This is a genomic window from Paraburkholderia phenazinium (assembly GCF_900100735.1).
GTDB classification, from domain to species: domain Bacteria; phylum Pseudomonadota; class Gammaproteobacteria; order Burkholderiales; family Burkholderiaceae; genus Paraburkholderia; species Paraburkholderia phenazinia.
This window is the reverse complement of record NZ_FNCJ01000033.1, coordinates 1-56,498: the sequence shown is the minus strand read 5'-3', so window position 1 is coordinate 56,498 and position 56,498 is coordinate 1. Positions and strand designations below refer to the sequence as shown.

Below are 56,498 nucleotides of genomic sequence, written 5' to 3'. Positions count from 1 at the left end.
CAACCAGGCGCTGCTCGCCGCTGGCGCTGTCCGATACCAGCACCGCCGCGTCGCGCACTTCGGGGTGGCCCAGCAGCGCAGCATGAATTTCCCCAAGCTCGATCCGGAAGCCCCGGATCTTCACCTGATCGTCGTTGCGGCCCAGATATTCGAGGTCGCCATCGGGCATGCGCCGCGCCAGATCGCCCGAGCGGTACAGACGTGAACCTGATGCGCCGTAGGGGTCCGGCACGAAACGCTGCGCCGTGAGCTCCGGGCGTCCCAGATAGCCACGTGCGAGACCCGCGCCGCCCACGTACAGTTCGCCCACCGCGCCCACCGGCACGCGGTTCAGGTCCGCGTCCAGCACGTGCAGCGTGAGGTCATCGAGCGGCGCGCCAATCACGCTGCGAGCGTCGTGCAAGGCTGCTTCGTCCAGGGCGCGGTGTGTCACGTGGACTGTCGTCTCCGTGATGCCGTACATGTTCACGAGAGCCGGCAGCACGCCCTTGCGGCGCGCGCCGTCTGCCCAGCGCGCAAGCGCTGCCGGCTCCAGCCGTTCGCCGCCGAAGATCACTGCCCGCAGCGACGCGAGCGTGTGGTCGCTGTCAGCCTGTGTCAGTTGCACGAACGCCGACGGCGTCTGGTTCAACACTGTCACCCGCTCTTCGCGCAGCAGCGTATGGAACGCCGACGGCTCGCGCGCGGTCCAGTGCGGCACGATCACAAGCCGTCCACCATGCACCAGCGCGCCGAAGATCTCCCACACCGAGAAGTCGAATGCGTAGGAGTGGAACAGCGTCCAGACGTCGTTTGCGTCGAATGCAAAACGCGCCTGCGTCGCGTCGAACAGGCGCGCGACATTCTCATGCGTGACGCCGACGCCCTTCGGCAAGCCCGTCGAACCCGACGTGTAGATCACATACGCTAGCTGTTGCGGATGCACCAGCGCATCATTCGCACCGTTCGCCTCAGCGAGCGCGGCAGTCTCACGCAGCGCGGCAGCATCGAGCGTCGGCCGCGAGCCGAACAGCGCCGCATGCTGCGCGAGGCTCGGTGCGTCGGTCACGATCAGACAAAGCTGTGAATCATCCACGATGTGCGCAAGACGCTCCGCCGGATACGACGGATCGAGCGGCACATAGGTCGCTCCCGCACGCAACACACCGAGCAGCGAGGCAACCAGTGCCGCCGAGCGCTGCATCGCGACACCGACACGCACTTCCGCCGTCGCCCCCAGGCGTCGCAGTTCATGCGCAATCGCACGTGACCAGGCATCGAGCTGCGCATACGTCACCTGCTCGCTGCCATCGCTCAGCGCAATGGCGTCAGGACGCGCAGCCGCCCGTGCAGCAATACGCGCCGTCACCGGCTCGAAAGCAAAAGCGGCCGGCACCGCGACAACTTCGGGCGCATCACCGCGTGCGAGATCGCGCAGCCTCACATCCGGATCGCCCGCTTCCACCAGCGCCGTCGCGAGGCGATCCAGCATCCGCTCGAAATGCTCGGCGACGCACGCAACGCCGTCAGCGGACACGCGTGCAGCATGCCGGTGCCACTCCAGCCTGAGCCTGTCGCCGCCGCCCACATGGCGCGGCGCGACGACCAGCATCAGCGGCAGGTGGCTGCGGTTGTGAGCCTCGACAGCGCGCACTCGCGGCACACTGCCAAGCGCACCTAGCGCGTCGTCGAGCGGATAGTTTTCGAACACGATCAGGCTATCGAACAGCGCGTCCACGCTCGAGTTCGCCCATTGCTGCAAGCTCACGAGCGGCGTGTGCTCGACGTCGCGCAATTGCGCGTTATGCCGCTGCAACCCCGCCAGCCAGGACCGCACTGTCGCATCAGGCTCGACGTCGATCCACAGCGGCAGGCTGTTGATGAACAGGCCAACGGTCGATTGCGCCTCGGGCAGATCGACCGGGCGGCCGGATACCGTCATGCCGAAAGCCACCTGCGCTCGCCCGGAAAAGCGCGCGAGCACGAGCGCCCACGCACCCTGCACGAGCGTGTTCAGCGTGACCTGCGCACGCTGCGCAGCGCGCTGCAGCCGTACGTGAGACGCGCCGTCGAGTTCGCGGACCACCACTTGCGCCGCCCCGCTGTCGGCCACGCTGTCGGCACCGCTATCGGCACCGTTCGCGGACGACGGCCGGAACGCGTTGCCAAGCGCGTCGGCAAGGCGCGCCGGTTCGTCGAGCGTCGCAAGGCGTGCGCGCCAGAACGGCCCCGTGTCCGGCTGGCGCCGCAGCCAGCGCACGTAATTCGCGTAGGGCGCGCCCGCCGTCGTATCGGCGACGCCGCCCGCCGCGAGCGCCGCGTACGCGCGTGTCACTTCCGTCACAACCTGAGCGGTACTCCAGCCGTCCGTCAACGCGTGATGGTGGGTCCACAACAGGTCGTGCGGGCCGTCGGGGCGCTCGAAAACATCGACGCGCATCAACGGAGCGACACCCGGCTCGAAGCCGCGTGCAACCAGCACCTCGCGCGCCGTGTGGTACGCCGCTTCGTATTGCTCGTCTGTCGACGCCGTCCGCGCATGCAGTTCAAACGGCATCCGCGCGTGCCGTTCGACGATCTGCAACGCCTCGCCGCCGGCCGGCCACACGAAGCGCGTGCGCAAGACTGGATGGCGTGCGACGACAACCTCCCACGCAGCCCTCATCGTCTCGACCCGCAGCGCGTCGATCGTCAAACGCAACTGCGAGACGTACAAGCCGGGTTCACCTTCGAACATGCCGTGGAACAACAAGCCCTGCTGCATCGGGGTGGCCGGATAGACCGCTTCGACTGCATCACGCGAGACACCGGTCTGCGCGAACCACGCATCGTCGGCGGCGGTTTGCGCCGGCTGCGCCACGGCGGCCGTCGCACGCGGCATTGCGCTCGTCCCCGCAGCCGCGACGGGAACGGCGACGCGCGCCGCCGCTTCGATCGTCGGGTACTCGAACATCTGTTTCGGCGTCAGTTTGAGACCCGCGCCGCGCGCCTTGGCGATGATCTGCAGGCTCATGATCGAATCGCCGCCAATTTCGAAGTAGTTGTCGGTTACGCCAATATCGTCGCGCTTGAGCACCAGCTTCCAGATGTTGGCGAGCGTGCGTTCGGCATCGTTGCGCGGCTCGACGCGCTTTGCGTCGGCCGTCTCGATCTGGCCTGGCGCGGGCAGCGCCGCACGGTCGACCTTGCCGTTCGGCGTCAGCGGCAGCGCGGCCAGCACCTGAAACGACGACGGCACCATGTAGTCCGGCAGCTCCGCGGCAAGATGCGCGCGGATCGCGTCGACGTCGAGCGCTTCGGCTGCCGTCAGATAGGCGGCGAGGCGCAGCGCGGCGCCTTCGCTCTCGGCATGCGCGATCACCACCGCGTCGCGCACGCCGTCTTCGGCGCGCAGGCGCGCGGCGATCTCTTCCGGCTCGACACGAAAACCGCGAATCTTCACCTGGTCGTCGAGGCGGCCAAGGAATGCGAACTCGCCGTCCGGCAAGCGTCGGCTCTTGTCGCCTGTCCGGTAAAGCCGTGCGCCGCGACCGTCGGGATCGGGCACGAAGCGCTCAGCCGTGAGCGATGCCCGGTTCAGATACCCATACGCGACGCTCGCGCCGCCGATGCACAATTCGCCCGCCGCGCCCTTAGGCACGGCATTGCCGCCGGTGTCGACGATGCGCGCTTCAACGTGCGCGAGCGGCTTGCCGAGCGGCAGCGTCGCGGCACGACTGTCCGCGCCGTTGCGCGTGAGCACGCCGACCGCCGTCTCCGTCGGGCCGTAGTGGTTGAGCAGCCGGCATTCGGGCCGCAGCGCCGCGATGCGCTGCGCCAGACGCGTCGGCGCGGGCTCGCCGCCCATCAGCAAGCAGCGGCGCGGCAGCGCGGATTCGGGCGACTGCGCCTGCAACAACGCGTCCAGATGGCTCGGCACGATCTTCAGGAGATCGACCGCATGCGCGTGCATGTAGGCGGCAAACACGTCCGGATCAGCGGCAATCTGGGCGTCGATCAGATGCAGGGTCCAGCCGTGCCACAGCGCACCGAACAACGAGGTGTGGCCGAGATCGGCGGCAGGTGTCGACAGATAGGCGGCGCTCTCGATATCCTCGGGCAGCCGTTCGGACACGCCGCGCAGATACGCGGCGAGCGCCGCGTGGCTGAGCACGACGCCCTTGGGCCGGCCAGTCGACCCCGAGGTGTAGATCACATACGCGGGCCACACGAAAATGCCGTCGTCGGGCTGCGGTGTCGGGCCAGTGTCATCAATGCTATCGACGCCATCGACGTTATCCGCGTGATGGCCGGCACCACGCGCCGTGTGCGGATCGAGCGTGGCCACACCGTCAGGCAACCAGCCTGGCGCAGCAACTTCTGCAGCGGCATCCGATGCCACTGCACCCGTCACCACCACGCGCGCGCCGCAGTCCTCAGCCTGCCAGCGCAAGCGCGCGGGCGGCAACGCCGGATCGAGCGGCACGTAACACGCACGCACCCGCCAGACCGCGAGAATCGTCGCGACAAGCGCCGCGCAGCGCGGCAAAGCGAGCACGACGTGATCGCCGGGCCGCACGCCTTCGGCGATCAGCGCCGCCGCGAGCCGGCCGGACCATGCCCACAGATCGCGCCAGGAAAGCGGCCCCGCGCTATCGACAAGCGCAATGGCGTCCGGCCGTTCGATGGCAAACCGCGCGACGCGGGCGGGAAGATAATCGGTGTCGAAATAAATGGCTTGCATGGTGTCCGTGATCTGATCCTGGTGTCTGACGCCCGCACTGGCAAGCGCGGGGTCGATGCATTGAGGTGGATGAAGGCGCCGCGCTCAAAGCGCGTAAGCACCCGCGACGGGCGCTGGGCCGTGCGCCGCTTCGTCGTCGTTGAGGCTGAATTCGCCGAGCGCGCGCTGCGGAGCGTCGGCGATCTGTTCGAGTAGCTCGACGTAGTGCCACGCAAACTGCGCGACGAACGCGTCGTCGTACAGCTCGGCTGCGTACGCGAACACGCAATGGAGTCCGTCAGCGCCCTGGCGCAAGACGTCGAGCGCGAGTTCGAAACGGGCGTCGCTCGCGTCGGCGTCGACGAGTGCGCAATTCACGCCGTCGATATCCAGTGCGGTGTCGAATTCGTCGTGCAGGACGAACTTGATCTGCGCCAGCGGAGTGCCGCCCAGCGGAGTGCCGCCCGCGCGGCGCGCGGACTGCAGCGCCGCCACGACGCGCTCGAACGGCACATCGGCGTTCGCTTGCGCATCGATGCTGTCGTCGCGCACCTCGCGCAGCAGTGCGGCGAACGGCTTGGCGCCTTTCACGGACGCGCGCATCGCGAGCGTGTTGACGAAAAAGCCGATCAGGTCTTCCGTCTCGAGCCGGTCGCGGCCCGCGACGGGCACCGCGACCACCACGTCTTGCGCGCCGCTGTAACGGGACAGCAGCGCGGCGAACGCAGCGAGCAGCACCATGAACAGCGTGGCGTTCTCCGCACGCGCAAGCATGTCGAGACGGCCGGCGAGCGAGGCAGGAATCCGCGCGGCAACGCGGGCCGCGCGCGGATCGTAGGGACGGCCACGCTCATGTGCGCTCGGCAGGTCGAGCGGCGCGTCGTAGCCCGCGAGACGGCCGCGCCAGTAGTCGAGTTGCGCCTCGAGTTGCGCGCCGCCGTCACCGCTAAAGCGTTCGCGCTGCCACGCTGCGTAATCGGCGTACTGAACGGGCGGCGCAGGCAGCACGGAGGTATCGCCGTGCAGCGCCGCGCGATAGCCGGCCGCGAAATCGCGCAGCAGCACATTGATCGACCAGCCATCGGAGACGATGTGATGCATCACGAAGTGCAGCACATGGCGCCCGGAGCCGCGGGTAAACAGCGTCGCGCGAAACAGCGGCCCGCGTGTCAGATCGAAGGGCTCACGGGCACGCCGGCGCAACTGAGCGTCGAACTCGGCGGGCGTGGCGTTGCGCACGTCGGCGGTTTCCCAGCGCCACGCGTCGGCGCTGTGCTCGACCGGTACGATGATCTGGCGCGCCGCGTCGCCGCTGTCGTCAAAGCGTGTGCGCAGCATCTCGTGACGGCGCACCAGTGCATCCAGCGAGCTTTTTGCGGCGGCGGCGTCGAGCGGACCCATCAACGAAAGCGCGGCCGAAATGTTGTAGGCAGGGCTATCCGGCTCGAGTTGCCAGAGCACCCATAGACGCTCCTGCGGCAGCGATAGCGGCGCGTCGCCCACCTCGCTCCTCGTCAGTGCAGGAACGGCACCAGCAGCGTGCGACGGCGCGGCCCACCACGCATCGAGCGCGGCGGCCAGACTCGCGAGCGTCGGGTGGCTGAACAGCAGGCCGAGCGGCACCTCGCGGCCCAGATGCGCGCGCAACCGCGATGCGACCTTCAACGCCAGCAGCGAACGGCCGCCGAGCGCGAAAAAGTCGTCCGACCCGCGCGGTGCCGGTATCTCGAGCACTTCGCTCCACGCTTGGGCGACGGCTTGCTCGGTCGGCGTCCAGACAGCGGCGCAAGCGCTATTCGCAAGTGCCTCCGTGGCACTCGGTTGCGGCCGCGCCGATCGCGCGTCGTACACTGCGAACGGCACAAGTGCGCCGCTGCGCCACGCGCTCACGCATGCGCTGCGCTGCAGTTTTCCGCTCGACGTGCGCGGCAGATCGCCAGGCTCCAGCAGCAGGATCAACGCGGCTTCGTATTGGAACGCTTCGCCGAGCACCGCGGCGATCGCGGCGAAGATCGTCTCCGGCGCCACCTGGCGCGCCCGGCCGCGCGGCACTTCAGCGGCCACGCCGATCGCCTCGGCGCCGTCGGCGGCTTCCACCGCGAACGCCGTAACGCGGCCGCGGCGCAGCCATTCGACGCGATCCGCCAGCACCGTTTCGAGATCCTGCGGATAGACGTTCTCACCGCGCAGCACGATCATGTCCTTGCGGCGCCCGCAGAAGAACAACTGGCCGCCGTCGACAAAAGCCAGATCGCCTGTCCTGAGCCAGCGCCCCGGGAAGCCTGGCGCATCGTCGAGAAAGACGGCGGCGCTCGCCTCGGGGTTCTGCCAGTAACCGTGCGTGATGCTCGGACCGCCGCACCAGACCTCGCCGACGCGACGCTCCGGCAAGCGCTCGCGCGTGTCCGGATCGACGATGGCCAGCGCATGCCCCAGCGCAATCACGCCGCAGCCGACCACGGCCTTGCCGTCGCTGTCGTCAGCGCCCAGCAGCGCGACGGGCGAGGCCTGCGCCAGCGCCGCCGTTGAAAAGCGCGTTTCCGGTGCGCCTGTCCCGACCTCGACACCTGTCACGAATAGCGTTGCCTCGGCAAGCCCGTAGCATGCGTACATAGCGCGCGGATCGAGGCCGTGGGCGCTGAAGCGCGCGGCGAAACCAGCAAGCGTGGTCTGCCGGATCGGTTCGGAGCCGCAGAAGGCCACGCGTAACGACGAGAGATTGAGTCCGGCGAGTTGCGCATCGCGCACGCGGTCTGTGCAGAGGCGATATGCGAAATCTGGGCCGCCCGTGACGGTCGCGCGTTCGCGCGCGATGCCCGCAAGCCAGCGCGCCGGGCGTTCGAGAAAATGCAGCGGCGAAATCAGGGTGACCTGAAAGCCGCACAGCACGGGCATCAGCACGCTGCCGATCAGCCCCATGTCGTGATAGAGCGGCAGCCAGGAGAACATGCGATCGCCGACGCGGCAGCCCATGCCGCGTGACATCGCGCTAACGTTCGCACACACGTTCGCATGACTAACCATTACACCTTTCGGCGCCGACGTCGAACCGGATGTGTATTGCAGAAACGAGACGGCATCGGGGTCTGCCTGGTCGATGCAAAAACCGTCATCCTCTGTGTTTTCATTGCCTTCGCCGGGCGACACGAGCGTAGCGCCGCCGAGAGGAAGCCCGGATTCCGCACCCGCGAAACCGGCGTGCGACGCTTCGTCGAGCACCGCGATGCGCGCCACGCAATCCTGCGCCATACGCCGCAGCCGTTCGACGTGTCCGCTTTGCAGCGCTTCGGGCGGATAGGCCGGGACCGCGATCATCCCCGCGTACTGGCAGGCGAAGAACGAGACGATGTAATCGAGCCCGGTTGGCAGCATCAGCAGCACGCGGTCGTTCGGACCGCCGTGCCTGCGCAGTACGGCCGCGAAGCGGCGGGCGCGGGCATCGAGCCCCGCGTAGGTCAACTCGCATGCGCTTGCTTCGCCGTCCGTCAGAAAACGCACCGCCACCTGCTGGGGGCACTGGCCGGCATGCCACTTCAGCACCGACACCAGGTCGCTCGCGGGCGCCGCAGGTGCGTTGGCGGCATTGAACGTGGAATTGGCCACTGCATTGGGCACCGCGTCGGCCACCTTGGCCGGGTTCGTCGCGTGCGTGTCCGCGCCATCGTGGCGCGGCGTATAGATAACAGACATCCTCGCCTCCCGAGATTTGCCGCGCGTCGCGCGGCCGTCATCGCCATGCACCGCTTAGGCGCGACGCATGGCGACACGTCGCCGTCGCATACGCTGCGCCGGCGGTGTGAATTTCGTCATTGCGGGGAGAGCAAGGCGTCTCTTGGGAACGCCGTTATGTGTCGTCGAGCGCGCCTTGTCGCCGGCTGGGCATCCTGTGGGTGCCCAGCGCCGGACGGCGCGTGACGCTCAATACGCGAAGCTGATCGGCGTGCCGCCGCGTGGATGCGCGACGGTGCCCATCGGCACGCCGTAGATCGCGCCCAGCATCTCTTCTTCGATCAGCTCCGGCGCGGCGCCGCTTGCGAGCAGGCGGCCGCCCTTCAGCGCGACGAGGTCGTCGCAGAAGCGCGCGGCCATGTTGACGTCGTGCAGCACGACCACCACACCCAGACCGCGCTGCTGGCTCAGGTCGCGCACGAGATCGAGCACTTCGATCTGATGCGCGATATCGAGCGCGGATATTGGCTCGTCGAGCAGCAGGCACTGACTGTCCTGTGCGACGAGCATCGCGATCCACACGCGTTGCCGCTCGCCGCCCGACAGACTGTCCACCGCGCGGTCCGCGAAACGCGCGATATCCGTTAGCTGCATCGCCTGCTGAACCTTTTCGCTGTCGACGCCCGTAAAGCGCCCCAGCGCGCCGTGCCACGGATAGCGGCCGAGCGAGACCAGCTCGCGCACGGTCATGCCGCTGGCGGCGGGCTGCTGCTGCGGCAGATAGGCGACCTGGCGCGCGAACTCGCGGTTGTGCCAGTCGCCCAACGGACGGCCCGCGAAACGCAGCGTGCCGGCGCTCGGCAACTGTTGACGCGCGAGCAGTTTGAGCAGCGTCGATTTACCCGAACCGTTGTGGCCGATCAAGCCGCACACGCGCCCCTTCGGCAGCCTGAGCGAAAGCGGATGCAACAGCACGCGCTCGCCGATGCTGAACGACACACCGTCGAGTTCGTACATCGGTTCGCCGTACGGCACGGGAGCGTAAAAGTCGGACGGCTTCGCATTCATGTGAGGTGGAAGTCCTGATCAGGAGTAGGCGGACGTGAGGCTCGCCGCATGCGTGGCGCCCGGCGCGTCCTCGACGATCTGGCCGAAATCGAGCTTGATGAAGCGGTCGGCAAGATGGAAATAGCGGTCGTCATGCGTGATGACGAGCACAGTCTTGCCCTTCGCCTTCAGCTCGGGCAGCAGGCGCCGGTAGAACACTTCCTTGAACAGCGGGTCCTGGTCCGCCGCCCATTCGTCGAACACGTAGAACGGCCGGTCCTCCAGATACGCGACGACGAGCGCGAGCCGCTTGCGCTGCCCCTGCGACAGGTTCAGCGTGGAAAATGCGCCATCCTTCACGGTGACCTTGTGATCGAGCTGCAGGTCGACGAGCAACTGCTGCGCGAGCGCGTCGAGTCCGTCGCCGCGCATGCCGAGCAGGTTGTCGAACAGGAAGAAGTCGCTGAACACCACCGAGAAATGCTGCCGGTAAGCGTCGCGCCGCGCTTCGTCGACAGGTTCGCCGTTCAACAGGACACGGCCGCTCTCGGGCACGTAAAGGCCGACCAGCATTTTCGCCAGCGTGGTCTTGCCGCTACCGTTGCCGCCGATCAGGTAAACGAGTTCACCGCGCCGGAACGTGAGGTCAACCGGCCCGAGCGTAAATACCTCGTTTTCCTTCTCACGGAAATAGCTGTGCGTGGCGCCGTCGAGTGCAATGGTGTCGAACGATGCCGCGACGGGCGGCTCGAGCATGGTTTCGAGCGGCAGTTCCGCGTTGACCTGTTCGATCCGCTCGAGCGCGACACGCGCCGAACTGATGCCCGGGATGGCGGATAGCACGGCTTCGATCGGCATGATCATGTAGACGAACACGATCGCATAGCCCGACATCACGTGCGGATCGACCTTGATGTAGCGCGCGAACACGAACAGCGTGAGGCCGATGAAGGCGAACAGGATGAAGTTGCCCCAGCTCGTCGCCGCGGCGTACAGCATGTAGCCGCGCGTGCGCTGCACACGTACGGCTTCGACGTTGGTGGCGAGCGTGTCCTCGACGAACGCATGCTTGCGGGCACGATGCAGCTTCAGCTCCTTCGCACCGTCAAAGAGCGCGCGGAAGTGTTTGACCAGATCGTCCTCGCGCTTGCGGGAAGCGCGCAAATGGAACAGCGCGCGCCCATGAGCGTAACGGAATCCCGCCATGCCGAGCACGATGGTGACGATGCCGACGAGCAGAATCGGCCACGACATATAGCCGAGATACGCGAGGCAGCCGACGATCACCGCGCTTTGCATCGCGAGCGACGGCAGGCTGATGAAGAACACGACGATCGTGTCGAGATCCTGGGTGAGTACCGCCAGCGATTTCGCCGCGCCCTGCTTTTCCAGATGCGGATACGACGCGTCGCCGATGCGGCGGATCGTGCGCATGCGCAGCGTCGCCTTTGCCTTCTGCCCGAGCCACATGAAAAGCGACTGCGCGATGGCGCGCATCGACAGCACGGCGAGGCCGACGGCGAGGAACTGCCAGCCGAGCCGTGCCAGCCCCGCCGGAGACGCGACGAGCGCCTGGTTGATGAGGGCGAGCAGCGCGGCGTTGCCGAGGCCGCCGAGCACGCTTGCAACGAGGGCGGCGGCAAGCATCCAGCGGGACTTGCTCACCAGTTGCAAAAGTACGGACATGAATCTCCTTTCGTTACGGCGTCGATGCAAGAGGATTGCGCTTGCGCGCCCGATGCCCGCGGCGTTTCAGGAACGAACAGCGGTGGTTGACCGGCGCGTTGGCGTCGTCGAGAAAATGCTGGGACCGAGGTGACGGTTATGGCGTGCGCGAAGCATTTATGCAAATGCGAATCATTTGCATTACAATTTATCGTTCACTACGATGCCTGTCAAGGACTCTGTCTCTTAATCAAGCCGCAGCGCGATGACCGCCTGGAACAGTGCGCTAATCCCCACACCGATCAGCAGCAGCCGCTCCGCTCAGCGCACCAGGCGCACCCAAGTTCCCGAACGCGCCGAGTCCGGCTAGCAAGAGGCGGCGGCGCGCAGCGGGGGCCGACCCGGTGTGGGCGGGTCGAATCACGGACGTTGACTGCATCTTCAGGCGGTCATCGCTACCAGCACGCGACGCTTGCCGGCAAACGGCGCGCGGCCGTGCGACATCAGCAGGTTGTCGAGGATTAGCGTATCGGCGGCTTGCCAGGCGAACGACAGCATCGTGTCGCGGTACACCGCGCGGATCTCGTCGAGCATCGCGGCATCGATCGGCGTGCCGTCGCCGAAGAAGGTGTTGCGCGGCAGGCGGTCGTCATCGACGACTTCCAGCAGCGCTTCGCGTATCGCGGGCGGCAGGTTCGAGACGTGAAACAGGTGCGCCTGGTTGAACCAGACGGTCTCGCCTGTCACCGGATGACGCAGTTCCGATTGGCAGACCTGACGCGTGCGCAACGCCTCGCCGTCGTCGAGCCATTCGTAGTCGATCCGGTTGGCGCGGCAATACTGCTCGACCTTGTCGCGCTCGTCCGTGCCGAAGACCTGCTCCCACGGCAGGTCGAGGCCGTTGCCGTAGTTGCGCACATACATCACCTGCTTGTCGGCGAAGTGGCGGCGCAAGGCACGATCGAGCCGTTCATAGACCAGGCGGCTATCGGCAACCGGAGTCGCACCGCCCTGCTCCGCCGCGATGTCGCAGTAGAACCAGATCACAGCGGGCCAGTTGAGCGTGTAGGACTGCTCGTTATGCTGATCGATCCATTGATCGGCCGGATACTCGGTCGACGAATAGACGCCTTTCTCGATCTTGCTGCGCGGCGTCGAACCGAATTCGTAAGTAAGCAACGGTTGCCCGAAGCGATTGACGAGACGGTCGAACCCCGCCGCGCCCAGCGCATCGAATCCTCGCAGCAGCACGCCGCCGTAGTTCGGCTTGGCCTGGGCAACCCGGGCCTGAACTTGCGCGAGACACGTCTCCACGCTTGCCGCCTCGTTCGGGCTCAGCACCAGCACGCGGGTGCCGTTGCGCTCGAACACCTGTTCGCTCAGTGCCGCGCCGATACTGCTCGTCAATGTATCCATGCTTAGCCTTTAGACGGGGTCGCCTAGACGGGGGCGCCTAGACGGGGTCGCGCTCGACCGGCTGCGCGAGCGCATCCGCAAGAGATGTCGCGACGCACGCCATCACCGGGTCGGGCGCGCCGTCGAGATAGAAATGCCCGCCCTCGAAGCGGTGCAGCGTGCAGGCGCCACGGGTTTCGTCGCGCCAGGCTGCTACGTCTTCGTCGCGTGCCGTTGCGTGATCGTCACGGCCGGTGAAGACCGCGATCGGGCACGCGAGCGGCTCGCGCCCAATGCCACGCTGCGCAGTGGGCGCAGTGGGCGCAGTGAGGCCGGTGGCCGCGTCGCGCCGCGCCGTGGCATGACGCCCAAACGCAGACGGATAAGAGCCGCAGAGATGGAAGTCGGCCCGCAGCACCGGCAACACAAAGTCGATGAAGTCGCGGTCTTCGAGCAACGCAGCGGGGGTACCGCCGAGTTCGCGCAGCTTGTCGACCATCGCTTCGTGGGTGCAGTCGAGCCAGTGAGTCTCGTGCTTGCGATGCGCCGGCGCTACCGATGCCGAGGCGCCGAACCAGACCGGCTCGAGACCATCACGCGCACGCAGCGCGTGCATCAGTTCGAAGCCGACCAGCGCGCCCATGCTGTGGCCGAACACCGCGAACGGCACCTCGGCATCGAGCCTGCCGTCGAGCTCGACGAGCAACGTGTCGAGCAGCGCCGGCCACTCGGTATGCGCGGACAGCGCGCGGCGCGCACCGTGCCCCGGCAATTCGAGCGTAAGGACTTGCACGCCACGCGGCAAACGCTGCGCCCAGCGGCGGTACAGCAACGCGCTACCACCCGCATGCGAGAGACACACCAGGCGCAGCGGCGGCAACACCGCCGGCACGGGTACGGATCCGCTCATCGGTCAGGTCGCCGAGCCCGCGTGTTGCGCCGCGTCCTCGGCCATCGCCTTGCGCAAGCTCAGCGGACGCATGTCGGTCCAGACCTCGTCGATCCACGCGAGGCAGTCCGCCCGCTTGCCCGACTTGCCGGCTTCGCGCCACCCCGCGGGAATCGCTTTGTAGTCCGGCCAGATCGAGTACTGCTCTTCGTCGTTGACCACCACATGGAAGTTCGTGTCTTCATCGCCCCAGCTCATTGAACGCTCCGCTATCGATTGTTGAGTAGTTACTTCGCAAATGAGAATCATTTACGTTTAGGCGCTTAAATTAGAGATCGCGCTACCCTTTGTCAAGCAATTTTGGCGAGCGCAGGGACTTGTTCGAAGCCTTGCCAGGACTCGCTCAGGCGAGCAAACGGGCCGGTGGCAGGGCTGACCGGCCAATCATCCGATATATTTCGCAAATGAGAATCATTTGCATTTAAGCGTAAACTGTCTCATCATAAGCGCCATCCCAACACTTCGATGCCGCCGCCTATGAACTCGCCTCTCGCTCTTGAACCGCTCGAACGCGAGCCGCTCGAACACACGGCCGCCGTGGATCCACACGAGCGCGCCGAGATTGCGCTGCAAGCGCTGCTGTCGCGTCAATCGCACTGGCCGCTGATGAATCCTGGTCCCGACGACCAGCAACTCGCCACGATCTTCGACGCTGCGTTGCGTGCGCCGGATCATGGCCGTCTGCAACCGTGGCGCTTCATGATCGTGCGCGGTGCGGCGCGCGAAGCCTTGGGCGAGGTGCTCGTCGACCTTGCCTGCGCCCGCTCGCCCGGCGACCCGCGCTCCGCGCATGCGCATCGCGCCAGGAAAGCCCAGGCCGCACCGGTGATCATCGCGCTCAGCGCGGCGATCGATGCCGAGTCGACGGTGCCCGAAATCGAACAGTTGCTGGCGGTCGGCGCGGCGGCGATGAACATGCTGAACGCCATCCACGTGCTCGGTTATGGCGGGTTCTGGGCGACCGGCGTGGACAGCTACGATCCCGCGATGCACGCAGCGCTCGGTTTCGAAGCATCCGAACGGTTGCTCGGCTTCCTGTTCGTCGGCACGCCGCAACCGAATCAACGCCCCGTCGCGCGTCCAGAGCACACCGCGTTCGTGCGCGAGTGGACCGGTCCAGCGCCAAAGCTGACGCCGGCCAATTGAGCGCATGCGCGGCGTGCCGACTCGACCGGCCGCACGCCGCGCGACACCCGCTGCCAGCACTGCGCACCAACGCGCCCTACAGCATGCCTCGCGGGGCGCGCAGCATCTCTTCCAGTTCAGGTCGGAGGTCCCATGCATTTCCTGATTTCATCCGCGCAGCCATACACGCTGCTCGACGAATCCCTCGCGCAACATCCCGACGTTGCCGAGCAAACGGTCCTGACGGCGCTTCGGACCTGGATGCGGCCGCGCTGCGACTCGGTGCGCAAGCACGAAAGCTGGGGCGCCGTGTTGTCGGACGCAGGTCTTGGCAACGACTGCCTTCTCTGTTTCGACTTGCTGATGCATTCGCTGACCGACGAGTCGTGCCGGCCGCTCGATACGCGCTGCCGCTGCGCGAGCGATCTCGCCAAGGATGAGGCCGCCCTGCTGCAAACCCTCGCGCTGCTGCAGCGCATGCGCAGCGACGAGGCCATCGCCTTGCTCGACGACTGGCTGCCGCGGCCAGCGTCGGGCGTCGTGCTGAAAGTGGCCCGCTGGTTCGCGTTCTGGCTGCTCGATGCGGGACTCGAGATCCGGGTGCGCGAGCGGCGCGTGACCTACGTGCACTGAGCTACGTGCACTGAGCTACGTGCATTGAGGGCGCCTCCTGCATGAAAGGCGCCCACCGCACGCTCGCAACGCTTACTGCGCGCCGAGCTTCTTGATCAGCACGTCCAGTTGCGCCATTTCGTCGGCATTGAGGTCGGTGAGCGGAGCGCGCACCGGACCCGCATCGTGGCCCACCAGTTTCGCGCCGGCCTTGACGATGCTCACCGCGTAGCCCTGGCGGCGATTGCGAATCGCCAGATACGGCAGGAAGAACTCGTCGAGCAGCTTGCCTACCGTGGCGTGATCGTCGGCGGCAATCGCGCGGTAAAACTCCATCGCCGTCTTGGGAATGAAGTTAAACACTGCCGACGAGTACACCGGCACGCCCAGTGCCTTGTACGCAGCCGCGTAAACTTCCGCCGTTGGCAAACCGCCGAGGTACGAGAAACGGTCGCCCAGACGGCGGCGAATCGTCACCATCGCTTCGATCTCACCCACACCGTCCTTGAAGCCGATCAGGTTCGGACAGCTATCCGCCAGACGTTCGAGCATGTCCGCGTTGAGCTTCGAATTGGCGCGGTTGTAGACGATCACGCCCATGTTCTTCACCGACTTGCACACCTGCTCGACGTGCCCGGCGATGCCTTCCTGCGACGCTTCGGTCAGGTAATGCGGCATCAGCAGCACTCCCTTCGCGCCGAGACGCTCGGCTTCCTGTGCGTATTCGATCGCCACGCGCGTCGGGCCGCCGGCGCCGGCCAGGATCGGCACCTTGCCTTTACAGGTTTCCGTGGCAGTGCGAATCACATTCGTGTAGTCGCTCCTGGTCAGCGAGAAGAATTCGCCGGTGCCGCCCGCCGCAAACAGCGCGGTCGCGCCATACGGTGCGAGCCATTCGAGGCGTGCCGCATAGGTGTCGGCGCGGAAGTCGCCGTTAGCGTCGAAGTCGGTCACGGGGAAGGACAGCAGGCCTTCGGAAACAATCGCTTTGAGTTCTTGAGGGGTCGTCATAATCGGCTCAGGTTCGAGTTTAGGTAAATGGTGAACGGGTGAACGGCCGCGCGAGGCCGTTGTCGGTTGCCGGGTCTGGAGGTTCGAATCAGCGCACGAGACACGGACGCTTGTTGTCGAACTTCCAGTTCGGAATCAGATACTGCATGGCGATGCCGTCGTCGCGCGCGCCCAGACCGTGCTGCTGATACAGCGCGTGTGCCTTTTCCAGCGCGTCCATATCGAGCTCGATGCCAAGGCCCGACGCTTGCGGCACCTTCACCTTGCCGCCGACGATCTGCAGCGGATTGCGCGTCAAATGCTGGCCGTCCTGCCAGATCCAGTGCGTGTCGATGGCGGTGATCTTGCCGGGCGCCGCCGCGGCGACATGCGTGAACATCGCAAGCGAGATATCGAAGTGATTGTTCGAATGCGAACCCCACGTCAGGCCCCAGTCGTTGCACATCTGCGCGACTCGCACTGACCCTTGCATGGTCCAGAAGTGCGGATCGGCAAGCGGGATATCCACCGACTGCAGTTGAATCGCGTGGCCCATCTGACGCCAATCCGTGGCGATCATATTGGTCGCCGTCGGCAGGCCGGTCGCACGGCGGAACTCAGCCATCACCTCGCGGCCCGAGTAGCCGTTCTCCGCGCCGCACGGGTCTTCCGCATAGGCCAGCACGTCGTGCTGGTCGCGGCACAGACGCACGGCCTCCGCCAGCGACCACGCGCCGTTCGGGTCGAGCGTGACCCGGGCATGCGGAAAGCGCTCCGCCAAAGCCGTCACGGCTTCGATCTCGGCGTCGCCGGACAGCACGCCGCCCTTGAGCTTGAAGTCGTTGAAGCCGTAGCGCACCTGCGCGGCCTCGGCGAGGCGCACCACCGCTTCCGGTGTCATCGCCTCTTCGGTGCGCAAGCGCTCCCAGGCGTCGCGGCCGTCGGCTCCGCTCGCATACGGCAAGTCGGTCTTGTTGCGGTCGCCGATATAGAACAGGTAACCGAGCATCTCGACTTCGTCGCGCTGCTGACCTTCGCCAAGCAAGGCGGCAACCGGTACGCCCAGGTGCTGTCCTAGCAGATCGAGCAGCGCCGCTTCGAGCGCAGTCACGGCGTGAATCGTGGTGCGCAGGTCGAAGGTCTGCAGGCCGCGACCGCCTGCGTCGCGGTCCGCGAACTGCGTGCGGGCCCGATTCAGGACTGCCTGGAGATTGCCGATCGATTGACCGACGACGAGCGGCCGCGCGTCGTCGATGGTCTTGCGGATGTTTTCGCCGCCAGGCACTTCACCGACGCCCGTGTGACCGGCGCTGTCGCGCAAGATCACGATGTTGCGGGTGAAGAAAGGTGCGTGCGCGCCGCTCAGATTCAGCAGCATGCTGTCACGGCCGGCGACCGGCACGACGCGCAGCTCGGTGACGATCGGCGTGGCGTTCGACTGAATTGGTTGCGTAGACATTAAGTTAGGACCCTTCAAGTTCAAGTGGTAGCGCCAGCTGGCAGAGTTCGTTGCATGGCGATTGGGGTGCTTAGATTCGGGCGCCTGGTTAGCCTGTCAGTGTGCTCCGCGATGCAGCGGCTGCCCCAGGCCGTCGCGCGGCACGCGGCGATTGCGGGTCAGGAACGCGGCCGCGGCGGCGATCAGCGATGCCACGCCGAGGCCATACAGGCCGCCGCTAATCGAGCCGGTATGCTGCTGCAGATAGCCAAACGTCGCGGGCGCAAAGAATCCGCCGAGGTTGCCGACCGAGTTGATCAGCGCAATCACGGCAGCGGCCACCCGCGCATCCAGATACCCCTGCGGGATGGGCCAGAACAGCGACGACGCAGCCTTGAAGCCGATCGCCGAAAAACAGATCGCGACAAACGAGAACACCGGATTACCAGAGGTCGAAGCGAACAGGCCGCATGCTGCAATCACCAGCGCGCCGGCCAGCCATGCCTGCTGGAAACGCCACTTGGCGGACAACACGGCAAAGCAGTACATGGCGACCATCGCGATCAGCCACGGGATGGTGTTGAACATGCCGACCTGGAAATCCGAGAGTCCGCCCATCTTGCGAATGATGGTCGGCAACCAGAAGGTGGCCGCGTAAATGGTCAATTGAATCGCGAAGTACAGAAAGCAGAACAGCAGGATTTGCGGGTCTTTGAGCAACTTCATGGCCGGCAGGTGCGCGCCGCCGTTTGCCTCGCGCTCCGCTTGCTCTCTCGCGATAGACGCATGCAGAACCCGCTGCTCTTCGGCGGTGAGCCAGGCGGCGTCACGAATGCGCGATTTCAGCAGCACCCAGCTCACGCCGCACAACACGATCGAAAAGCCGCCTTCGATCAGGAACATCCATTGCCAGCCTTGCAGGCCGAGTCCGCGCACGGACAGCAGGCTGCCGGTGATCGGACCGGACAGCACCGACGCAAACGCCGAGCCGGAAAGAAACACCGCCACCGCCTTGCCGCGCTCCTTCTGCGGCAGCCATTGCGTGAAGTAAAACACCACGCCAGGAAAGAAGCCTGCCTCGGCCACGCCGAGCAGAAAGCGCAGCACGTAGAACGAGGTGTCGTTCCAGACGAACGCCATCGCCGCCGCCACCAACCCCCACGTCCCCATGATGCGCGTGAGCCATGCGCGTGCACCGTACTTTTGCATCAGGACATTCGACGGCACTTCGAACAACGCATACCCGACGAAGAACAGGCCGCTGCCCAGACCATAGGCGGCCGCGCCGATCCCCAGGTCCGACTGCATATGCGAATTGACGAAACCGATGTTCACGCGGTCGATGTAGTTCGCAATGAACATGATCAGGAAGAGCGGCAGCACGTGCCGCTTCACCTTCGAGACCGCGGACTCGAGCGGGTCGAGCGCCGAGGGGGAAGCAGATGTCACAGTGGCCTCTCGAGATACGTTGTCTGACGACAGTCTACTTTTTTGGCCTTATGTTTCCAACCAAGTGTTTACCCTGAATTTCCTGCATGAATTATTGATGAAGAAGGGCTTTACGAACGCTTCATACGGTGTAAAGGCTTGGCAGAGCATCAGCTTCCTACGTCCGTGAGGGCACATTGCACGGCCAATACGATATGTTGTACGATGACAGATATCAAAACCGTCCTTATAGGAGACGTCATGCAGATCACCGGCGACATGCTGATAGGCCGCCAGGCCGTTCACGGCAGCGAACAACCGTTGCGCGCGTTCAATCCCGCGACCGGCGAGAACATCGCCACACCGGTGTTCGGCAGCGGCTCCGTCACGCACGTCAACCAGGCCTGTGAGCTGGCAGCAGCAGCGTTCGACCCGTATCGCAGCCTGCCTCTCGACGTGCGGGCGGCATTTCTCGAGCGGATTGCCGACGGCATCACCGCGCTCGGCGACGCGCTGATCGAGCGGGCCCACGCCGAGTCGGGTTTGCCGAAAGCGCGTCTCGAAGGCGAACGTGGTCGTACAACCGGTCAACTGAAGCTGTTCGCCGAGGTCGTCAGGTCCGGTCAATGGCTAGCCGCGACGCTCGACTCGCCGCTTCCCGAGCGCAAGCCCTTGCCGCGCGCCGATCTGCGTATGCAGAAGATCGCCATCGGGCCGGTCGCTGTATTTGGCGCCAGCAATTTCCCGCTGGCTTTTTCGGTTGCCGGCGGCGACACCGCGGCCGCGCTGGCGGCCGGCTGCCCCGTGGTGGTGAAGGCCCATCGGGCCCACTTGGGCACCTCGGAGATGGTCGGTCGCGTCATCCAGCAGGTCGCCGCGCAAATGAATCTGCCTGAGGGCGTGTTCTCGCTGATCGTCGGGGCCGGCAATACGGTCGGCGAAGCGCTCGTCGCGCATCCTGCGATCAAGGCGGTCGGGTTCACGGGGTCACGCGCGGGCGGGACCTCGTTAATGAAGGTCGCCGCGAATCGCCCCGAGCCGATTCCCGTCTACGCGGAAATGAGCAGCATCAACCCGGTGTTTCTGCTGGCAGCCGCGCTTACGGCACGGGGCGAAAGCATCGCGCGCGGCTTCGTCGATTCGCTCGTGCTGGGCGCGGGACAGTTCTGTACCAACCCAGGCCTCGCCATTGCGGTAGACGGACCGGACCTGCAGGTCTTCATCAAAGCCGCCGCCGCTGCGCTCAGCGGCAAGCCGGCGCAAACCATGCTGACCTCAGGCATTCATGCGGCGTATCAGGAGGGCGAGGCGCGCCTGGCCGGTACCCAAGGCGTCGAAGCAGTAGCGCTTGGATTGGCGGCGAGCGGCCCAACCCAAGCCCGCGCGGCGCTGTTCATCACCGATGCGGCGACCTTCCTCGCGAAACCCGAACTCGAGGATGAGGTGTTCGGCCCGGCATCGACCGTAATCCGCTGCAAGGACGAGGTCGAACTTCTGGCCGTCGCCGAGCATTTTGCCGGTCAGCTCACCGCCACGATCCAGATGGACCGCGACGATACAGGCGCAGCGAGAAAGCTCGTGCCGGTTCTCGAACGCAAGGCGGGGCGTCTGCTGGTCAACGGCTTCCCAACTGGTGTGGAGGTGTGTCACGCGATGGTGCATGGCGGACCGTTCCCCGCAACGGCGGACAGCCGCGTGACCTCGGTAGGGTCGACGTCGATCGAACGCTTCCTGCGTCCGGTTTGCTATCAGGACTTCCCGGCGGATCTGTTGCCGCAGGCGTTGGCCGATGCCAATCCGCTCGATTTGTGGCGCCGACGGGATGGGCAGATCGTGCGCAGTTGAGGGCGGCGGCGCACTTCAGGCCGTGCGCTCCACACCCTCTTCCGCTGCGGTGCTCAAACGGCGCAGCCGTTCCCGGCTGCTCGAAAGATGCATGCGCATTGCCGCACGTGCGCCTTCGGGATCGCGCCGCACGATGGCGTCGAGAATGCCCTCGTGTTCGATATTGACACGCGCCATATACGCGACTGGATCGCTATGGGCGAGGCTCGGCGAGTCGACGCGATGGCGCGGAATCAGCGCCGTGCCCATCTGCGTGAGAATGTCCACGAAGTAGCGGTTGCCCGTGGCGCCCGCCACCGCGACGTGGAAACGCAAGTCCGCAGCGGCGCTATCGCCGCCGGCGCGGCTGGTCGCCTCGATGGCGTCCAGCGCCGCGCGAATGTTGACGATGTCGCGCTCGCTGGCGCGCTGCGCGGCGAGTCCTGCGCACTCCGTTTCGAGGCTGATGCGCAACTCCATCACCGACAGCAGATCGGCCAGCGTAGTAGCCGGCACCATCTCGAGGCCAAGCGGTTCGCGGCGCGGCTCGAGCACGAAACTGCCAATGCCATGGCGCGTTTCGATCACGGCGTTCGCCTGCAGACGCGAGATGGCCTCGCGCACCACCGTACGGCTGACACCAAGCAGCGACATCAACGTGGTCTCGGTGGGCAGCTTGTCGCCCGGCTTCAGCGCGTGCGAAGCGACCTGTTCGTTGACGTAGTTCACCACCCGGTCAGCAAGACTACCGCGCACGCGCAGTGGCGGCGTGGTGAGAGCGGGGGAAGCGGTCATCGAGGACCTCCTGGTTGTAGGCTGACGCGTCCATTATACGTTGTCCTACAACGCAAACGGTGCATTTGGGGCGCGGGCAGAGCCGCGCCACAGACACCCGGAACCCTTGTCGGACGGCGCACCGGCGGCAAGTCTCCCACGTCTTGAATGGCCTCCGCAGGCGACGTCAGATGACCAACGGTGAGGTTCGAAGGTTCGCTGAGCGCGCCGCTTCCTGCGCAAGCTTGATCCGCCTGACGCCTCAGGCTTGAGGCGTCAGGCAATAGCCTTCGGTGTTCAGGCCTCAGGCCGCTCGGCACGCGCGGCCCAGAAGGCCTTTTGCACACGCATGATTTCGTCCTCCACTTCAGGTACCGGCCCGATCAAGTCGACCGGTTTCTGGCAATGATCGAAGACGTAGCGCGACGACACGCTCATGGTGGGATTTTCCGCGTGGTTGCCGGTGGCTTGCAGCAACTGCTGCTCCGTCATGCCAAATACCACGCGGCCGATGTTCGCCCAGTACGCCGTGCCCGCGCACATGCAGCACGGCTCCACCGAGGTGTACAGCGTGCAGCTCCACAGGTACTGCGGCGTGAAGTTCAGGGCGGCAACGCGGGCCAGCACGGACTCGGCATGATTGACCGTGTCGACGTTGCCCTGCTCCATCAACACGGTTTCCTGATCGGGGCCGACCAGGATTGCACCGAACGGATGATGCCCGAGCAAGGTCGCGCGTTCTGCGATCGCGCTCGAATGCCGAAGATGGCGCACGATCTGTTCTTGCGTCGGCGCCAGACCTTGCGGCGGATAGACGGGTGCGTCGCCGCCAGTAGCGGACCTGGGCGCGATGGTCAGGCTCACTTCGGCACCGTACCGTCGACACCCTGCACAAACCAGTTCAGACGAGACAGGTCCGCATCGCTCAATGTCTGGCCCGCGGCTACCTTGACCGCCCCGCTCTGATCCTTGAGCGGACCGGCAAACGGATCGAACTTGCCGTCGATAATGTCCTGGCGCTTCTGTGCCAGCGCCTTTTGCGCGGTCGCGGAGACGGCGTCGGTGTTGATATCGGCGAGATCGATGGCTTTCTCCTTGAGCCCCCACCAGACCGGCGCGTTAGTCCACGTGCCCGACTGCACCTGCTGGATCAGGTGCGTGTAATAGACACCCCAATAGCTCACGCATGCACCCAGTTGCGCGTTCGGGCCAAACTTCTTCATGTCCGAATCCCAGCCGAACGCGTGCACTTTCTTCTGCTCGGCAGTCTGCATGGTGGCGGTGGAGTCGGTGTTCTGAATCAGCACATCCGCGCCTTCACCGATGAGGGTCTCGGCCGCCTGCTTTTCGCGGCCCGGATCGAACCAGCTATTGATCCAGATGACCTTCACTTTCGCGTTCGGATTCACCGAACGCGCGCCGAGCGTGAACGCATTGATATTGCGCACCACCTCCGGCACCGGCACTGAGCCGACGAAGCCGAGCGTATTGGTCCTGGACGTATAGCCGCCGACGACGCCCGCAAGATAGGCGCTCTGGTACGTGCGCACATCGTAGGTGCCGAAGTTGGCGGCCTTCTTGTAGCCCGTTGCGTGCTCGAACACGCTGTCGGGGAAGTCCTTCGCGACCTTCAGCTCGAAGTCCTGATAGCCGAAGCTGCTACCGATGACGATCTTGTTGCCCTTCGCCGCCAGGTCGCGGAAGACGCGCTCGGAATCAGCCGATTCAGGGACGTTCTCGACCCGGGTCACCTTGATCTTGTTGCCGAATTGCGCCTCGATGGCCTTGACGCCCTGCTCGTGCGCATAGGTCCAACCTGCATCGCCGGGATTGCCGAGATAGACGAAGGCGACGCCGAGCGGCTGAGCCGTGTCGGCGTGGGCGCTGAGCCCGAGGCCGAGACCGAGACCGGCCACCGCGAGGACGGTAGCCGGCATGCGGAATAGATGGCGAAGCGCGCGGGTTATCTCTGCTTTCATAAATGTTTCCGTGGCGGGTTGGACGGAGCCTCAGGCAGGCGCCGGTTTAGAGGAACATCAGCAGGGGCATATTCAAAGGCCAATTAGCCGGTAAATATTTGCTGATGTTATCCCCACCATAACGGAATCAATATTCGGCGTGCGATCCCCGCGCTGCCACCGTCATTCGTGGGTGCTCGCCTTGTCTTTCACAGGCACCCAGACTTCCACCGTGCCTTTGCCTGCGATGGGATCGAAGTCTTCGCTATAGCGTTCGAACTCGGGCGCTTCCGCGGCCGCCAGGTCCGACGCCGGCAACCAGTGGTTGAAGATGTTGTAGAAGGTCTGATGCAGGGTTGAGACGTGGCCCTTGTGCACGAACACGGCGTAACGCTGCGGATCGACCTTGATCGATCGAAACGAAGCGGGCAAGTCCGCACCTGCTCGCACTTCGACGCCGGCGACGTATTCGAAACTGGAGTCTTCACCGGGGTTACAACACAGGCCATAGGTGATGCCGCCCACTTGACCCGGCACATGCCCGATATGCGGACAAAAGGATTGCCACAGTGCGGGGATGCCTTCATTGGTTTCGAACGTAAAGCGGCCGCTAAGGCCGGCGATCACAAATGCGCCACGGGTCTCGAAACGCGGTGCAGGAAGATCGACTTCTTTCAGCTCTTTCATACGTATGGGCTCCACAACAGGAAGGTCGGTTAGCACGCGGCGGCTTCGCAGTTCGTCTGGCGTGACGCCAAACAGATCGTGGAAGGCACGCGTGAACGCCTCGTGAGAACCATAGCCGTTGTCGAGCGCTACGCTAAGGATATCCGGCGCGCCTTCGGCGAGCATCCGCGCCGCCCGGGTGAGGCGGCGCGCCCGCACATAGCGCATCACCGGCCAGCCGGTGCCGATGGCGAACATGCGCGAGAGTCCAAAGCGTGACAACTCACAGGTGGCGGCAATCCGATCGAGCGTCAGCTCGTTGCACAACTCGATTTCGATGAACCAGAGCGCTTTCCCGATTGGATCCATGGTTTTCCTGAAGACGTCGTGTCGGCAATATATGACATCGGTGAAGGGGGCATTTGATCGTTCTTGCGCGGCGGCGCTGGGTTGCGACCGATTCTACAATTGCCCCTGCGGCGGACTGAGGAGGGCATCGCGAAACGCTGCCAGGGTCTTGTCTGAATCGTCGGCAAAAATCTGTACGACGGCACGCGCAAACATGTCCCGACGCAGCAGATCATAGGTGCCCTCGTCCGCAAGGAGCTGGAGCACCGTTGCGAGCGTCGTGGGGAGTGCCAGTTGCCTGGCATCTCGGCCGAGCAGGGCGGCCGCCGCGAGATCCAGGTCGAACCCATAGGCGTCGAGCAGATCGGTCGCGCTTTCCCAGATGCGCTCTTCATTACCTGCCTCATGATAGTTGCGCAGGACCAGCAAAAGATCCGATGCATCCGTGTTTTTGCTCGTGCGTCGGTCTCGCCAGGCCAGAATTTTCAGTAACGCGAGGGCTGGCAATGAGACGACAGGGACGACGAGACCTTCGCCGATTTCGATCTGCAATGCCGTGGCGACTGCCTCCTGGAAACCCAGCACGTTCATCGCAAACTCGCCCTTCGGCCACGTAATTGTCCCCTCTGGGGCTTCAAGCGGACCAAAGGGAACGAGATCGAGCGGCGCGGACTTACCGACCGCTGTGTCCTCGAAGGTCAGCGACTGCTCGGCTTTCGCATCGGCCTTGAAGAAGCCCGTCGCCTCAAGTCGCGCGATGAGTTCCCGGTGTGCCGTCCAACTGATTGCGCAAACTGCCACGTCGACGTCGCGGGTGGCTCGCTCCGCGCGAATTCCGTAGACATGCCACAACACGATGTCGCGGGCGGTCGCGCCAGCGACGACGAAATCGGCGCCCATCTGCTGCGCGGCGTCCCGCACATGCCCGAGCAACGCGATGGTGACGGGGTGCAGCGGTCGATCCTCACTGACCTTAAGGTTGAAGTGTGGCGAGGCGGGTGTCATATATCTGCTCCGCGGTAGAAAGGTTGCGACTGTCGCCCGTCGCAACAAGGTCCGCGTATATCAGCAAAGGATGTACGAGCGGCGGCTCATGCGGCTCCCGGGCCTCGGTCGGCGAAGGCGGCCAGAATGCTTCCAGGATCTCCACGTCGCCGAGCTCGTCTGGGCGAAGCCGCGCGCGGATCATGAAATCTTTCGTGACTGCGGCCTGGCTGTAGATCGTCACACTCGACGCTTTGAGGTGGTTCGTCATGACTTCAGCCGCAGCCTCGCCGCCCAGGCTTAGACCAAACGCCGTAAAGTCGAAGTTCCGCCACCAATCCGGTGACGTACTGGCGAAGCGGCGGCCACCAAGCCTGGAACGTAGCCTTGAGGGATAGTGGTTCACCCACTCAGTAACAAATCGCTTCCAGTCGGGCAGGACTCGCTCGCCGTTATGTCTCATCGCGACGAGCCCGCGAGCCATAAGGTCGTCAAGCGTCTGGTTGACGGTGTTGAGCGACACGCCGGCAGCAGCAGCGATGGTGCGATAAGGCCTTGTGACGAGCCCGGGCTGCGTCGCGAGCGCGAACATTACCTCGAGACCTTTGCGCGTGGTGGAGCGTGCGCTCGGGGTCGCGAGGCTAAGCGAAGGCTTTGGTCGGCCCGTGACCATCACCGTGCCTTCGGGTTCGCTAAGGTAGACGTTCCCGGCAGCGTCGAGGAACGGCACGTTCTGCTCTATCAGGTAGCCGGCCAGATCGGCACCAACATGATGGGTGACTACCATGAGGCGGCGGGAGATGCCGTTCGGTTCGCTGACAAACATGCGATGTTGTGCCACCACGATGCCTGATGCTTCGACACGCGACTTCACCAGCACGGGCATGTTGAATTTCTGCCCGTTGACGTCGAACTGGATTAGACCGTCCATGCGTACACCGTGCGCGGCATGCGGTTGTACTGCGCTTGCACGAACGGGCTTGGCCTTGAAACGGCGAGTGGCGCGCTGGAAGGCCGCGCACGCTTCGTCGAGCAGTTGCCTTTCGGTAAACGAGAGGTCAGATGGGGGCGGCATACCGCGCTCCTTGTACGCTATTCCACAAGAGTACTCAAAAAACGTACATTAGTCAAAAAACGTACAAGAAATAGAAACATTCAATAAAATTAGCAACTTACATTCAATGCTATCGTTTATGTACGTTTTTATCTTCTTGTTCTCTAAAAACGTACAAGATAAAAAAAAGATCAAACCTTTCTGGATCCATGCACAGCGGCACATCTTTCACCTGTCCGCCCTCCATCGCCGCGCCCCGCTATACACTGCAGTCTGCCGCCATCCGCATGCACCCCGCATCGCATGCCGATTGCCAAACAACTGAAAGGACGTAGAAAGAATGAGCTTCTCCGCCACTATTCTTGTATTGATCTGCGCGGCTTGCTGGGTTGCCGTGATGCTGGCGCGTTCCGGCGGACTGCGCTCGAAGGGCGATGCACAGCAACCGCAAGGCCGGCGGGTGCTGCGCGATGCGCTGGAGAAACGTGGCGATGTGCCGGACGTGCGGAACGTGCGAAGCGTGCGGGACGTCCGCAAAGTGAGAGACATCAGAGGCCTGCGAGGCGGCCGGAACAGGCGAGGCTGAGCGCTCCGCCTGGAAAACCTTCGCCTCGGGAACGTCGCCGCTGCTTGCGCGCGGACGCCCCCAAGACTTCCATCAGCCCTCCATCAAACTTCCCGGTTCGCGTCGATCACCGTCAACGCCGCCATATTGATGATCCGGCGCACCGTGGAGCTGGACGTCAAAATGTGCACCGGCGCATTGGAGCCCAGCAGGAACGGCCCCACCGCGACGTTGCTGCCTGCCGCGGTCTTCAGCAGGTTATAGGCAATGTTGCCCGAGTCGACATTCGGGCACACCAGCAGGTTCGCCGCGCCCTTCAGGCGTGACATCGGCAGGATGCGCGAGCGCAGCGCCTCGTCCAGCGCGCAATCGCCGTGCATTTCGCCGTCTACTTCCAGCGTAGGCGCCTGCTGCGTGACCAGCTCGAGCGCCCGCCGCATCTTCGCGCCGGATGCCGAACTGCCCGAGCCGAAGTTCGAGCGCGACAACAACGCCACCTTCGGTACGAGGTTCAAGCCCTTCATGCTATGCGCCGCGGCAATTGTAAATTCGGCAATCTGCTCAGCCGTCGGATCGTCGTTCACATGGGTGTCCACCAGCGCGATGGTGCGATCGTCGAGCAGCAGGATGTTCATGGCCGCATACGTCTGTGCGCCCGTCTTCTTGCCGATCACCTGATCCACAAAGCGCAGGTGATCGTGATACGCACCGACGGTGCCGCACACCATGCCATCGGCGTCGCCGAGCTTCACCATCATGGCGCCGATCAGCGTCAGGCGGCGGCGCATTTCGACGCGCGCCATCTCCTTCGTGATGCCGTCACGGCACATCAACTCCCAATAGGTCGTCCAGTATTGATGGAATCGTTCGTCATACTCAGGATTGGTCACTTCGACGTCTTGACCCAGGCGCAAACGCAAGCCGTACTTTTCGATCCGCGCCATCAGCACCTCAGGACGGCCAACCAGAATCGGACGCGCGAGCTTTTCATCGACGATCACCTGCACTGCGCGCAGCACGCGTTCTTCCTCGCCTTCGGTAAACACAATGCGCGACTTGCCGCCCTCGCGGACAATCTGCCGTGCCGCTGCGAACAGCGGCTTCATGAAGGCGCCTGAACGGTAGACGAACTGCTGCAGTTGTTCGGTGTAGGCCTCCAGGTCCTGCAGCGGGCGCGTGGCGACGCCGCTTTCCATCGCGGCCTTGGCCACGGCCGGCGCGATGCGCACAATCAGACGTGGGTCGAACGGCTTCGGGATGATGTAGTCGGGGCCAAAATCGACGCCATATGCGCCGTATGCCGCGGCGACCACTTCGTTCTGCTCCTCCTCGGCCATCGCGGCAATCGCGTAGACCGCTGCCTTTTCCATTTCGGGCGTAATGGTGGTTGCGCCCACATCCAGTGCGCCGCGGAAAATATACGGGAAGCACAGGACGTTGTTGACCTGGTTCGGATAGTCGGAGCGCCCCGTCGCAATCACGGCGTCGTCACGCACGGCCTGCACCTCGGCCGGCGAGATTTCCGGCGTGGGGTTGGCCAGCGCAAGAATCAGCGGGCGCGCCGCCATGCGCTTCACCATCTCCGGCTTCAGCACGCCGCCCGCGGACAAGCCGAGGAACACGTCGGCATCCTCGATCACCTCTGCCAGCGTGCGCGCCGAGGTGTTCTTCGCGAAGCGCGCCTTCTGCGGGTCCATCAAGGTGGTGCGGCCTTCGTACACCACGCCTTCGATGTCCGTTGCCCAGATATTCTCGATCGGCAAGCCGAGTTCCACCATCAGCTCGAGGCACGCCAGCGCCGCGGCGCCCGCTCCCGAGGTGACGACCTTGACCTCCTTGATGCTCTTGCCGACCACCTTCAGACCGTTGATGAAGGCCGCGCTGACGGTGATCGCCGTGCCGTGCTGGTCGTCGTGGAAGACCGGAATCTTCATCCGCTCGCGCAGTTTGCGCTCGACCGTGAAACACTCCGGCGCCTTGATGTCTTCGAGGTTGATGCCGCCGAAGGTCGCTTCAAGGCCAGCGATGATGTCGACCAGCTTGTCCGGATCGGTCTCGTTGATCTCGATGTCGAACACGTCGATGCCGGCGAACTTCTTGAACAGGACCGCCTTGCCTTCCATCACTGGCTTGGAGGCCAGCGCGCCGATGTTGCCCAGTCCCAGCACCGCGGTGCCGTTCGTGATGACGCCCACCAGATTGCCGCGCCCGGTAAAGCGAAACGCGTTGATCGGATCAGCGGCGATTTCCTCGCAAGCCGCCGCGACGCCAGGCGTGTACGCCAGCGCCAGATCTCGCTGGGTCACCAGCGGCTTGGTGGCGATCACCGCTGTTTTCCCCGGCACCGGGAATTCGTGGTAGTCGAGTGCGGCCTGGCGATCCGTCGTATTCATGGTCTGAGCTCTATGGTTGGGCGCCTTGTCGGCGCGAATCAGGTGACAGGTCATTCTATGCATGAGCCATAAGGACAATATTTGGAGTTAATATGCCCCCATCATGTTTTACTAATGGCTCGACACCTTCATGGCGGCTTTCGATCCCAACGCAGTGGTCCGCAAGCTGGCCTCGCGGCTGAAAATGCGCCACCTCACGCTGCTACTGCAGATTCAGCAGCATGGCTCGCTGACGCGCGCCGCCGAACACCTGGCGAGCAGCCAGCCCGCCGTCACCAATGCCCTGGCGGAACTGGAGGACATGTTCGGCGCGCCGCTGTTCGACCGTTCGGCCCGCGGCATGGCGCCCACCGCACTAGGCCACGTCGTGCTGGCGAGAGCGCGGGCGATGACCGAAGATCTCGACCATCTGGTGCGGGAAATGGAGGCCGTGGCCTCCGGGCACGCCGCCCACCTCCATATCGGCGTGATCCCGTTTATTCCTGGTCAGATGGTCTCGACGGCGATTCAGCGCACCCGCCCGGAAGGCGAGCGGCGTTTGACCGTCACGATTCACGAGGGCACCAGCGAACAGCTGCTCGTGCAGTTGCGCGACCATACGGTGGACATCGTGATTGGACGTGCCTCGTCGTCGCTGGATCTGCAGCAGGTCAGCGTCGAGGTGTTGTACCGCCAGCAACCCCGGCTGATCGCCAGCCGCCGCCTCGCGGCCCGCCTTGCGCGCGGGCGGCTGGACTGGCAGAGGCTCGTGGAGCTGGACTGGATCCTCGGAGCACCGAACACTCCTATGCGCGAGCAGGTCGCCGATATCTTTCTAGGCGCCGGCCTGACGCCGCCGACGCCGATCGTCGAAAGCTATTCCTCCAAGCTGATCGGCGAGATGATCGTCGCGGGCGAGCAATCGGTGTCCATCGTTCCGGCGGATATCGCCGAGGAACTGGTACGCATTGCGGGCGTCGCGATCGTTCCTTATTCGTTCGAGTGGACTTTGTCGCCGATCGCGTTGTTCACACGCCTGCACGAAGCGCAGCGGATGCCGAGCCGCTTGTTTTCCGCTTCGCTTCGTCAGGTATGCCAGGAGATTTATTCGCGGCCTTCGCCCTCCTAAGTATGACACCTGAGCGTGACACCTAAGCACGACGGCAAGACGCGGCCACCGCAGTGTGAAATAATCCGCACTCGACAAATCATAAGGTGGCCTCTTGAGACGACCCCACATCGTCATACTCTTCACCGTGCTTCTGGATGCAATCGGCTTCGGGCTCATCATGCCCATCCTGCCCGGACTTCTGCACAGCCTGAGCAACTCTGACACCAATGTCAGCAGAAACTATGGCGCGCTGCTCGCCGTCTACGCGCTGATGCAATTCCTCTTCTCGCCGGTCCTCGGGGCCTTGAGCGACCGCTTCGGGCGCCGGCCGGTGCTGCTCGCGTCGCTCGGCGGGGCGGCGGCTGACTATCTGGTGATGGCAGCGGCGCCGAGCCTCTCGTGGCTTTATGTGGGCCGCGTGCTGGCCGGCATCACGGGCGCCAACATGGCCGTCGCGACCGCGTATCTGACCGACGTCACCCCGGAAGCGGAGCGCGCGGGGCGCTTCGGTCAGATGGGCGCGGCGTTGGGCGTGGGATTCATTGCGGGGCCGCTGATCGGCGGCCTGCTCGGGGCATGGCATCTGCGCGCACCGTTTCTCGCGGCGGCGGCAATGAACGGGCTGAATCTGCTGCTTGCGTATTACGTCTTGCCGGAGTCCCGGCAGCCGCAAACCGGATCGTCGCCCAGGACCAGCATGAATGCGTTTGCTGCGCTGCATCGTTTGCGCGGCATGCCGAACCTGTTGCCGCTGGTGGGCGTGTATGCCGTGATCATGCTGGCGTCGCAAGCGCCCGCCACGCTCTGGATCATCTATGGCGAAGACCGCTTCGCGTGGTCGACCACCATTGCTGGCGTCTCGCTGGCCGCCTATGGCGCTTGCCACGCCGTTTCGCAGGCGTTTGCTATCGGGCCGCTGGTGGCGCGTCTGGGCGAGCGCGTGGCGCTGCTGATTGGGCTGGCCGCGGACAGTTTAGGTTTGGCGCTGATGGCGGTCGCAACGCGAGGCTGGATGCCCTTCGCCATCTTGCCGCTGTTCGCGGCAGGCAGCGTCACCATGCCGGCGCTGCAAGCCATGATCGCGCGCCAGGTCGACGATAACCGGCAAGGCGAATTGCAAGGCACGCTCACGAGTATCGCGAGTCTGATCGGCGTGGGTGGGCCGTTGGCAGCCGCCTCGCTGTATGCGGCCACTCAGCACACGTGGCCTGGTCTGGTATGGGGCGCGAGTGTCGCGCTTTACCTGCTCGCGCTGCCGTTGCTGTTCAATGGACGGATGAGGTCGCAGCAACAGAGGGCGGTTGGGACGAGTAGCGGCGAGTGAGGGGGCGACGGCAGGGTCACCCCCTTAGCCCCGTCTAACAACGAAGAATCGATTTATTCATTGTGATGTCCTTTTTATCGACCGCGAGAAATCCAGGATCAGCTCGCGCGCTTGCTAACAATGACCAACCCGCGCGACAGACCGCTGACGCTATCCACCGCCTGCGATCCCGCATACAACTGCGCAATGGGTACCCACACTGCCGGGTACTTGTACCTGGCGACATCGAGTAAGAGCGCGCTGTCGCTCGCCGCGTCGTAGGCGGCCAACGGCGACCAATGTCCTCCGCCAGTCTCGCCAATCTCCACCCGTCTAAAGTTTAACAACGCGAAGCGGTCGTCATGCGCGGTCGTTTCGCGGATCAGATTGCGAAACTGCGCGAGTGTCAGGTCTCCGGAATGGAATTTCTCAACCTCGACCGGGAATTCGCTGAGAACCGCGCCCAGTTGATCGAGCGTCATACCTTCTCGCGAGACCCGAGCCGCATCGGCAATCTGCGGGTCGACGCTGCGAAAGAAGTCCTGCTGAGAGAAGTACGGGAAGTCAGGGTATTGAGTCGACTCGGGACGTTTGATGCCTAATGCATTCAATGCCATCACCGAACTCGCCACCGAACAGTACGCCTCGTTCCTTTGCGTTTCGAAGTACTCGGACAATGGCCAGTACGAGCGATTGTCGGCAGTGGAGATAAGCCGCCTCTGCCCCTCGGGCTGCAGCAACGCTACGAGGTTCGGCGGGACAGGCAAAGGACCGTCAGCCGGGCGGCCCACCGTCGGCGCAGCGGAATGACTCTCGGTGGCTGGCGGCGAGATGCAGCCGGATAGTGCAACCAGCAACGCAGTAGTGGCCCAAACGAGTGAACTCTTGAGTCCGGCAGAGCGAAGCAATGAGTAGTGAGACATCTTGGCCTTATCTCGCGGATGATTTCGAACAACTGCTGTCCGGACACTGCACCAACACCCTATTGACGAGCCTCGATTTTTAACACGAAACCAAGTGGCGCGTGAGAGATGCCTGAGCGCAATAAGCTGGCAGCGGCGCATAACGCCACCGCGCTATCATCGCGGAAGACCACCTGATCCCGCGCGCAGCCTGGCCGTGCAATTGACATAGCGACGGAGTTCCCGCTTCGGATCCCGCGACGGCCTTTCGCATCGGCAACGTTTGCCTCTCGCAGCGAGTCGTAACCTCCGTCAAGGTCCACATGGCTCCTCCATTGCGAAGGCAGTCCACACGACCGTCCCAAACTTCATCTCGCGAGGAGGTAACGATGAACACCATATCGTCGGCTTATTTGAATTCCACTCCGCAAAGCACCCCGTCCACGTCTACACAAGGCAGCGCTGACCAGGCGGTCGAGCAGTTGCTGCAGGACATCGAAAACCTGCTCGAAGATGCGAGCGGTAACGGTTCGGGCTCGGGTAGCGGTTCAGGCTCCGACTCGGGTGGCGGCATGAATCTCGGCGGTGGCTCGGGCGGCCTGCCGCAAGGCAACGGCGGCCTCCCCTCCACGGGCGGACTGCCAGGCGGCAGCGGCACTACGGGCGCACAAGGCGGTGCGGGCGCTGGTGCAACGGGCCAAGACCTGCGTGACGTGAAAATCAATTCCACGGCAGGCGGCGAAGCGTTGCATCTGCAGGAAGACAGCCAGGGCAATCTGTACAACGGCAGTGGCAACTCCGTTGGCCATGTCAACTCGGACGGCTCGGTGTCGCTCAACTCGGGCGCCACGAAGGAAATCCAGCGCCTCGAAACCGGCGGCAACCCGCTCTCCATGCTCAACGGTTCGGCGGCCAAGCCGGAGAAGGGCGACGGCGGGGACGCCGTATTCTCGTCGTCGGAAGTCACGGTGGAAGCAGGCGATCTGAATCAGGCCAACGACTTCTGATAAAGCGGCGTTCAGGACGCCGCTCGTCACGCACATCGGAGGACCGCGATGCCCGCCAACAACGTTGCGGCATACCTGTCATGCCGTGACGATGTCATCGGACTGCTGTTAAAGATCTTCACGCTCGGCTTGAAGGATGCCCCGCGTGAGGATCTGGAAGACATGCTATTGGCGTTGCGGGTTTTGCGTCGCGACGCGCTGCCGGTCGATCTCGGCGAAGTTCGCCTGCATATCCGCCACGCGGACTGGATCGGCGCCGTGCGTCTGCTCAAGCGCCTCGAATGGGCAGAGCGGACCAACGCGGCGTCGATCGCGCTCCTGGCCGGCTGTCTGTTCAAGCTCAACGACAGCGAATGGCGCCGCTACGCCGCCAAAGTGCTCCGGGATGGCGGCAACCCCGCCGCGCTCGCGCTGGTCGGGAAATTCATGCAGATCGGCGAGACGTCGCGGCCCGTGCACGAGGTGGCAGGTGGCGACGAGTTACGTACCCGGATTGCCGACGTCTTGCATCGCGGCGGGCCATCGGCGTTTTAGCTGGCTCGGCTGAACCGACTATGTGCCGGCCAGCACACAGGTGGCTGTGACGGCCGGCCTGCCTCACGTGTTTCCGATAGCGTAGACTTGCAGGGCAGCGGCATGGCCAGTATGCAGGCGATGCCGCCGGATCTGGTCCGCCTCACGCGCTCAGCGCTGCGCAACTCGAACCTCACTCACAGGAAACGCCATGCTGACCGTCCACCATCTCGGGAAATCCCAGTCCGAGCGAATCGTCTGGCTCTGCGAAGAGCTTGGCATTCCGTACGAACTCAAGCTCTACGCCCGCGACCCCGTCACCCGGCTGGGTCCGCCTGAATACAAGGCGTTGCATCCGCTAGGCACGGCGCCGATCATTACCGACGGCAATGTCGTACTGGCCGAATCCGCGGCGATCATGGAATACATCATGGCGAAGTACGGCAACGGCGGCCTGATTCCGGCCGCAACCGACCCCGCCTTCGCCGACTATCTATACTGGTTCCACTTCGCGAACGGCTCGCTGCAGCCCAACCTCGGGCGCAGCATGATCCTCAGCCGGCTGGATCTGCCGGCGGACAATCCAATGCTGAACTGGGTCAGTGCCCGCCGCGATCTCGTGATGGGTCTCGTCGAGAAGCGCCTGGGGGAGAAAGACTATCTGGCTGGCGACGCGTTTACCGCAGCCGATATCGTCACGGTGTTTTCGCTCACGACGATGCGGCTATTCCTGCCGATGGATTTATCGCCATACCCGAATATTCTCGCGTATTTGCAGCGCATCGGCGCACGCGACGCTTATCGCCGCGCGCTGAAAAAGAGCGACCCCGACCTGACGCCGATGTTGACCTGATCTGGGATTGAAGCAAGAAACGGCCTTCGCGACGACTGCTCGCGAAGGCCGCTAGTGACACTGCAGACCCTCACGCTCGCCCGGCGCCACCAAAGCACACCGAACAAGCCGTTCGAACCGCTGCCAGGCTCAGTCAGCCTGATACAGCTTGATCACCGCCGAGAAGTCCAGCCGGCCCGCACCTTTGGTGCTCATCGCCTGATACAACTGCTGCGCGAGCGCACCGAGATAGACCGGTTGGCGAGCCTGCTTCGCCGCATCCGTAGCGAGACCGAGATCCTTCAGCATCAGATCCGTGCCAAAGCCACCCGTGTAACCACGCGACGACGGCGCCGTTTCGATCACACCCGGGAACGGGTTATAGGTATCCGAGCTCCAGCAGCGCCCCGTGGACGTGTTGATGATCCCGCCCAGCACCTTCGGATCGATCCCGAGCGCCGCGCCCAACGACATGGCTTCCGCCACGCCGGCCATCGTGATGCCGAGCACGAGGTTGTTGCAGATCTTGGCCACCTGCCCCGTGCCGGTATCGCCGCAATGGACGATGTTCTTGCCCATTGCCGAGAGCACCGGCTTGACCTGCTCGTACACCGGCTGGCTGCCACCCACCATGAACGTCAGCGTGCCCGCTGCCGCGCCGCCCGTACCGCCCGAAACCGGCGCATCGACAAACGCGTTGCCGTGCTGGGCCGCGAGTTCAGCAAATGCCTTGACGCTTGCCGGATCGATCGTGCTCGAATCGATGATCGTCACGCCTTTGGGAATGCCCGCCAGCACGCCGTCGTCCGCCGTGAGCACGCTGCGTACGTGAGCCGCCGCCGGCAGCATCGTGATGACATATTCGACGTCCGTCACCGCGGCCTTCGGCGAACTCGCCGCTTTGGCGCCCGCATCGACCAGCGCCTGCACTGCCTGGGCGTTCAGGTCGAATACATTCACCGCATGGCCGGCCTTCAGCAGGTTGTGCGCCATGGGCGCGCCCATGTTGCCGAGTCCGATAAAACCGATCTTCATGATTGCGTCTCCGCTTCGTGTTCCAGGATGCCTCGCGCGGAGGGCTTAGCGCAGGCTGATGGTCGTATTGACGCCATCGTTGACGGTTGCGTCGTCGAACCAGCGTGCGGTGACGGTCTTGGTCTGCGTGTAGAACTGCACGACCTGCTTGCCGTACGGGCCGAGATCGCCAAGCTTCGAACCGCGCGAACCGGTGAAGCTGAAGAACGGCACCGGCACCGGAATTGGAATATTGATGCCCACCTGGCCCACGTCAATATCGCTCTGGAACTTGCGCGCCGCGGCGCCGCTCTGCGTGAAGAGTCCCACGCCGTTGCCCATCGGATTGCGGTTGACGAGTGCAATCGCGTCGTCGAGCGTCGGCACGCTCAGTACCACCAGCACCGGCCCGAAGATTTCGGTGCGGTAGACTTCCATGTCGGTCGTGACGTCCGTGAAGATCGTCGGGCCGATGAAGTTGCCGTCCTCGTAGCCAGGCACCTTGACATCGCGGCCGTCGAGCGCGAGTGTCGCGCCTTCTTTCACGCCCGCTTCGATCAGGCCGAGAATGCGCTGCTTCGCGGCGCGCGAGACCACCGGGCCGATGTCCGTGCCCGCTTCATTGCCCGCATTGACCTTGAGCGTCTTCGCTTTCTCGATCAGATCCGGCAGCCATTGTTGCGACGCCCCCACCAGCACGACCACCGAAGTCGCCATGCAGCGCTGGCCGGCTGCGCCGAACCCGGCGCCTGCAAGCGCATTCAGCGTCTGCTCGCGGTTTGCATCCGGCAGCACCACGGCGTGATTCTTCGCGCCCATCATCGATTGCACGCGCTTGCCGTGTTCGCTGCCGAGGCGATACACATGCGTACCGACTGCTGTCGAGCCGACGAACGAGATCGCTTTAATCAGTTCATGCGTGCACAGCGCATCCACCACGTCCTTGCCGCCATGCACCACGTTCAGCACGCCCTTCGGCACACCGGCTTCGATTGCCAGTTCGACCAGTTGCATGGTCGACAGCGGGTCCTGCTCCGAGGGCTTCAGCACGAAGGTGTTGCCGCAGACGATCGCCATCGGGAACATCCACAGCGGAATCATGGCGGGGAAGTTGAACGGCGTAATGCCGGCACATACACCGATCGGCTGGCGCAGCGTGTACGTATCGACGCTGCCTGCGACGTTCTCGGCGAACTCACCTTGCTGCAGCGTGCCGATCGAGCATGCATGTTCGACCACTTCGAGGCCGCGGAAGATATCGCCTTCGGCATCGGGGATCGTCTTGCCCTGCTCTGCCGACAGCGTCTTCGCAATGCGCGGCATATGCTCACGAATCAACGCCTGGTACTTCAGCATGATGCGCATGCGAGCGCCGATCGGCGTGTTCTTCCACGTGGCAAAAGCGGTGTGTGCGGAACGGATCGCCGCGTCCACTTCTTCGGCAGTGGCGAACGGCACGCGCGCCAGCACTTCCTGAGTCGCCGGGTTCACGATATCGCGCCATTCGCGCGTGCTCGATTCGACGAACTCGCCGTTAATCAACAGCTTGACGGTGCTGACGTTCGCGTTCGACGCCTGGGTAACAGCATTCATGATCGACTCTCTTGGTTGGGTTCGAATGGGTAAATAAGGTCAGTGAGTTATCGAGGGCGGACTAGCCGTCGGCTCGCGGGCGCATCAGCAGCGTGCAGATCAGCGCGACGATGCCTAGCGCCACCATATAGACGACTACGTAGTGCGGACGCCCGGCGCCCACGGCGAGCAGCGCGGTGGCGATCATCGGCGCGATGCCGCCGCCGATCACGCCGGCAATCTGCACCGACAGCGAGATGCCGCTATAGCGAATCTCAGCGGGAAACTGCGAAGCGAACAGTTGCGATTCGGGTGCATACAGAATCGGGAACACAACGCCCACGCCGAGCACCATCGCCCACCAGACGGTGAGCGGATCGCGCGTGCCGAGCATGGCAAAGAACGGCGCGGCGAACAGGCACATGATGACGAGACCGGTCAGGAACAGACGCTTTTGCCCGATGCGATCGCTCAGGTAGCCGCAAAACGGCATCGTGAACAGCGACAGCACAGCTCCTGCGGTAATCGCATGCAGGATGCTTGCCTTGGGAATCTTCAACTGATTGGCGGCATAGGCCAGCGCGAAGGCGACCACCAGATAGAACCAGGTGTTCTCCGCAGCGCGTGCGCCGATGATGATGAGCAGCTCGCGCGGATGGCGGCGCATGGCGTCGAGAATCGGCGCCTTGACCGGCTTGCCGAGTGCTTTCACGCGCTCGAAGTCCGGCGACTCCGGCACCCGCACGCGGATCACCCAGCCGATCACCACCAGCGCGATGCTGGCGAGAAACGGAATGCGCCAGCCCCATGCGAGCAGATCCGCTTCAGGCAGCGCGGTGACAGCCGCCATGGCAAGCGAAGACAGGATCAGCCCGAAGCCCACGCCGGTTTGCGGCAAGCTGCCGAAAAAGCCCTTGCGTCCGGGCGGCGCATGTTCCACCGCCATCAGCACGGCGCCACCCCACTCGCCGCCGACGGCCATGCCTTGCAGGAAGCGCATCGCCACCAGCAACCCGGCGGCCCAGAAACCGATGCTCTGATAGGACGGAATCAGGCCGATCACCATGCTAGGAATGCCCATGAGCAGCAGCGTGACCAGCAGCATCGACTTGCGGCCGATGCGGTCGCCGAAGTGGCCGAACACGATGCCGCCCATCGGACGGCCGATGAAGCCCACGCCATAAGTCGCAAACGCGGCCAGGGTGCCGAGGATCGGATCGAGCGTGGGAAAGAAGATCTTGTTGAATACGAGCGCGGCGGCCGTGCCGTACAGGAAGAAGTCATACCATTCGATCGTGGTGCCGGCCATGCTGGCCCACCCTGCGATCAGGTAATCCTTGGCGCTCCTCGGAAGCTGTGCGGCAACTGCCGCCCGGTCGGGGGTCGATTGCATCTGCATCCTGTTGTCTCCGATATTTTTTGTAGGCTTGCCGGTCGCGCGGATGGCGCGGGCCGCCTGTGCCGTGGTTGTCCCAGCGACGTGCATCCGAGTATAGTTATTCGAATATCCACGGTATAGAGATGAAAAAGCCCATCCGATATGCAAAAAAACACGAGCTGGAGACGGGATGCAAAGTTTGAACTGGGATGACCTGCGCTACTTCCTCGAAGTGGCGCGAACCCAACGGGCAAGCGGCGCGGCGAAACGTCTGGGGGTGGACCACACCACCGTGGCGCGCCGCGTGCGGGAACTGGAGGCGGCGCTCGGCACCGTGCTGTTCGACAAGTCGCGGGCCGATGGTTTCGTGCTGACCACGGATGGGCAGCGTCTGCTCGCCTATGCCGACGCCGTGGAAACCACAGTCCAATCGGCGGCTGAACAGTTCACGGGCGGCGCTCACTCGCTATCAGGACATGTGCGGATCGGCTCTACCGAGGGCTTCGGCTGCTTTTTTCTGTCGCCGCAACTGGCGCGCTTTACCGGCCAGCATCCGGACATTTCGATCGACCTGCTACCCGTTCCGCATTTCGTCAGCCTGTCCAAGCGCGAGGCGGATCTGGCGATCATGCTGGAGCGGCCCGAGCGCGGCCAGTACGTCTATACCAAACTGTGCGACTACCGTCTCAAGCTATATGGCACGCGGGACTATCTGGCATGCCACCCTCCCGTCAAAACGGTGGCGGACCTGCACGGTCATGCGTTTATCAGCTATGTTGCCGATCTCGCCTTTAGCCGGGAGTTGCTCTATCTGGACCGCACCATCCCGAACGCCAGCGCCAATCTATGCAGCACGAGTGTGATCGCCCAATATCACGCTGCACTGCAAGGCAATGCACTCGCCATACTGCCCTGCTTCATGGCTGAACAGAATCCGTTGCTTGAGCCCGTCCTGCCTGATGAGATCACGGTGACGCGGCATTTCTGGATCTGCTGCCGCGAGGACCTGCGCAAGCTGCGGCGCATCACCTCGTTGTGGGACTACCTGCGCGCCGCTGCGGATGCAAACCGGGCACTGTTGATGGGGGAATCGCCCCATATGCAATACGTCGAGGCTTGAAAGCACATGACCAGCACAGTCGAAATCACATCTCAAGTAGTCCGGGAATTCTGGCGCCTCATGGCCACCAACGATTTTCATGCCGCGACGTCGGTCATGGCCGACGATTTCATCCTCGAATGGCCGCAGTCCAACGAGCGCATCAGAGGCCCGAGGAATTTCGCGCTGCTCAATACGGCCTATCCCGCGCACGGCCCGTGGACGTTTACGATCAACCGCCTCGTCTGCGGCGAGCAAGAGGCGGTATCGGACGTGTCGATTACCGACGGGGTGCAGGTCGCGCGGGCTATCTCCTTCTTCACCGTGACGGACGGCAAGATCGCGCGCGCGGTCGAATTCTGGCCCGAGCCCTACGAAGCGCCGTTCGATCGTCGGGAATTCGTCGAACCGCTGGTCTAGACCCACGGGGCGAGGCGGGTTCTGGCCCGAGGTGCGCCTTGCGCGGCGGCCAATCAAGGCACAAATGGGCCTTAAGCTTTTGGCTAAGAAGCCGTTATTGCATCTGCCAACCTTTAACGACCCGCTCATGGCCAAGACAATTCCGTTTTCCGGCAACACCCAGGCCGCCCGCGCACGCGCCGCCAAGGCCATGCTGCTGCCGCTCCCGAGGGATACCGCGGAGGGGCTCGCCCTGCAGGTCCATCTCGCGCTCGACGCTCTGCGGCGCGGAAAAGGCAGCGTCAGCGCCGCCCAGACGGTGACGCAGGCGATGCTGCTGGTCGCCTTTATCGTCGAAGCGGGTTACGGAACGCTGACGTCCGAGGCGCTGCGTACGGCAGACGCGCTTAGCGCGGCGTGCTTCGAGCGTGGCCGTGCAACGGGCGAATGGATGCTCGACCGCGCCGGCTACGACGTATTCGCGGCAATTGTGACGGTTTACGACTTTCAGTTGCAGAAGGCTCCGATGTGGGCCATTACCGAGGCCAGCGACCGGCTGGACCGGTTCACCGCTGGCGAACCGTATCACGCGGTCAACCGCAAGCGGGCCTGACCCGCAGGCAGTAGCGGATCTCGAGCAGAGCGCTTCATTGCGCATAGACTGCGGACGTCGTCACGGATGGCATCCGGGCCTCAGGTAGACTGGCAGGGCGACGACTACCGCCCTGATCATGGACACCCAGCTACTGATTATCTGCGCGCTAACTTTTGTCATTCATGTCATCGCAACGCTAGCCTATGCAGTTCGCATTGCTGGCGTACGAACCCGGCGCATTGCCGTCTCGTTCGCACTCTTCGGCATCATCGCCCTCGTCTCCCGCACCGCGAATTCGTTTCAGGGTCCATTTCTGGCGAAGCGCGTCGAAGAGGATCTTGCCCGCCACATCGAGCAAGGCATGCTTGGCGATTTTCGCCTGCTCCTGCTCGCGGCGACGCTTGCCACCATCGTCGGCGCGCTCCTCAATCCCACCTTTCAGCGTTACTTCAGCCGCGCCGTAGTTCACTTCCAGGCCCATCGCTCGCTCCCGCAGCTCGCGCTACACGTGTTCAGCCGCGGCGGGATCGCTTATATTCGCCATGGCGCACGCCTTCCCTCCCGCACCAATGTCACGCAACTGTCGAGCGGTTCAGGTGTCTCAGGGAAGGTGATCGTATTGAATGTACTGGCGATGGCACTATGGACGGTGGGCGTATTCGCCTCGCTCTATGCAGGATTTCTGAAACCCGAGTTGCGCGTGACCTGTTCGAATCTGTCGTCGGTCATCAACGGGGTTGCGACCATCGTGCTGACGGTTATCATCGATCCGCAAATTTCGGTCATGACCGACGACGTCATTGAAGGACGTGTTACAGAGAACCGATTCCGCCGCGCGATCACAACGCTGATCGGCGCTCGCGTGGCAGGCACGGTCCTCGCGCAGCTCATGCTGATCCCTGCAGCGCTGTTGATCGTCAGGGTGGCAGAGGCGATCTAGGCTCATTTCCGCTGGAGAAGGTATGAATTGGCTCGATAAGGTATTGCCACCGCAGATCAAACAAACCGATCCGCAACGCCGCAAGGTCATGCCGGAAGGTTTATGGCTGAAGTGCCCCGCTTGCGAAACCGTGCTGTATCGCAACGACTTTGAAGCCAATCTTCATGTGTGCCCGAAATGCAGCCACCACATGCCCATCGGCGCCCGCGAACGCCTCGACCATTTGCTCGACGCTGAAGGTCGCCGCGAGATTGGCCGCGAGATTCTGCCCGTCGACCCGTTGAAGTTCAAAGACAAGCGCCCTTATCCAGACCGCTTGAGCGAGGCGCTGGAAAACACGGGCGAAACGGATGCCCTTGTCGTGATGAGCGGTTCAATGCACTCGATCCCCGTGGTCGCCGCATGCTTCGATTTTTCCTTCATGGCGGGCTCAATGGGTTCGGCCGTCGGCGAGCGTTTCGTGCGCGGGGTCCGAGAAGCACTGGAGCAGCGCGCGCCGTTTATCTGCATCTCGGCGTCGGGCGGTGCGCGTATGCAGGAAAGCGTGTACTCCCTGATGCAGATGGCCAAAACGACGGCTATCCTGACCCGGCTGGCGGACGCGCGACTCCCCTTCATCTCCGTGCTCACCGATCCGACCACCGGCGGAGTCTCGGCAAGCTTCGCCTTTCTCGGTGACGTCGTGCTAGCCGAACCAAAGGCGCTGATCGCTTTCACGGGCGAACGGGTCATCGAGCAGACCGTGCGCGAGACGTTGCCCGAGGGCTATCAACGTCCTGAGTTTTTGCTGGAGCGGGGGGCTATCGATATGATCGTCGATCGCCGCGAGATGCGCACCGAAATCGCGCGCTTGATCGCACTCCTGATGCTGCAGCCAGCGGATAACTAAGCTGCGTCCTTCTCACGCAATGCGCAGCGCCTGCAGTATCGGCAGGTGAACCTCAGCAAAGCGGTGGGCTTTTGCGGTCAGTTCGGCAAGCGACGGCTCTGCCGCTGAGCTGGCCGCTGCTGTTGTGGTTGTTGCTGACGCCGCCTCCGCACCCGAACCCAGCGCGCTTGCCGCGAATTCAGCCCATTGCGCCGGTTGCTGCAGGTTCTGCAATCTCGCTAGCAGAAATAGTTGAGCGATGCGCGGCATAAATATCCCCGAACCCGAAACCGGGCTCACCAGAAATTGCACCTCGTCACGATGGCGCGCCCCTTCGCAGATCGCCGCATTCAGCTTCGCTGCCGATGGTTGAGCTGCGGCAACTTGCGCATCCTCCTGGGCGTTTAGCAACGCGCCCATGCCAATCAACAGCATCACAGCCTCGACAATCTGTGCGAGGTCGATGCCGTGCGCGCGAACGCGATTCTCGATCTCCGACAGAGCGGCGGGCAGATGGTTGGACAGCGCATCGAGAATCGGGCCGTACAGCGCCTCCGGCAACGCCGTTTCGCCGAGCGCACCGCGCACCTTGAGCACAACAGCCGCTCTCGGCAAGGCGAGAATCACACGATGCGCGCGCAGTGCCGCTTCACGTTCGCCGTCACCGAGCGTGCGAGGGTTCTTGACCCAGTAATCGCGCCGCAACGAGCGGTTCACGCAGAAATCGCGCGTCGTCTCACGCAAACCTGTGTCCGCAATTTCTGCCAGCAAGGTGCGCTGTGCCGCAGTGAGGTTGAGCGCGTCGACGTGATCGCGATAGTCCGCTGAGCCCCCATACGTCAAACCAGCAGCTATCAGCGATGACGCCGCCTGCAAGTAGGACATGGGATGCCAGTCACGATTGAAGTACTCATGCGCGAGGTATGTTGCGCTCTCGCCTGACAACGCTTCCACGCGTTCGGCCAGCAAGGGATTGACCACCGCATAGCCGGGTTGCGCCGCAAATACGGCCTGCGCAAAACCGACCGCCGATTTGATGCGCGCCTGCATGCGCTCTTCGCCCAGCACGCCGCTTTGCGATTCGTTGAGCGTTGCGAGCTGGAAATGCTGGTGCATCAATTCGCGCACGGGGAGCATCGCCGTCCAGCCGGGCTGGGTGTTGTAACTCAGATAAAGCACACCGCCGGTTTTGAGCTTGCGCTGGATGAAATCGGCAAGCAGTGCGCGGTTTTCGTCGGAGACCCAGCTCCAGATGCCGTGCATACCGATGAAATCGAAATCCGGCAAATCGTCCCGCGCACAAAACTCCGAAAAGCGTTCACCAAACAATTGCGCCTGCGACCCGGCGCTGTCCGCGAGTTGCTGCGCGAAGTTCGCATGAGGCGCATGGAAATCCGTGCCATACCATTGCGTGGTCGACCCCGCTGCATGAATATTGACGCTCACGCCATGGCCGAAGCCCAGTTCGCACGCTGCATCCACGATCGGCGGGGCCAATCCGGCATGCAGCAAGGGAAGCGTCAGCCGTAGTGGATTCAGCTCGTCGCAATAGCCGAACGTGTATGCAATTTCATCAACATAACCGGTGTCCCACTCGCCCACGTCTTGACTCTCGTTCGTTGCGCGGCTGCCGGTATCGGCTCCGCAGGTTGCCGGCCAAACGGGCCGACGAAGTTCAACACGATACCGGCCGGTGGAGTGGAATGCAAAGGTGACGCAGGCACGGCCCTTAGCGCGTGCCGAGGCTAGTGTCAGTGCCTGGCCGCAGTACGCCGGCGAATCCACTCAGCGAAAGCTTCATCCTCGATACGGTAGTCGCCAAGCGCGAGGCGCGTCACCATGTTCTCCGACTGCAGTCGTCGCAGCGCATGGCCAGCCGTGTTTCGCGTCGCGGGCTTGCCGAGGATCGCAGACAACCTGGCCATGCCTTCCTTGGCGTGCAGGTCGGATTGACCGCGGGACAGCATCGTGATCACGGCCTGGTCGGCTGGGTTCATTTCGGTCCACTGCTTGAGGAAGTGTTCGTCCGAAAACACGGAAGCTTTCGTATGGGCCAGCGCCGCGTCTTCACCCTGCGGCTGGTAAAGCATGTACCGTTCGACGAAGCGCTTGAAAAACTCGGGCGTGCAATGCAACTCATCGAACGCACGCCTGCCTTGTGCCAGCGTGAGCCTGTGCTTGGCCATGCTGTTCATCAGTTTGATGGTGAAGGCCACGAACTCGTCGCCAAGCAGCGGGAAAGCCTCGAGCGGAGCCCAGTTATAGAACGGCTCCGACGCGCGCGCGAACATCTCGCGCAGCGTGGTTTCGGAACTGCCGGCGAAAATAACCTTGATGCTTTCCTTGCGAATATCGAGCGCGGCGCGCAGCGCATGCGCAAAGTCGCTGTGCTGCGCACGGGCGAGCACCTGCGCTTCGTCGATAACCAGCAGGAGCGGCTTCTTCTGGCGGTCGAGCTGCTTGAGAACCTCGCGCAAAGCTTCCGTTTTGTCGACGCCTGGCTGAGCCAGTTCGGCCTCCAGCGCGCCCTCCACGCCGCCGGGAATCTTCGCGCTGGCCCTGAGTTTCTTCATTGGCTGGCCAAGCCTCGCGAGCACCGACTTCACGCCCTGCGGCTCCAGCGCATCGGTCAAGGCCGCCACCAAGGCGACGTCGGGCGCGGAACGGTTGTCCCAGAGGTTCGTGTAGGCTATGAGATAGCCTGCGGAAAGGGCCGCCGGCAGAAGGTCGCGGCGCAGGAATTCGGTCTTGCCCATGCGGCGGCGCGCGAACAGACCGCGGGCCGACGAAAGCTTCAGATGGAAAGCCTTCAGATAGGTCTCTGCCAGCTCTGGCCGGGGAAAATGCCACGGGTCCGGCTCGATTGTCTCAGGCTTTCTCATGGATTTTGAGAATTCTCAAATTCGGTGAGAAAGCATGATACAACTCGCCATACCTGAAGTAAACGGCCTGCGGACGCAGACGCGGCGAGCCTTCGTCTAGCTTAACCTTTAGTGAAAACCTCAAATGCCTTGCGAACCGTTCGATGCGCGTCGTCCTCAACGATCGAGTTATGAGCCACGATCAAACGCTCGAAGGGCAGCGCGAGAATCCGCTCCGCACTCGCACGCGCAGCCTCGCGATTCTTGACCAGCATCCGAATGGTCCGCGGCACCGCCAGCCGGTTACGCACGCCGGTCAGCGCAGCAAACGCCTTCGCGGCGAACGGCAATTCGCCCTGCCACCATTGGCACAGATCCGTCACGATAAGCGTGCGCGAATGCTTGTGAAACCACACGGTTTCGTTACCGAACGGAATGCCGTCGAAGAAGATCTGCTCCAGATCGCCGGCCCATTCCGGTTCGACCGTCCGGCTTAACTCGCGCATAGGCTTCAAGTCCGGCCTCTTGCTCTGCAGACCGGGCGCACCGAACAGAATGGCGTCGGGAAACTGCGCCGCACAGTCCCCCGCGAACAGATGATGCGCTTTGCTCGGCGCCACGATATACCGTACCGTCCCAAGCGCAGCCAGTTCGGCACAAACCTCCGCAGTAAGGGGAACGGGGGAATGCAGCCACAAAGATGCATCTCGCAGTCGCACCACAGTCATACGCGACGATACACTCAACCCACTCGCCACGAATTGATGTTGCAGGTGCCACAGGTCGTTTGTGATAGGTTTCAGCATGACTATAGGATGGCTTGCAGAGTCAAAGGCGACGGCGCAAGCGCATCTGCGTCATCGAACATACCGGCTCAATACCGGTCGGTATGGAGAGTCGCACTTAGCGGCTCAAGTTTCAATACCCTGCGGTATGGTGATATATGGATGATAAGAAAAGCAAGGAAGACTGGTTGTCGGCTGGCCTGGCTGACCACGTTGTTGCGGGGTGCAGGACGGACTAAAGCCGAGGCCCAAACCTTGGGGCGATGGTCTTATTGGGCCTTCGTCGGCTATTCGACCCTCGAAGGAGCGCACGTCACGCAGAAGGAAATCGATCTGATTCTGTCGATCCTGATTCCCGGCAAGTAACTTCACGCACTACCGAGCACCTCATTTCATTTACGCGAGAATTGAATGGCTACTTATGCTTTCCGCCTGCTCAATGTGTTTGCCGAATCTACCTTCGGTGGCAATGGGCTTTGCGTGTTCGAAGATGCACGCGGTATGGACGACTCCACCATGCAGGCACTCACCAGGCAATTCAACCTCTCGGAGACGACATTCGTCTTGCCATCGGAGCGTGCCCAGGCGCGGGTGCGCATTTTCACGCCCGGCTACGAGATGCCCTTTGCCGGGCACCCCACGCTCGGCAGCGCGCACGTAGTCCGGGACCTCTTCAAGACCGGTGACGACCTTAAGCTCGAATTCAAGGCCGGAGTTGTGCCCGTGCGCGCGGACGGCGACGTGTGGACCTTCGCCGCACCGCACGCGGGGCAACCGAAGACTGCCGCCTGTGAATTGTCCGATGCCGAGACAGCGGCCCTGCTCGGCCTGCGTGAAGACGATCTGCTCACCTCACCCGTATGGATCGACACCGGCGCGCATCACCTGCTTGTCGCCCTCAACAGCATCGACGCTGTGCGCCGGGCGCGCCCCGACAGTACACGCCTGGATAGCTGGCCGCAAAGCATTCTCGGCCGCAAGACAGCCTACGTGTTTGCATTCGACCCGGACAATCCACACAAGGTGCTGTCCCGCTACTTCTTCGTCCAGCAAGGTGCTGTCCTCGAAGACGCGGGTACCGGGTCGGCCTGCGCGAACCTGGGCGGGTGGCTACTTGCCAACCGGCACGCGTTGCCAGCCAGTTTTCTGGTCGAGCAAGGTGAAGCGGTCGGCCGCCCTTCGTTAATGCGCCTTTCGGTCGGTACCAGTGGAGAAATCCGGGTTGGCGGTCGTGTGATCGAGCTCGGACGTGGCGTCGTCACGTTGTAAAGGCATACGCCCGACCCCAGCGATGACTCCATCTATGCGAATCGCATAATTCTCCAAACACCCATCACGGAGGAACAGATCAAATGAGCGTGCCCGATTTGAGCAAGCTGGACGGTCTTGTCGAAGAAGCCATGGCGCACTGGGATGTGCCCGGACTTGCGCTCGCCGTGATGCAAAACAACGACATCATCAAGCTGAAGGCATACGGCACGCGCGACATGGGAAGTGGCTTGCCCGTTACGCTCGACACGCAGTTCATGATTTGCTCTCTGACCAAATCGTTCACTGCTGCCGGACTGGGGCTGCTGGTGGATGAGCAGAAGCTGGACTGGCACACCCGCATTCGCGATGTATTGCCGGACTTCGAGCTTCAAGATCCGCTCGCTTCGGAACAACTCACCGTACACGACGTGCTGACCCATCAAAGCGGCCTGCCGCGTCACGACAGGATCTGGTCGCTGCCGGGCGCGCGCTCGCGGGCGGACATGCTGGAGGCCATGCGCTATCTGCAACCAAACAAGGCGCTGCGGGAGGTGTGGCAATACAACAATCTCGGCTATCTTGTCGCGGGTGCCGTCGCGGAGCGGGTCAGCGGACAGAGCTGGGAAGCCTTTACCACAGACCGGTTGCTGAGCCCATTGGGTTTTACGAATTTCGGCTTTTCATTGAGCGAGCTGGAGGCCTCCAACGACCACGCCCACCCCCATCCAATCGAAGCCGGCCACGCCTACCGGGGTAAGCAATGGCCCATACAGACAACGCCGGCCGGTGGGATCAATGCCTCTATCGTTGACATGGCAAAGTGGTTAGGCTTCCTGCTTTCCAAGGGGCGCGTAAATGGCGTGCAATTGCTCTCCCAAGACGTGGTCGAGCAGATGATGGCATCGCACGTGTTTGAGGGAGACTCCGGGTTCAGCGAGATCGGCGCATGCCATTACGGCCTGGGGCTCGGTTGCGGGCAATATCGCGGCGATCGGACGGTCTCGCATACCGGTTCCACGCTCGGCTGGGGCACGATGATGAGCATGTTGCCCGACCATGGAATCGGCGTGGCGATCCTGACCAACTGCGATCCCAGCAACGTGCGCCAGTTGCTTAGCTATACGATCTTCGACCAGTTGCGTTCGCGAGAGCCTCTGGACTGGCCGGACAGGTTTCGCGCCGAGCGCGTCAAGGCACTCGAAGCGGAAGAGACCGAGCGGCGCAAGCGCGAAGCATTCGACGCTCAGCGCAGCGAACCCAATCTGCCCCTTGCGCACTACGCCGGCAAATACGCGCACCCGGCGTATGGCGAGCTTGTGGTATCCGCAGAAAGCGAGGGCTTGCGCTGGTGCTGGGGTGGCTTGGCCGGCACGCTGCTATGCCGCGATGGCGAGACGTTCGATCTCAAGCAAGATGGGGAAGAGCGACTGGGACGCTTCTTCCCCACGCTCCAGTTCACATTTAAGCGCAATGCGGAAGGTGTGATCGACCGTGCCACCGCACCGCTGGAGCCGGCGGTTGACGATATCTGCTTTCAGCGCAGAAGCGATAACGGCCTACCCGCTTGATGCGATGGGACTTGCGGACCATCCACGAATCAGGCCCGCACGCTCACATCAGTTTCACAAACCCTCAGGCTGCAGCAAGCTCGATACTCGGCTCGCACACAATCGGGAAATTGACCGAGTTCGCGATATAGCACTTCTCGTGTGCCACATGGTGCAGACGCTCCGCCAACTCACGGTCATCCCCTGCGCGGATCGTCACATGTGGGTGCAGCACGATCTGCGTAAACTGGCCGTGTTGTGCGCCGTCGACCATCGTGCCTTCCGCATGGTCGCGGTAATCCAGCACCGCGATGCCCGCATCCGAGCACAGATGCAGGTACCAAAGCTTGTGACACGCGGATGCGGAGGCGACCAGCAGGTCTTCAGGATTCCAGCGTGCAGCGTCGCCTAGAAAGGCGGGGTCCGACGAGCCCGGAATGTCCGGCTTGCTACCGGCGCTAATCGTGTGGTCGCGGCCGTAGTCGCGATAACCCGACGTGCCGCTACCGCGGTTACCCGTCCACTGCACTGAGACCTTGTACTTGTGCTCGCCATGCGCCATACCAATCTCCTTGAGGTTAAACACACTATGTCGTACGCCCATAAGCACGCGGCAAAAGTCCAGGCCGCGCTCCGCTAATACTCGTCCCACGACGGTTTATCGCCGAAAGCTTCAGCGAGGTAGTCAATGAAACGCCGCACTTTCGATGGCACATAACGCGCGGTCGGATAAACCGCATGCACCGTCAATTCAGGCGCTCGATAGCCAGGCAACAGTTCAACCAGTTCTTTAGCGCGGATATGCGGTCCAAAAACAAAGGTGGGACCATAGGCCACTCCGACACCGGCGAGCGTAGCCGAAAGCAACATCTGCATGTTGTTGGCCTGCATGCGATAGGGTCCATCGATCACGTGCTCGCGGCCCGCTTTGTCCGTCAGCTTCCACCCTGAGATCGAGACGGCCTCGTTGAAGGCGAGTCGCGGCGCGCGCCGCAAATCCTCCGGCTTGCTCGGCACGCCCTCACGCGCAAGGAATGCTGGCGAGGCACACAGTGTCATCCGGCACGGCGCGAGACGCCGGGCCACCAGCTGCGAATCCGGCAAACGGCCAATGCGGATCGCGACATCGATGCCGTCGTTCTGCAGATCGACGTAGCGATCGTCCAACGACACCTCGACGTTCACATGGGGATGGTTCTCGAGGTAGCGCGCCACTACGTCGCCCAGATGCATCGCGCCGAACGTGACCGGCGCCGCGACGCGCAAGGTTCCACGCGCGGTGCTATGCGCGTCGCTCGCCTCGCGGTTGGCGTCGTCCATCTCTTCAAGAATCCGCTTGCAGCGGAGGTAGTAGGCGCGGCCGGCGTCTGTGAGGCTCAGGCTGCGTGTGCTCCGCTGCAACAAGCGCACATTCAGATCGGCCTCCAGCGCGCTGAGATACTTGCCCGCCATCGAAGCCGACAAGCCGGAACGCCTGCCGGCCGCCACCAGACTGCCTTCGTCGACCGCGGCTACAAATACGGCAATGCTCGCAAAACGATCCATTGCGCACCCATTCGGGAATTTTATGATTGAGTGATGATACTGGATACGGGATTATCGCGCCCAATGATCCAATCTACCATCGCTTCAGGGTCCGGAAGACACGGGATCCAACCACCTTGGGTAGCGACGGAGCATTGCAATGAAGATCCTGGCAAACGGCATTCACATTCACGTCAACGATCAGGGCAGCGGTACGCCCGCCATCGTTTTTCTGCACTACTGGGGCGGCTCGTCGCGGACATGGCGCGACGTCATCGCCGCACTACCGAACGCGTACCGGACAGTAGCACTGGATCATCGCGGCTGGGGCGACTCGGATGCTCCGGCTGACGGCTATGCACTCGCCGACTTCGCCGACGATGCTCAAGGCGTGATCGACGCGCTGAAGCTCGACCGGTTCGTCCTCGTCGGGCACTCCATGGGCGGCAAGATCGCCCAGTTGCTGGCGTCACGGCGTCCGCAAGGTCTCGCCGGGCTGGTGATGGTTGCACCGTCCCCACCGGTTCCGCTCGAACTGCCCGCCGAGATCCGCGCTGAGATGGAGCTTGCCTACGCATCGCGCGCCTCGGTCGAGATGGCGGTGGATCAGATGCTCACCGCCAGGCCGCTTAGCCCGGCACATCGTCAGCAGGTAATCGAAGATAGTCTGCGCGGCGCGCCGCAGGCCAAGGCTGCATGGCCGCTGCGTACGAGCTTCGAAGACATCACCCGCGAGGTCGCGGCAATCGATGCCCCCGCCATTGTCATTGCCGGTGAACAGGACCGCGTCGATAGCGTCGAAACACTGCAGACGAAACTGCTTCCCTACATTCCGCACGCACGCATGCATGTGGTGCCGCAGACCGGCCATTTGTCTCCGCTCGAGTCGCCGCTCGACGTCGCCCGACTGATCCAGGACTTTGTCACCTCCGAGACGACCGATAGAATGGCGCTCACCAGCAGATTCCCCTAAACGAACGCCATGACTACCCCGTACTCGATTCGAGCAGCCAGGCCAGAGGACGCGCCGCGTATCGCGGTGCTCGGCGCGCATGTCTGGGTGCATACCTATGCAGCGGCGGGCGTCTCGGATGTGATTGCGCAATATGTGCTGGCGACCTTCACACCTGAGCGAATCCTTGCTCTTGCCGAGGATCCTCACGCCGCCTTACTGATCGCTGAGTCAGCAGACGGCGGCAATCTCGCCGGCTATGTCGTGATCCGCTTCGGCTCGCACCATGCCGACATCACCACCGAGATTGAAACACTTTATGTTCAGGCCTCGTTTTCCGGCCAAGGGATAGGCTCGGCCTTGCTCGCCCGAGCCAGAGACATCGCGCGGTCGCACACAGGCAACCGCTCGGTCTGGCTCACGGTGAACTCGCAAAACGACAAGGCGATCTCGTTCTATCGCTCGCAAGGCATGACGCAGGACGGCATAACCTACTTTGAACTTGGCGGCACCCGGCACGAGAACATGGTGATGCTGGCTACGGACTAATTCCCTACAGATCGTACCCGGGATTGCGCCGCGCGAGCCGGCGCAACAGCCCCGGCCACACCAGATTCGCGCCCTGCCCTTTGCTGACCTCGCGGGCCTGCTCGCCCATGGTGTCGATAATCGACTGCGGCACTTCGGTCAGCTTGCCGCCGCCCTGCGCGAAGATCTGAATCCGGCAAGCCGCTTCGAACAGGTACATCGCCTGAAACGCTTCGGGTATCGAACGTCCGCAGGTCAACAAGCCATGGTTGCGCAGCATCATGTAGTTGGCACTGCCGAGATCCGCCACGAGCCGCGCCTTCTCGGCTTCGCGCAACGCCACGCCTTCATACGCGTGATAAGCGAGACTGGTCAGCACAAAGCTCGCTTGCTGCGAGAGCGGCAACAACCCTTCTTGCTGCGCCGCCACCGCCACGCCATGAGGCGTATGCGTATGCAGCACGCAAGTCACTTCACGTCGCGCTTCATGCACGGCGCTATGAATCACGAATCCCGCAGGATTGACGTCGAACGGCGTCGGCATCACGGGCTGGCCGTGGTGATCCACCTTGACGAGACTCGAGGCAGTGATTTCCTCGAAGAAGAAGCCGTAGGGGTTGATCAGAAACTGATCGTCGTGCCCCGGCACGCGCGCAGAAATGTGCGTGAACACCAGGTCGTCCCAACCGAACAGGGCGACCAACCGGTACGCCGCGGCCAGATCGAGGCGCACCTGCCATTCTTCCGGCGAAACCAGGTGGCGGACATCAGGAATGTCGAGCGCGGTATTGATCATACGTGTCCTCGGATAAGCAGCCTTACCTCAACGATGCAGGCGAACGGTCGAGCTAGTGCCATGTCGACCGACGTCACGCCTGATTCCCGCCAGCCGTAGCCGCAGCGGCGGCCACTCGCGCGGCATCTTCTTCCTGCAGTTTGCGCCACAAAATCTTGCCGCTGCCGGACTTCGGCAGCGACGTCACGAACTCGACGAGCCGCGGCGCCTTGTACGGCGCCATGTGCTCATGCGCCCAGGCGATGATCTCACTTTCGGTCAGCGTACCGGCCTGCCCCGCGGCAGGCACCACCAGCGCCTTCACGGTCTCGCCGCGACGCTCGTCCTGTACGCCGATCACACATACCTCGTGAATGCCCGGGTGCTGGTACATCAGCGCCTCGACCTCCGCCGGCCACACCTTGTAACCCGACGCGTTGATCATTCGTTTAAGACGGTCGGTCATGAAGAAATAACCGTCTTCATCAATATGCCCCAGATCGCCGGTACGCAAAAAGCGCTTGCCGTCGAGCTCGATAAACGCTTCAGCCGTCCCCTTCGGATTGCGCCAATAGCCCTGCATGATCTGCGGACCGTTCACGACGATTTCGCCGGTTTCGCCCTGCGCGACTTCCTGCAGCGTAGCCGGATCGATCACGCGCGCATCGAGATCGAATACCGGAATGCCGAGGCATTGCGGCTTCGGGCGCTGCGGCGGGTTGATATGCGTGGCCGCGATCGTCTCGGACATGCCGTAGCCTTCCACATAATCAAGGCCGGTCAATGCCTTGAGCTTGCGGGCGATCGCCTCGGGCATCGCCGCGCCGCCTCCGCGCGTACCGCTGAGGCAGGAAAGATCGTATTCGGCAAGCTTGGGGTTCGACAGAAAATCGACCATCATGGTCGAGATGGACTGCCACGACGTCACGCGATAACGCTGCATGCACTGCGCCGCGGCGTCGCGATCCCAGCGCGGCAAGACGACGATGGTTGCGCCCACATACAACGGCGCGTTCATTCCGCCCTGCATGCCGGTGACATGAAACATCGGCAGGACCGACAGGTGCGTGCTGTCCTGCGATCCCGAGAACCAGACGCTGCAGCCCACCAGCGTGCTCATCACGCTGCGATGCGTGTGCATGCATCCCTTCGGCTTACCGGTCGTGCCCGAGGTATACGGCATAACACATAGGTCGTCCGGCCCCGCAGTCAGTGGTCCTGGCGCCAGGCGCCGTTCGAGCACCGTGCTCCATGGAGTCACGCCTGGATGGTCGATCGTTTTTCTCGGCGCGCTGATGAATTCTGGCGGCGTGATCGAAGGCGGTTGTTTCAGGTAATCGCTATAGGTTGCGACAATCGCCTGCTTGAGCCCCTGCTCGGGACCGTCGCCCAGCAAAGGCTCGATCTGCGCATACAGGCATTGCGGCACGATGGCGGTGGTCGCGCCGCTGTCCTGCACATAGTGGCGCACCTCGTCGGTCAGGTTCATCGGATTGACCGGCACCACCACCGCGTTGGCCCGCAGGATGCCGTAGTAGGCCAGCACCCACTGCGGACTGTTCTGCATGTACAGCAGCACCCGGTCGCCCGCCTTGACGGCGCACTCCTGCTGCAGAAAACCCGCAATCCGCTCGGCCTCCTCCTTGAACTGCGCGAAGCTCACCGGCGTGTCGTAGAAGATGATGAACGGCTTATCCGGAAAGCGGGTGGCCGAGACCTCGGCGTTATAGAACAGGTTGGTCTGCGGCAAGCTCAGATGGTGCGGCACGCCAGCCGGCCAGTGTGCGTAATGAAGAGTGTTCATGGACATGAGTGTCTCCAGTCCCATGCAAAGCTATCGATCGGAGTTAGCGTTTTTTTGTGTGCTTATGCGCGCCGTCACACGATGCTCGAGCCGCCGTCCACCGCGAGATGCTGCCCGGTAATATGGCGCGAAGCCTCACTGGCAAGAAACACAACCGCCCCCTTCAGATCCTCCTCGCCGCCGAGCCGGCGCAGCGGCGACTGAGCGATGATCGATTGTTCCATCGTAGCGAGCAGGCCCGCCGACATCTTCGAGGGAAAGAACCCCGGGCAAATCGCATTCACGTTGATATTGTGGCGCCCCCATTCCGATGCCAGCGCCCGCGTGAAGTTGATTGCAGCGGCCTTCGACGTGTTGTAGGCAATCGTATTCATCCCCGCTGGCGCGCCCTTCAGGCCAGCGATGGAGGCGATATTGATGATCTTGCCTGCACGGCGCGGGATCATGCTGCGCTTGCCCACTTCGCGCGCCAGAAAAAACGGCGCGTTGATATTCAGGTTCATGACCTTGTGCCAAGCCTCGTCGGGATAGTCCTCCGCCGGGGCGCCCCATGTCGCGCCGGCGTTGTTGACGAGAATATCGATGTGGCCGTAGGTCTCCATCACCTCGCTGACAAGATCTGGAATCCTCTCGAATCTGGCGAGATCGTTGACCACCGTTTTGACTTCGATGCCTTGCCCTTCCAGATGCGCTTTCGCTTCCCCCAGCTCGTCGGCCTTGCGCGCGGTAATCGCGACGCGACAGCCCATTTCTCCCAGCGCCGCGGCCATCTGCAAACCGAGCCCGCGTGAGCCGCCGGTAATCAGCGCCACCTTGCCTTCCAGTTGAAACAGATCTTTCACATGCATCCGGCGTCTCCTTGATGAGGGGTCTGCGAGGCAGATTGGAATGATTGTTCGGCCCATCATACGTGCGAGGACTGGCGGTGTAAATAAAAGCATGATCGTGCCATTTCGCGATAAGCCGCCTTGGATAGCCTGTCATCGGGACTTACCCGACTGTCGAAGCGATTCTGTCCCACGGCGCGCTGCCGATTACGCAAAACCGCATCGTGCAGGCTTGTTAGCGGCGGTGCAAATCCGACACTAAACGGCGGCGCAAGGTTGAGTAAAAGCGTCAACAACCGTGGTCAGTCGTTGGCGCCCATGGTCGAGCGTGCCGGTCGTTAGTCAGAATGGGGCGGCCTCGTTGTCACGAGGAGGGTGAGGGTTTCCAGGAGGCGAGCGCTGTTCGCGCAGCAGTTCGTTGAGCGCAATCTGATAGTGCCCGACGATGCGCTCGCGGAGATCGTCGATAAGTTCGACGACAGCGAGCGCCTGATCAGCAGACCAGTTCTCGGCGATCAGGAACTCGAGCCCGTGGGTGATACCTGAAGGCTGATGAAGGGGCTTCAT

The 56,498-nt window shown here is 63.2% G+C and carries 48 protein-coding genes; 18 read left to right on the top strand and 30 right to left on the bottom strand.

From position 1 onward, the window contains the following. The 7 genes from BLQ92_RS37540 to BLQ92_RS37510 all read right to left on the bottom strand — a co-directional run. Positions 1–4,702, bottom strand: a 4,702-nt coding sequence (locus BLQ92_RS37540) for a non-ribosomal peptide synthetase (RefSeq protein ID WP_143016749.1), incomplete at its 3' end; no start/stop codon positions are given. A gap of 84 nt (positions 4,703–4,786) precedes the next feature. Then, positions 4,787–8,371 (bottom strand): condensation domain-containing protein, encoded by a 3,585-nt coding sequence (locus BLQ92_RS37535; RefSeq protein ID WP_090695770.1) that lies wholly within the window; start codon positions 8,369–8,371, stop codon positions 4,787–4,789. Positions 8,372–8,599: 228 nt separating this feature from the next. Beyond that, entirely contained in the window at positions 8,600–9,418 is an 819-nt protein-coding gene (locus BLQ92_RS37530) for an ATP-binding cassette domain-containing protein (RefSeq protein WP_090695768.1), read from the bottom strand. 18 nt (positions 9,419–9,436) lie between these two features. Further along, complete coding sequence (locus BLQ92_RS37525) at positions 9,437–11,083, bottom strand: cyclic peptide export ABC transporter (RefSeq protein ID WP_090695766.1); 1,647 nt, start codon at positions 11,081–11,083, stop codon at positions 9,437–9,439. 420 nt (positions 11,084–11,503) lie between these two features. Continuing rightward, the gene (locus BLQ92_RS37520) at positions 11,504–12,478 is read right to left on the bottom strand and encodes a TauD/TfdA family dioxygenase (protein WP_090695764.1); all 975 of its coding nucleotides are present in this window, start codon (positions 12,476–12,478) and stop codon (positions 11,504–11,506) included. A gap of 37 nt (positions 12,479–12,515) precedes the next feature. Beyond that, the gene (locus BLQ92_RS37515; RefSeq protein ID WP_090695761.1) at positions 12,516–13,367 is read right to left on the bottom strand and encodes a thioesterase II family protein; all 852 of its coding nucleotides are present in this window, start codon (positions 13,365–13,367) and stop codon (positions 12,516–12,518) included. 3 nt (positions 13,368–13,370) lie between these two features. Further along, positions 13,371–13,604 (bottom strand): MbtH family protein, encoded by a 234-nt coding sequence (locus BLQ92_RS37510; RefSeq protein WP_090695759.1) that lies wholly within the window; start codon positions 13,602–13,604, stop codon positions 13,371–13,373. A 279-nt stretch (positions 13,605–13,883) separates the two neighbouring features. Here BLQ92_RS37510 and BLQ92_RS37505 point away from each other — a divergent pair, with 279 nt between their 5' ends. Both BLQ92_RS37505 and BLQ92_RS37500 read left to right on the top strand, forming a co-directional pair. Next, a complete protein-coding gene (locus tag BLQ92_RS37505; protein ID WP_090695757.1) occupies positions 13,884–14,552 on the top strand; it encodes a nitroreductase family protein in 669 nt (222 codons plus the stop codon). Positions 14,553–14,684: 132 nt separating this feature from the next. After that, positions 14,685–15,164, top strand: coding sequence for a hypothetical protein (locus BLQ92_RS37500; RefSeq protein ID WP_090695755.1), 480 nt, complete (start codon positions 14,685–14,687; stop codon positions 15,162–15,164). Positions 15,165–15,236: 72 nt separating this feature from the next. Here BLQ92_RS37500 and kdgD read toward each other — a convergent pair whose 3' ends face one another. From kdgD to BLQ92_RS37485, 3 genes are all read right to left on the bottom strand, one after another. Continuing rightward, entirely contained in the window at positions 15,237–16,154 is a 918-nt protein-coding gene (kdgD, locus tag BLQ92_RS37495) for a 5-dehydro-4-deoxyglucarate dehydratase (RefSeq protein WP_090695753.1), read from the bottom strand. 88 nt (positions 16,155–16,242) lie between these two features. Continuing rightward, positions 16,243–17,592 (bottom strand): glucarate dehydratase, encoded by a 1,350-nt coding sequence (gene gudD, locus BLQ92_RS37490; RefSeq protein ID WP_090695751.1) that lies wholly within the window; start codon positions 17,590–17,592, stop codon positions 16,243–16,245. A gap of 96 nt (positions 17,593–17,688) precedes the next feature. Continuing rightward, positions 17,689–19,020 carry an MFS transporter gene (locus BLQ92_RS37485; protein ID WP_090695749.1) on the bottom strand — a complete coding sequence of 444 codons (1,332 nt, stop codon included), beginning with the start codon at positions 19,018–19,020 and terminating at the stop codon, positions 17,689–17,691. A gap of 240 nt (positions 19,021–19,260) precedes the next feature. Between BLQ92_RS37485 and BLQ92_RS37480 the strand changes: the two genes are divergently transcribed. After that, the gene (locus tag BLQ92_RS37480; RefSeq protein ID WP_090695747.1) at positions 19,261–20,844 is read left to right on the top strand and encodes an aldehyde dehydrogenase (NADP(+)); all 1,584 of its coding nucleotides are present in this window, start codon (positions 19,261–19,263) and stop codon (positions 20,842–20,844) included. Between the two features lie 15 nt (positions 20,845–20,859). On the opposite strand, the gene BLQ92_RS37475 is transcribed toward BLQ92_RS37480, so the two are convergent. The 6 genes from BLQ92_RS37475 to BLQ92_RS37450 all read right to left on the bottom strand — a co-directional run bounded on the left by BLQ92_RS37475 (position 20,860) and on the right by BLQ92_RS37450 (position 26,628). Further along, positions 20,860–21,618, bottom strand: coding sequence for a FadR/GntR family transcriptional regulator (locus BLQ92_RS37475; RefSeq protein ID WP_090695745.1), 759 nt, complete (start codon positions 21,616–21,618; stop codon positions 20,860–20,862). 276 nt (positions 21,619–21,894) lie between these two features. Next, positions 21,895–22,461 (bottom strand): nucleoside deaminase, encoded by a 567-nt coding sequence (locus tag BLQ92_RS37470; RefSeq protein WP_090695742.1) that lies wholly within the window; start codon positions 22,459–22,461, stop codon positions 21,895–21,897. Continuing rightward, positions 22,458–23,576 carry a BMP family ABC transporter substrate-binding protein gene (locus BLQ92_RS37465; RefSeq protein ID WP_090695740.1) on the bottom strand — a complete coding sequence of 373 codons (1,119 nt, stop codon included), beginning with the start codon at positions 23,574–23,576 and terminating at the stop codon, positions 22,458–22,460. Before BLQ92_RS37465 ends, BLQ92_RS37470 begins: the two co-directional genes overlap by 4 nt. A gap of 162 nt (positions 23,577–23,738) precedes the next feature. Beyond that, on the bottom strand, positions 23,739–24,590 hold the full coding sequence (locus BLQ92_RS37460) for an AraC family transcriptional regulator (RefSeq protein ID WP_090695738.1): 852 nt from the start codon (positions 24,588–24,590) through the stop codon (positions 23,739–23,741). Between the two features lie 93 nt (positions 24,591–24,683). Beyond that, positions 24,684–25,574 (bottom strand): nucleotidyl transferase AbiEii/AbiGii toxin family protein, encoded by an 891-nt coding sequence (locus BLQ92_RS37455; RefSeq protein ID WP_090695736.1) that lies wholly within the window; start codon positions 25,572–25,574, stop codon positions 24,684–24,686. Further along, positions 25,543–26,628: a type IV toxin-antitoxin system AbiEi family antitoxin gene (locus tag BLQ92_RS37450; protein ID WP_090695734.1), complete on the bottom strand. Its 1,086-nt coding sequence runs from the start codon at positions 26,626–26,628 to the stop codon at positions 25,543–25,545. The genes BLQ92_RS37455 and BLQ92_RS37450 overlap by 32 nt, the downstream gene beginning before the upstream one ends. Before the next feature lie 319 nt (positions 26,629–26,947). On the opposite strand from BLQ92_RS37450, the gene BLQ92_RS37445 reads away from it, so the two are divergent. Then, positions 26,948–27,193, top strand: coding sequence for a hypothetical protein (locus BLQ92_RS37445; protein ID WP_090695732.1), 246 nt, complete (start codon positions 26,948–26,950; stop codon positions 27,191–27,193). Positions 27,194–27,276: 83 nt separating this feature from the next. Here BLQ92_RS37445 and BLQ92_RS37440 read toward each other — a convergent pair whose 3' ends face one another. Further along, positions 27,277–29,565, bottom strand: coding sequence for an NADP-dependent malic enzyme (locus BLQ92_RS37440; RefSeq protein WP_090695729.1), 2,289 nt, complete (start codon positions 29,563–29,565; stop codon positions 27,277–27,279). Between the two features lie 130 nt (positions 29,566–29,695). On the opposite strand from BLQ92_RS37440, the gene BLQ92_RS37435 reads away from it, so the two are divergent. Next, positions 29,696–30,673 carry a LysR family transcriptional regulator gene (locus BLQ92_RS37435; protein WP_090695727.1) on the top strand — a complete coding sequence of 326 codons (978 nt, stop codon included), beginning with the start codon at positions 29,696–29,698 and terminating at the stop codon, positions 30,671–30,673. A gap of 94 nt (positions 30,674–30,767) precedes the next feature. Further along, positions 30,768–31,979 carry a Tet(A)/Tet(B)/Tet(C) family tetracycline efflux MFS transporter gene (gene tet, locus BLQ92_RS37430; RefSeq protein WP_143016748.1) on the top strand — a complete coding sequence of 404 codons (1,212 nt, stop codon included), beginning with the start codon at positions 30,768–30,770 and terminating at the stop codon, positions 31,977–31,979. A gap of 98 nt (positions 31,980–32,077) precedes the next feature. Here tet and BLQ92_RS37425 read toward each other — a convergent pair whose 3' ends face one another. After that, positions 32,078–32,881, bottom strand: a complete 804-nt coding sequence (locus BLQ92_RS37425; RefSeq protein ID WP_090695725.1) for a phytochelatin synthase family protein — start codon at positions 32,879–32,881, stop codon at positions 32,078–32,080. 368 nt (positions 32,882–33,249) lie between these two features. Here BLQ92_RS37425 and BLQ92_RS37420 point away from each other — a divergent pair, with 368 nt between their 5' ends. From BLQ92_RS37420 to BLQ92_RS37410, 3 genes are all read left to right on the top strand, one after another. Next, the gene (locus BLQ92_RS37420; RefSeq protein WP_244106331.1) at positions 33,250–33,867 is read left to right on the top strand and encodes a hypothetical protein; all 618 of its coding nucleotides are present in this window, start codon (positions 33,250–33,252) and stop codon (positions 33,865–33,867) included. Positions 33,868–33,915: 48 nt separating this feature from the next. Continuing rightward, positions 33,916–34,401 (top strand): HrpB1 family type III secretion system apparatus protein, encoded by a 486-nt coding sequence (locus tag BLQ92_RS37415; protein ID WP_090695720.1) that lies wholly within the window; start codon positions 33,916–33,918, stop codon positions 34,399–34,401. 190 nt (positions 34,402–34,591) lie between these two features. After that, positions 34,592–35,233: a glutathione S-transferase family protein gene (locus BLQ92_RS37410; RefSeq protein ID WP_090695718.1), complete on the top strand. Its 642-nt coding sequence runs from the start codon at positions 34,592–34,594 to the stop codon at positions 35,231–35,233. Positions 35,234–35,362: 129 nt separating this feature from the next. On the opposite strand, the gene mmsB is transcribed toward BLQ92_RS37410, so the two are convergent. From mmsB to BLQ92_RS37395, 3 genes are all read right to left on the bottom strand, one after another. Then, positions 35,363–36,247 (bottom strand): 3-hydroxyisobutyrate dehydrogenase, encoded by an 885-nt coding sequence (gene mmsB / locus BLQ92_RS37405; RefSeq protein WP_090695715.1) that lies wholly within the window; start codon positions 36,245–36,247, stop codon positions 35,363–35,365. Between the two features lie 45 nt (positions 36,248–36,292). Continuing rightward, positions 36,293–37,819, bottom strand: coding sequence for a CoA-acylating methylmalonate-semialdehyde dehydrogenase (locus tag BLQ92_RS37400; RefSeq protein WP_090695713.1), 1,527 nt, complete (start codon positions 37,817–37,819; stop codon positions 36,293–36,295). 61 nt (positions 37,820–37,880) lie between these two features. Continuing rightward, positions 37,881–39,197 carry an MFS transporter gene (locus tag BLQ92_RS37395; protein ID WP_090695711.1) on the bottom strand — a complete coding sequence of 439 codons (1,317 nt, stop codon included), beginning with the start codon at positions 39,195–39,197 and terminating at the stop codon, positions 37,881–37,883. Positions 39,198–39,366: 169 nt separating this feature from the next. On the opposite strand from BLQ92_RS37395, the gene BLQ92_RS37390 reads away from it, so the two are divergent. The 5 genes from BLQ92_RS37390 to accD all read left to right on the top strand — a co-directional run bounded on the left by BLQ92_RS37390 (position 39,367) and on the right by accD (position 43,098). Next, positions 39,367–40,296 carry a LysR family transcriptional regulator gene (locus tag BLQ92_RS37390; protein ID WP_090695709.1) on the top strand — a complete coding sequence of 310 codons (930 nt, stop codon included), beginning with the start codon at positions 39,367–39,369 and terminating at the stop codon, positions 40,294–40,296. A gap of 6 nt (positions 40,297–40,302) precedes the next feature. Next, on the top strand, positions 40,303–40,695 hold the full coding sequence (locus BLQ92_RS37385; protein ID WP_090695707.1) for a nuclear transport factor 2 family protein: 393 nt from the start codon (positions 40,303–40,305) through the stop codon (positions 40,693–40,695). 127 nt (positions 40,696–40,822) lie between these two features. Beyond that, positions 40,823–41,287: a hypothetical protein gene (locus tag BLQ92_RS37380; RefSeq protein ID WP_090695775.1), complete on the top strand. Its 465-nt coding sequence runs from the start codon at positions 40,823–40,825 to the stop codon at positions 41,285–41,287. Between the two features lie 118 nt (positions 41,288–41,405). Beyond that, entirely contained in the window at positions 41,406–42,209 is an 804-nt protein-coding gene (locus BLQ92_RS37375; RefSeq protein WP_090695704.1) for a lipid II flippase Amj family protein, read from the top strand. Positions 42,210–42,231: 22 nt separating this feature from the next. Further along, positions 42,232–43,098 (top strand): acetyl-CoA carboxylase, carboxyltransferase subunit beta, encoded by an 867-nt coding sequence (gene accD, locus BLQ92_RS37370; RefSeq protein ID WP_090695702.1) that lies wholly within the window; start codon positions 42,232–42,234, stop codon positions 43,096–43,098. Between the two features lie 12 nt (positions 43,099–43,110). Here the strand turns inward: accD and BLQ92_RS37365 are convergent, their stop codons facing one another. The 3 genes from BLQ92_RS37365 to BLQ92_RS37355 form a co-directional block, all read right to left on the bottom strand. Next, positions 43,111–44,679: a methyltransferase regulatory domain-containing protein gene (locus BLQ92_RS37365; RefSeq protein ID WP_090695700.1), complete on the bottom strand. Its 1,569-nt coding sequence runs from the start codon at positions 44,677–44,679 to the stop codon at positions 43,111–43,113. Positions 44,680–44,828: 149 nt separating this feature from the next. Continuing rightward, positions 44,829–45,959 carry an ATP-binding protein gene (locus BLQ92_RS37360; RefSeq protein ID WP_090695698.1) on the bottom strand — a complete coding sequence of 377 codons (1,131 nt, stop codon included), beginning with the start codon at positions 45,957–45,959 and terminating at the stop codon, positions 44,829–44,831. A 101-nt stretch (positions 45,960–46,060) separates the two neighbouring features. Continuing rightward, on the bottom strand, positions 46,061–46,744 hold the full coding sequence (locus BLQ92_RS37355) for a DUF4336 domain-containing protein (protein WP_090695695.1): 684 nt from the start codon (positions 46,742–46,744) through the stop codon (positions 46,061–46,063). A gap of 390 nt (positions 46,745–47,134) precedes the next feature. On the opposite strand from BLQ92_RS37355, the gene BLQ92_RS37350 reads away from it, so the two are divergent. Together BLQ92_RS37350 and BLQ92_RS37345 are read left to right on the top strand one after the other, a co-directional pair. Next, the gene (locus tag BLQ92_RS37350; protein WP_090695693.1) at positions 47,135–47,992 is read left to right on the top strand and encodes a PhzF family phenazine biosynthesis protein; all 858 of its coding nucleotides are present in this window, start codon (positions 47,135–47,137) and stop codon (positions 47,990–47,992) included. A gap of 83 nt (positions 47,993–48,075) precedes the next feature. Next, positions 48,076–49,542, top strand: coding sequence for a serine hydrolase (locus tag BLQ92_RS37345; protein WP_090695691.1), 1,467 nt, complete (start codon positions 48,076–48,078; stop codon positions 49,540–49,542). A 64-nt stretch (positions 49,543–49,606) separates the two neighbouring features. On the opposite strand, the gene BLQ92_RS37340 is transcribed toward BLQ92_RS37345, so the two are convergent. Further along, positions 49,607–50,083, bottom strand: a complete 477-nt coding sequence (locus BLQ92_RS37340; protein ID WP_090695689.1) for an OsmC family protein — start codon at positions 50,081–50,083, stop codon at positions 49,607–49,609. A gap of 74 nt (positions 50,084–50,157) precedes the next feature. Further along, positions 50,158–51,066: a LysR family transcriptional regulator gene (locus BLQ92_RS37335; RefSeq protein WP_090695687.1), complete on the bottom strand. Its 909-nt coding sequence runs from the start codon at positions 51,064–51,066 to the stop codon at positions 50,158–50,160. A 139-nt stretch (positions 51,067–51,205) separates the two neighbouring features. Between BLQ92_RS37335 and BLQ92_RS37330 the strand changes: the two genes are divergently transcribed. Next, positions 51,206–52,018 (top strand): alpha/beta fold hydrolase, encoded by an 813-nt coding sequence (locus tag BLQ92_RS37330; RefSeq protein ID WP_090695685.1) that lies wholly within the window; start codon positions 51,206–51,208, stop codon positions 52,016–52,018. Between the two features lie 9 nt (positions 52,019–52,027). Then, positions 52,028–52,546 carry a GNAT family N-acetyltransferase gene (locus BLQ92_RS37325; RefSeq protein ID WP_090695684.1) on the top strand — a complete coding sequence of 173 codons (519 nt, stop codon included), beginning with the start codon at positions 52,028–52,030 and terminating at the stop codon, positions 52,544–52,546. Positions 52,547–52,550: 4 nt separating this feature from the next. On the opposite strand, the gene BLQ92_RS37320 is transcribed toward BLQ92_RS37325, so the two are convergent. From BLQ92_RS37320 to BLQ92_RS37305, 4 genes are all read right to left on the bottom strand, one after another. Continuing rightward, a complete protein-coding gene (locus BLQ92_RS37320) occupies positions 52,551–53,321 on the bottom strand; it encodes a class II aldolase/adducin family protein (protein WP_090695681.1) in 771 nt (256 codons plus the stop codon). Between the two features lie 73 nt (positions 53,322–53,394). Beyond that, complete coding sequence (locus BLQ92_RS37315; protein ID WP_090695772.1) at positions 53,395–55,104, bottom strand: long-chain fatty acid--CoA ligase; 1,710 nt, start codon at positions 55,102–55,104, stop codon at positions 53,395–53,397. A 74-nt stretch (positions 55,105–55,178) separates the two neighbouring features. Beyond that, positions 55,179–55,952 carry an SDR family oxidoreductase gene (locus BLQ92_RS37310; RefSeq protein WP_090695679.1) on the bottom strand — a complete coding sequence of 258 codons (774 nt, stop codon included), beginning with the start codon at positions 55,950–55,952 and terminating at the stop codon, positions 55,179–55,181. A gap of 321 nt (positions 55,953–56,273) precedes the next feature. Next, positions 56,274–56,498 (bottom strand): hypothetical protein (locus tag BLQ92_RS37305; protein ID WP_090686545.1); only part of this gene is annotated, 225 nt, incomplete at its 5' end.

Excerpts from the sequence above, each read along its gene's own strand:
- BLQ92_RS37535 (WP_090695770.1), bottom strand. The coding sequence starts at position 8,371 with ATGTCTGTTATCTATACGCCGCGCCACGATGGCGCGGACACGCACGCG.
- BLQ92_RS37530 (WP_090695768.1), bottom strand. The coding sequence starts at position 9,418 with ATGAATGCGAAGCCGTCCGACTTTTACGCTCCCGTGCCGTACGGCGAA.
- BLQ92_RS37525 (WP_090695766.1), bottom strand. The coding sequence starts at position 11,083 with ATGTCCGTACTTTTGCAACTGGTGAGCAAGTCCCGCTGGATGCTTGCC.
- BLQ92_RS37520 (WP_090695764.1), bottom strand. The coding sequence starts at position 12,478 with ATGGATACATTGACGAGCAGTATCGGCGCGGCACTGAGCGAACAGGTG.
- BLQ92_RS37515 (WP_090695761.1), bottom strand. The coding sequence starts at position 13,367 with ATGAGCGGATCCGTACCCGTGCCGGCGGTGTTGCCGCCGCTGCGCCTG.
- BLQ92_RS37510 (WP_090695759.1), bottom strand. The coding sequence starts at position 13,604 with ATGAGCTGGGGCGATGAAGACACGAACTTCCATGTGGTGGTCAACGAC.
- BLQ92_RS37505 (WP_090695757.1), top strand. The coding sequence starts at position 13,884 with ATGAACTCGCCTCTCGCTCTTGAACCGCTCGAACGCGAGCCGCTCGAA.
- BLQ92_RS37500 (WP_090695755.1), top strand. The coding sequence starts at position 14,685 with ATGCATTTCCTGATTTCATCCGCGCAGCCATACACGCTGCTCGACGAA.
- kdgD (WP_090695753.1), bottom strand. The coding sequence starts at position 16,154 with ATGACGACCCCTCAAGAACTCAAAGCGATTGTTTCCGAAGGCCTGCTG.
- gudD (WP_090695751.1), bottom strand. The coding sequence starts at position 17,592 with ATGTCTACGCAACCAATTCAGTCGAACGCCACGCCGATCGTCACCGAG.
- BLQ92_RS37480 (WP_090695747.1), top strand. The coding sequence starts at position 19,261 with ATGCAGATCACCGGCGACATGCTGATAGGCCGCCAGGCCGTTCACGGC.
- BLQ92_RS37475 (WP_090695745.1), bottom strand. The coding sequence starts at position 21,618 with ATGACCGCTTCCCCCGCTCTCACCACGCCGCCACTGCGCGTGCGCGGT.
- BLQ92_RS37465 (WP_090695740.1), bottom strand. The coding sequence starts at position 23,576 with ATGAAAGCAGAGATAACCCGCGCGCTTCGCCATCTATTCCGCATGCCG.
- BLQ92_RS37460 (WP_090695738.1), bottom strand. The coding sequence starts at position 24,590 with ATGGATCCAATCGGGAAAGCGCTCTGGTTCATCGAAATCGAGTTGTGC.
- BLQ92_RS37455 (WP_090695736.1), bottom strand. The coding sequence starts at position 25,574 with ATGACACCCGCCTCGCCACACTTCAACCTTAAGGTCAGTGAGGATCGA.
- BLQ92_RS37450 (WP_090695734.1), bottom strand. The coding sequence starts at position 26,628 with ATGCCGCCCCCATCTGACCTCTCGTTTACCGAAAGGCAACTGCTCGAC.
- BLQ92_RS37445 (WP_090695732.1), top strand. The coding sequence starts at position 26,948 with ATGAGCTTCTCCGCCACTATTCTTGTATTGATCTGCGCGGCTTGCTGG.
- BLQ92_RS37440 (WP_090695729.1), bottom strand. The coding sequence starts at position 29,565 with ATGAATACGACGGATCGCCAGGCCGCACTCGACTACCACGAATTCCCG.
- BLQ92_RS37435 (WP_090695727.1), top strand. The coding sequence starts at position 29,696 with ATGGCGGCTTTCGATCCCAACGCAGTGGTCCGCAAGCTGGCCTCGCGG.
- BLQ92_RS37425 (WP_090695725.1), bottom strand. The coding sequence starts at position 32,881 with ATGTCTCACTACTCATTGCTTCGCTCTGCCGGACTCAAGAGTTCACTC.
- BLQ92_RS37420 (WP_244106331.1), top strand. The coding sequence starts at position 33,250 with ATGAACACCATATCGTCGGCTTATTTGAATTCCACTCCGCAAAGCACC.
- BLQ92_RS37415 (WP_090695720.1), top strand. The coding sequence starts at position 33,916 with ATGCCCGCCAACAACGTTGCGGCATACCTGTCATGCCGTGACGATGTC.
- BLQ92_RS37410 (WP_090695718.1), top strand. The coding sequence starts at position 34,592 with ATGCTGACCGTCCACCATCTCGGGAAATCCCAGTCCGAGCGAATCGTC.
- mmsB (WP_090695715.1), bottom strand. The coding sequence starts at position 36,247 with ATGAAGATCGGTTTTATCGGACTCGGCAACATGGGCGCGCCCATGGCG.
- BLQ92_RS37400 (WP_090695713.1), bottom strand. The coding sequence starts at position 37,819 with ATGAATGCTGTTACCCAGGCGTCGAACGCGAACGTCAGCACCGTCAAG.
- BLQ92_RS37395 (WP_090695711.1), bottom strand. The coding sequence starts at position 39,197 with ATGCAGATGCAATCGACCCCCGACCGGGCGGCAGTTGCCGCACAGCTT.
- BLQ92_RS37390 (WP_090695709.1), top strand. The coding sequence starts at position 39,367 with ATGCAAAGTTTGAACTGGGATGACCTGCGCTACTTCCTCGAAGTGGCG.
- BLQ92_RS37385 (WP_090695707.1), top strand. The coding sequence starts at position 40,303 with ATGACCAGCACAGTCGAAATCACATCTCAAGTAGTCCGGGAATTCTGG.
- BLQ92_RS37380 (WP_090695775.1), top strand. The coding sequence starts at position 40,823 with ATGGCCAAGACAATTCCGTTTTCCGGCAACACCCAGGCCGCCCGCGCA.
- BLQ92_RS37375 (WP_090695704.1), top strand. The coding sequence starts at position 41,406 with ATGGACACCCAGCTACTGATTATCTGCGCGCTAACTTTTGTCATTCAT.
- accD (WP_090695702.1), top strand. The coding sequence starts at position 42,232 with ATGAATTGGCTCGATAAGGTATTGCCACCGCAGATCAAACAAACCGAT.
- BLQ92_RS37360 (WP_090695698.1), bottom strand. The coding sequence starts at position 45,959 with ATGAGAAAGCCTGAGACAATCGAGCCGGACCCGTGGCATTTTCCCCGG.
- BLQ92_RS37355 (WP_090695695.1), bottom strand. The coding sequence starts at position 46,744 with ATGCTGAAACCTATCACAAACGACCTGTGGCACCTGCAACATCAATTC.
- BLQ92_RS37350 (WP_090695693.1), top strand. The coding sequence starts at position 47,135 with ATGGCTACTTATGCTTTCCGCCTGCTCAATGTGTTTGCCGAATCTACC.
- BLQ92_RS37345 (WP_090695691.1), top strand. The coding sequence starts at position 48,076 with ATGAGCGTGCCCGATTTGAGCAAGCTGGACGGTCTTGTCGAAGAAGCC.
- BLQ92_RS37340 (WP_090695689.1), bottom strand. The coding sequence starts at position 50,083 with ATGGCGCATGGCGAGCACAAGTACAAGGTCTCAGTGCAGTGGACGGGT.
- BLQ92_RS37335 (WP_090695687.1), bottom strand. The coding sequence starts at position 51,066 with ATGGATCGTTTTGCGAGCATTGCCGTATTTGTAGCCGCGGTCGACGAA.
- BLQ92_RS37330 (WP_090695685.1), top strand. The coding sequence starts at position 51,206 with ATGAAGATCCTGGCAAACGGCATTCACATTCACGTCAACGATCAGGGC.
- BLQ92_RS37325 (WP_090695684.1), top strand. The coding sequence starts at position 52,028 with ATGACTACCCCGTACTCGATTCGAGCAGCCAGGCCAGAGGACGCGCCG.
- BLQ92_RS37320 (WP_090695681.1), bottom strand. The coding sequence starts at position 53,321 with ATGATCAATACCGCGCTCGACATTCCTGATGTCCGCCACCTGGTTTCG.
- BLQ92_RS37315 (WP_090695772.1), bottom strand. The coding sequence starts at position 55,104 with ATGAACACTCTTCATTACGCACACTGGCCGGCTGGCGTGCCGCACCAT.
- BLQ92_RS37310 (WP_090695679.1), bottom strand. The coding sequence starts at position 55,952 with ATGCATGTGAAAGATCTGTTTCAACTGGAAGGCAAGGTGGCGCTGATT.